The sequence below is a fragment of the Citrobacter sp. GW821-FHT02E08 genome (assembly GCF_059421685.1).
Genome location: NZ_JBWKVL010000016.1, coordinates 44,182 through 97,930 on the forward strand (window position 1 = coordinate 44,182; position 53,749 = coordinate 97,930).

Below are 53,749 nucleotides of genomic sequence, written 5' to 3' on the forward strand. Positions count from 1 at the left end.
CTGGCGCGGGGAACACGTCGATAAGCTCCGCGCGGTTACGCTGGCTTACGGTTTATCCCCGCTGGCGCGGGGAACACAGAGGCTGAGGTTATCCCCCCCTCCCCGGTACCGGTTTATCCCCGCTGGCGCGGGGAACAGGTTATTTTCCGATTGAGGCGGCCTAATAGTCACGGTTTATCCCCGCTGGCGCGGGGAACACGAAAATAAAGATCCAAATATTCCAATTGCACACGGTTTATCCCCGCTGGCGCGGGGAACACATGATAACCAGAAAAAAGCCATCATTCCGTGACGGTTTATCCCCGCTGGCGCGGGGAACACGTCGATAAGCTCCGCGCGGTTACGCTGGCTTACGGTTTATCCCCGCTGGCGCGGGGAACACCAGCAGGGAGAGCCAGCGCATGTTGGCATGGACGGTTTATCCCCGCTGGCGCGGGGAACACACGCTGTCTGCCCTTCTCCGTGCATCCAGATACGGTTTATCCCCGCTGGCGCGGGGAACACGATTCCATCACTGTACCGATGGCCACCAGTGTCGGTTTATCCCCGCTGGCGCGGGGAACACCGCGACGGTTACAATCACCTCTGCAATGGATGCGGTTTATCCCCGCTGGCGCGGGGAACACCAGCGTCAGGCGGCTCAGGGGTAATCTGTGGCCGGTTTATCCCCGCTGGCGCGGGGAACACCGGTACTCGCGTTTCAGCTGAGCAGTCTCTGGCGGTTTATCCCCGCTGGCGCGGGGAACACATCAGGTAATTGTACTGGTATGCGCCATCATCCGGTTTATCCCCGCTGGCGCGGGGAACACCAATCTACCATTCACACGGGAAGCGATTAAATCGGTTTATCCCCGCTGGCGCGGGGAACACGATTGGGATGCCGTCATCGTTGCGCACTCAAGCGGTTTATCCCCGCTGGCGCGGGGAACACAAGTACAGGACGCGCGTCACTCGTTTGATAACCGGTTTATCCCCGCTGGCGCGGGGAACACGACCTCGGCAAACTTCATCAGCTGGTTCAACCCGGTTTATCCCCGCTGGCGCGGGGAACACTGCAAGCCAGTCTGAAAACCTCGTAGTTATCGCGGTTTATCCCCGCTGGCGCGGGGAACACTCATTCCCGCCCCTTAGACGCTTATGCGTGAGCGGTTTATCCCCGCTGGCGCGGGGAACACAGTGATTGCAGAGAAAAATTAACGTCGTATGCCGGTTTATCCCCGCTGGCGCGGGGAACACATGATCCCACTGTCCGTAAATAGTTTTGCTTACGGTTTATCCCCGCTGGCGCGGGGAACACGGAAGAACTCCCGACATTCCTCGTGTGAGTTCAGGTTTATCCCCGCTGGCGCGGGGAACACAGCGTGAATGTGGACGCACTCCCCGCAGTAAGCGGTTTATCCCCGCTGGCGCGGGGAACACCCCTGCTTTGCCTGGCACTTGGCGGAGCAATGCGGTTTATCCCCGCTGGCGCGGGGAACACAGAGGATATGGCGGATGAACGGTGTCGAATATCGGTTTATCCCCGCTGGCGCGGGGAACACTAGCCCTGAATATTTGTAAACACCATTTCACTCGGTTTATCCCCGCTGGCGCGGGGAACACTCTTGAACTATGTAACTGATTTCAAATAGCTTTATCTACATAAAAATTCCACCAACTTTTCCTTGTTTTTAAAGAACAGTAACCTATTGATTTTCAACAGGGTAAAATGCCACTAGCCTTAAACCATCCAGGTCTACCGGCATGCGCCTGTTTTCACCCCATGTTTGAAAATCAAATCCTGATTCGTTATTCACCGCCCAGGCCATAACGATATTACCGGTCTGGGCTAGTTCGGTTATCTGCAACCAAATCATTTCACGAACTTTGCGAGAAACCTCTCCCACATAAACACCCGATCTCACTTCGAGTAACCAGACCGCGAGACGCCCCCTCAAGCGCGGTGGGACATTTTCGGTAACAACGACAAGCATACTCATGGTTCTACCCCCGATGCCCCGCATCCCCAATAGAAACAGGTTCAGGTATCGCTGGAGGCTGAGCATCTTCAAACGGTTTTGGTAACGCGATCTCCCCGGCAGCCAGAACCTCTTCTATCAATGGGATTAATCGCGCCAGCGTTTTTTGACTACGAAAAACATCACGGCAGGCCAGACGTACTTCCTTATCCGGGTTGAGAGGTGTTTGTGCCGCTATCTCAAAGGCAAGGGGAACAACGCCCTCAAATTTCACAATATCCGCAATATCGTAAACAAATGAGAGTGGTTTACCTGAATGGACAAAACCAATGGCGGGTGCATAACCCGCTGCCAGAATAGCCGCCTCGGTGATGCCATAAAGACAGGCTGTAGCAGCACTTATGCACTGATTTACCACATCACCTTTTTCCCAGTCTTTTGGGTCATAGCGACGGCCATTCCACTTCACACCGTAACGTTTCGCCAATAAAACATAAGTCTGGCGAACGCGTGCACCTTCAATTCCCCGTAATTGCTCAACAGAACGCCTGCTGGGTGCTGGCTCACCAAAACGCAATTCAAACATTTTGCGCACAACTTTAAGACGCAAATCTTCATCCAGCGCCAGTTTTGCCTGGTACAGTAATCTGTCCGATCGCGCACCACCCGGCTGACCACTGGCATACATTCGCACCCCGGCTTCCCCTACCCAAACAAGCAAGGTTCCGGTTGTTGCGGCCAGACGCACCGCGGAATGCGAAATTCGGGTGCCCGGTTCAAGCATAATGCAGGCTATCGACCCCACGGGAATATGTGTACGTATGCCTGTTTTATCGATAAGGACAAAAGCGCCGTCAATGACATCAATCTGACCATACTGAAGGAAGATCATCGACGTACGATCTTTTAAAGGGATGGGTGATAAGGGGATGTAGCTCATCTTACCCCCGACGAATCAGCATCAACCCACACCCCATCGCTTTGCTTTTACCCAGCCCGTTTTTCAGTGTCTGCATAAAAAGTGAAGCATTTGTCACGGTCAGGTTTCCGGCAAAATCCACGGCGGTGAACGTTACAGGGCGCTCGCCTGACTTACGGGCAAAACACTGGCGCTGCTGACCCACCACGTTTACTTCCAGCGGATCAATCGCAAAGCCCCCTCTTTCACCCTGTGCCTTTAACCACACAATGGCGGCTTCACGTTGCCTGGCGGCAAATTCGCCAGGGTCTACCCCTTGTAATTTGGCCTGATATTTTGCATCCATTAATACATCGCTTCGCTTACCATTACGCGTCACGACTGGATTGGCCCGTAAAGCGAAAACCAGTGTCATGCCATCCACCAGTTGCGGAGTGAATGGTTTCGTGCTGATAGAAAAAAGAGCATCTTCCGTAACAGGAGCAACATCCGAGAGCAGATAAAACCGCTCTCCTTGCGGCGTGGATTCATGGCGGAATAAAAACGGTCTTTCATTCTGCTGTGTGAAGAGTTGCCATAACCATTGATGGCTGGCATAAGGCCTGGAAACTTGCCATTTGTGCATCATGGCAGAAGGCAATTTCGTCAGGTCAAGTGAGACGCGGGAAAGGAACATTAGCCCTCCTCCGTAAGATAGCCAGAATGTTGTACGCGGGTCGTAAATTGCCAACGGCGCCGGCTGAGAGGTTGATCACTGCGCTGATGCGTGGCGAATTCTGATACGCCCTCATGCTCACCCTCCCAGACGCAAAATAACTGCGCGGAACTGATAGCGGCCAGTTCTTCACAATGAAAGCCGTAGCTTTCGTCTGTGTAAGCCCGATGAAACACCGCAGCCAGCGTTCCCTCGATAATCTGCGGATTTAATGGCAATGCTGGCGGGCAAGATTTCCGTCCCAAATACAGCGGAAATACGGGTGCCAATAGCGAGCTTGCCAGCACATCAAGCGTGAACGGTGCTTCAGGTGTTTCCCGCACGGCTATGTGATAACAGGCATCGCATCGGTATTCCCGTGAAGTCAGCATTGTTTCTGGTTCATCTGACGAAAGAATCAGTTCATCGCGACGTGTAGAGTAGCGGCGTTTGCGATTCTCTTTGGGCACCTGAACGGTATGGTAATCACGCACCCATTGCTCACGCGGTGAAAGTGGTCTGACCGCAAAATGATAGTGCTGATTAAAAACCTGAAGTTGCGGCTCATCTTCTCGCCTGATACCCAACGCAGCCGCCAGCAACCCAAGCAGTGCAGAGCGACTGGGTATAGCCGAGGTGTGGCGAACTTCCCCCACTGCGGCCTCTCCCCAGGAAACTAACGGCGCATAAAGTTGAAAGATCAGATATCGGGACATCATCACTCCTTACTGGCTGACAAAGTTCAGCAATTCCTGAAGGGTGCCATCGCCCGATTCCACATTCATTTCATACCGTTGTTCATCAGCCTGCTGCCCATACGCGCGAGTAAATTTCTGCTGTTGCTGCTGTAAGCGCGTTATCGCCTGAGCATGCTGGTCTTCGCCACGCACGGGGTTAAAAAATGCGACAGATAATGCACGCGGTTGCTGTGTTCCCTTTTCAGCCAGAACATAGGAGGCCCATGCGCGTGAAGCGAAGCTATTTTGTTTGCCACCCGGCGAAACGGTTAACGCTGTCTCAGTCAATGCGCGGAGGGTTCGCTGGACCAGTTCTTCGTTACCGTTTAGATTTTCCAGCAATAAATCGCGGCTAATGCAGATGTAGCTATAGAAAAGCGCCGATGCGAAGCCCTGCTCTCCCATATGGGCTGAACCTGAAGTCTCACTGCCGTTAAGGTCGTCTACGGCCGTAAAGAAATCCTCCTCAACGGTGACAGCACTTACCCCTAAGGCGTGTGCAACCTGGCAGGCCGCTTCTACATTGAACTCTGGTTTGGATGCCAGCATGCGGCCAAATAGCGCAATATCTACTGCCTGTGCATTAGCGCGCAGCAGTTTTAATTCTTCATCATTTGGTTCGCGTTTTTCGGCAATGATCAATGCAACCAGGTTATCAATCGCTTGATACTCTTCCGGGCTGATATGTACTAATTGTTCGATGTCGTACTTAGCATGAGGATCTTTAGCATTTTTCTCGTCTTTCTTCGGTGCACCAAATTGCTTAGCAATGGCTAATGCTGAAGAGTCGGCCAATTTACCCAACCCCGCATTATCGAGCTTAACAAATATCTCTCTTCCCAGGCGGCGAGTGCGGGTGCCGATATGCCCACTTAGCGCATCTTCAAAAACCTCCGACGTGCGCCAGGCGCGTTTCAGGCTTTGCGACGAAACACGCAAACGCTCAACGCCGCCCATAATGGCGGTTTTAGGGCGCCCCGTGTCGTCACGGTTTAAATTTGATGGAGCATAAGCGGTAAGAATGTGAAGCTGAATAAACGTTGTCATGATGATTATTCCATTAATTTTTAACTATTATTTTTCTGTCGCCAGCAAGTACTCACTAGCCCAGCGCACACTGAAACGGTTAAACGGGTTACTGTCGACAGGCATATTTTCTTCTCGCTGCTGCCATTCACGCATCCACAGAAGAATACCGTCGGCTAACGAAACGATATTGACGCCGTTATCGCCCCGTAACTTCACCGCCCGGGTGAGCTGGCTGCACAATTCGGCGGGTGTCCTGACGGCCAGCAGGCGATCAAAACGCAAGCGTGAAAGACAAGTCGAACCGTTGATTTGTTCGCCAAGCTGGCGAGCAAAGCTCGTTTTTGGCTCATCCTTTCGTGCGTGGGCGACAACATAAGCCACGATTGCCAGCGCGAAGGTATCACTCTGTTGTAAGCGTGCGGCTGCGAAAAGCGACTGATTAAGTTGAAAAAATGCGGCTGTGGTTAAGGCACCAAAAGGTTGGGCAGAGCGGCGTAATTCCGCACGCCAGGCGCGGCCATTTGTCGCAACACCCTGATGCTGATTATTGCGTTCCTGTAAAAAATCAAACCAGCGGCGCAGCACTTTAGCCGCCGCCGGGTCAGTGAGGATTGTGGGTTTTGCGGTATCAACTTCAAACATCCTGTTTCTCCTCGTACTCATGCGTTAACTGCAACAACTCTTTTAAACACTTCTGTTTGATGAAATTTTTATGAAGGTTAAGGCGGGCGCGCAGAATTCGTGCGAGGTCTGCAACCTCATCAGGGTTGGTAAAAGCACGCTCATCAAATGCCCGGAACAGATAATCACGCAGCGAAATCTGCCACTGATATAACGCTTCGCGTGCTTCAGGGAATGTGGCTGACGGATATTGATTGAGACACTTCCACAATGTGCTGAAATCGGCTTCGGTTTGCTGCCAGAACGCAATATCAATGAAGCTGAAGTCTCCTTTCGCTTCTTTTGGGGTTGCGAACCACGCCTCTTTTAGTGCGAAGCGCAATAGAGGCAGACTACCGGTGGCAAGCTCCACGGCATGTTGCAGCAGATTTTTCAATTCATCCTGATGCGCCTGGGGCAATGTGGACAGCGCCAGACGGTGTTCATACCAGCATCGCGCTTTGGCGTTATCCATGTCATAACCAAAACACCACAGATGAGTCAGTTTCTGTTTAGTATTTGCGCTAACCACTTTGGCGGGAAACGTGCTGTTAAGCTTTTCCTCAGACTCAATGACTAAGCCCAGCCAGTCTTTGTAAGCCAGCCCACCAGGCTGCCCTTTCAACGGGATCATTGGCGCGCTGGCATCTTTTGCCGCACGACGATAAGGCGAGAGCGGATGAACCCATGTGTCGTACTGCACACCGTAGTTTTTACTGCGCATTCTGGTCAGCAAACCTTCATGCATTTCCCCGCATAAATCGCACTCACCAGGCTGCGTGTGGCTAAAATCAATCTCAAGACGACGTGGCATCCCCCAGTAAGCCTGAAGGGGATGGGCATTATCTGGTGTCACAATATTTTTCGGCGTTTCACTGCTGCGGGTGGGGGCAAGCCAGGGGAAAATCAGCGGTAGTTGCTCTTTTTGCCAGACATCACGCGTGGGCATGACATTTAGCCACAGCGTTCTCCACAGCGCTTCGTCCGGTTTGCGCGGCACGAGCAGTGTCGTCATCGGCCCACCGCCGCGCATACTGGTGCGAAATCCGGCCCCAGCCGCAGGAGAATTCGTCTGCACGGTATACAAGGCCATCGCGGCACAGTGAGGGCAAAATTGCTGGTAAGCGTTTCGTTTTACAAAATGATCTTTATTGAGCTTGAGCGTGTTTCCACCTGGCGCGTCCACCAGCAAACCCGATATCGACGATGGCTCAACGGGCAGAGCATCAAAGTCCTGCAAAAAAGCCGGTTTTTGCGGGCCAAAATGAAATGCTTCAGCCACCCGTTCCAGAGCCTCACTCCAGCGCTCCGGTTCGATACTGTCTTCCCAGATATCATCCCACGCTTCTTCATCTCGCGGCGGTATCGTGGTCTGTATCAGGCCAATCAACAATTGATAAGCGGCTCCCTGGAAATCCGCCCGTGGCCAGGCCAGTTCAAGAATGTCGTTATCGAATAGCTGCCGTGGTGATATTTTCCTGCGCTGCCCGGCACGGTCGATAACGGGTAGCCAGGCGTCAACAATCAGTGAAAACATATGTTCTCCTGCATAAATCTCCCTTTTATTTATCTGCCTGGTTCAGCAGACCTGATTCATAACTATAAAACTCAGACGCCTTTCCCCTTTCCAGCAGCGCTACCTGCGCCAGTGGATTGCGGATTTTCAACCGCAACTGTTCCAGCGCGTCGCCCTCCAGATGCGGGATATGGGCCGCCATTTTTCGCCATAGTGTTTCACGAACAGACAACCGGCTTTGCTCCCAGGCATGATCTTCTCCTTCGGCATAGGGCTCACCGTCTTGCCAGGCGAGATAGAGATCAACAGTGGCATCGCTCAAACGTGTCGCGAGTTCAACATCATCCCAGGGATAATCACTGGCAATCCGCGAGTAGCCATCATCACGCCGAAGCAGTGTTTGTGCGGCAGCCCCGCTGGCACTTAGATTTTTGCCATAGGCCTGGTCGCTTGCCCGCTCCAGGCCTGGCGGGGCAGAAACGCATTCCTGATAAACCGTTTCGACTAACTCACGGGCATCTTCCGGCATCCTGATGGCACCTTTTTCCCGTAAAATGTGCTGCGTACGCCACAGGCAAGCGTGGTCGGCATAGACAAAACCGGTTCCTGGAATCGTTTCCGTTAACCAGTCAGATTGGGGGGCGTCCTGCCAGGCAGGGGCAAAAATATGCAGTACGGGGGGAATACGCGTCCCGCGCTGATGCCGTTGTAAACGACCCGCGCGCTGGATCAGTAAATCGACCGGTGCCAGGTCGCTAATCATAATGTCGAGGTCAATATCCAGGCTTTGCTCAATAACCTGGGTGGCGATAAGCACCTTGCCCTGCCTGCCAGCAGAAGTGCTCTCTTTGCCAAAACGGCGCAATGCCTGGGTTTCAATTTCCATCCGGTCAATAAAAGCAAAGCGACTATGAAAAAGCAGCAAATCCTCTGCCGGAATGGTTCCACGCTCCTTCAGTTGACGATAAACTTCCGTTGCTTCATCCACCGTATTTCGAATCCAGCAAATACACTGTCCGGCGCTTACAGCACTCTCAATCAGTTCAACGGCCAGCTGTGCCTGGGTTAGCCACGCGATACTGACTTCACGGGCAACCTCCGGACGTGTAGCGGTAAAGCTTTCATGAAGACCTTGAGTGGTCAGCAAAGAAAACCAGGGGTATTGCGCATCCGGATTTGGAGTCGGTAATTTGCCCCCCGTCCCTTTTTGGAATGCCTGCAGTAATTTGCTACGTAGCGAGTAAGGCAATGTCGCACTGAGGATTATCGCGCTACCGCCCTGAGCGGCATGGAATTCAAGTAATCCTTCGAGCAGGCGTACCATGTAGCTGTCATAGGCATGAACCTCATCTAAAATCAGCAGCTTGCCAAAAAGCCCAAGCAATCTCAGCGACTGATGTTTAAACGGCATTGAAGCCATCAATAGCTGGTCGAGTGTGCCAACGCCGACTTCAGCGAGCAGAGATTTTTTCCGTGAATCGGCAAACCAGATATTACAAGCGCTGCTCGCGGCACTTTCGTCTGCCGCATATTGATGCTGCCCGTTGTTTTCTTCGCTCCACAATGAGTGATTAAACGCATCAGACATATGGCGAGCACCATGTGCTAAAACCAGCGAAGGCATGCTGCTTTTTATAAACAACGCCCTATAGGCCAAAGAAAGGCGGTGAAACATCGCGTTTGATGTCGCCATTGTGGGAAGCCCTACGTACAGGCTGTCGCCCTTCCCGGCAGACATCAGGCGATGGGCCAGAATCAGTGCGGCTTCCGTTTTCCCTGCTCCGGTAACATCTTCAAGAACCAGCAGTTGCGGGCCTGGTACTGAAATATCTACCTCTAAAGCCTTTTGCTGAAGCGGTGTTAAGTGTTCGATAAAAGGGAATAAGGCCCGGTATGAGTGAAAGTCCTGGATAGCTGAAGGAGTGGGCAACTGTTGCAATACCTGCTGCGCCTGGTTCTGGGCTTGTTGCCAATACTCAGTCAGGGGAAAGATGTCACTCACCAGAGGAAAGTGAGACTGATTTGAACCCAGCCAGTCGGCCAGCACCGTCAATCCGGCCAGCAGCCAACTCTGCTGCTTTAACTTTTCCCGCCAGGTTTTGTCAGCAAAACATTCAGGTAAGGTATCTATACCAAGCAGGAGTGACAGATCGGTTAGCCAGTTTTCAGCGGCCTCTTTATCTTCTGACGTAAATGCCAGAGACCCTTTCACATTCTCTTTTGGCGGTTTTCCGTGGTGCCCTGTCGCGATACTAAACCAGCAATGCAACGCATAACCGGATTGCCGCTGATAACTGAAAGGTATTGCGTTGCAAACCACTTCTTTCCAGCGAGGTTCCAGGTAATCTTTCCACAACCAGTAACCCAGTGAATCATGACGTTCGCAATACGCTTTACCACTCACTGCCGGGACTAATAAAGGATGCACCTCGCTTGATAACTGCTGGAAACCACGGGCAAATTTTCCGAGATCATGAGCGCCGAGCACCCATGCAAACCAACGTGCAGCGTCGTCACGAGCAAATCCAAGTTCGGCAAAAATATCTGCCGCATGAAAATGGTTATTCATCACCATCTGCCAGCCGCATGCTGCAACATCCAGACTGTGCCAGGGTAATAAATGATAAGGAGAGCTATCGACGTCGCCTTTACGGCGCGTTTTTCCCCAATAGTTGAAGTAGCCAGGTCGCTGATTCATCCATGATTACCAAACAAATGTATAGGCGACCAATAAAACGTAGATGGACTTTTTAATGTGTGATTTCAGTCCGTTATTTATCCACGGAAAAATTCAATTACATAATTAATAGTAACTTGAAAAATTTTCACTACGCAGATTGAGAATGATCGCCCCCCTGAAAACACGTCCAATCTGAATCGCCACGGGGTTAGCTGATATAGCCGCGCTGACGCATCAGTTCGCGGCGCAGGTCCGGGTGACCTCTGCGGAGACTGCACGGATGGCGCGATACTGAAACCAGTGATAGTACGGGATAACGCATCGTCAGGCTGTTTTACAGCAGTAAGTGCATTCATCAAAATCAATCCTCTCAGAAAGTCTTCAGGAGACAGGGCTGTGCATTTCGCCGCCATAAATTAAAAATATCTACATTTTTGAGAAATGGGCATATAGCGCTCAAATTGTTTGAATTTTGTGACGTAGGTGTAAAAAACGAGCGGGAAAAAGGAGCAAAAAACGCGGTTTTCTGTCGATGCAAAGGCAATAGCGTGATAAGCCTCACGGAAAAATCAGAAAAACAATAACAAAAACGTGACATATCCTTACAAATTTTAACAAATCACGACAGCGAGACTGTACGGCCTTCTGGCGCTCCTCTATACCTTGATCCGTGTTACCTGCGACACATCAACAACACAGAGAAAAACGTATGGAACAGACTTCTGGCAAGAAAAGTGAAGAAATTCATAGCGATACAAAACCGCAATTTAACCGCTCCATCGGACTCATCTCTAACTTTTCGCTCGGGTTCACCTACCTCTCGCCGCTAACGGCGGTCTATTCCCTGTTTGCGCTGGCGGTGACGCTGGCGGGGCCACCGGCAGTCTGGTGGATCCCGATCGTGGCCTGCGGGCAACTTCTTGTGGCGCTGGTGTTTGGTGAAGTGGCCTCGCAATACCCGATTACCGGGGGGCTTTACCCGTGGGCACGTCGCCTGTGGGGCAAAAAATATGCGTGGATCGCCGCCTGGATTTATCTGTGGGCGTTGGTCGTGACCATCACCTCGGTAGCGGAATATACCGCCACCTTCGTCGGCTCGCTGTTCGGTTTTGCGATCTCGGCAGGCAACATGCTGATCACCTCGGTGGTGCTGTTACTGCTGATGATGGCGGTGAACATGTCGGGCACCAAAAACCTCGCGCGGGTCGCCCGTATTGGCTTCTGGTGTGAAATCGTCAGCGTTATTGCGCTGGGGATTTATCTACTGTTGTTCCACCGCGCGCAGCCGTTCTCGGTGCTGTTTGACTCCATGGGCGTGCTGGCGAAAGACGGCAGCTACCAGCCCGCGTTTATGGCGGCGGCGCTGATCGGCCTGTTCATGTTCTTCGGTTTTGAAGCCTGCGGCAACGTGGCGGAAGAGGTGAAAAACCCGAGCAAAAAAATCCCAATTGCGATGATCCTGAGCATCGTGTTTGGCGCCCTTTCGGCGATGGTGTCGATCCTCGGCTACCTGCTGGCGTCGCCGAACCTGATGAACATCGTCAACGGCAAAATCACCGATCCGATCCCAGCGATCCTCAACGAAGCCCTCGGTGAAACCGGTGCCACGGTGTTTATCATCATCGCGGTGATTGCCATGTTGTCGTGCATTTTGTCGCTGCAGGCTGCTTTAAGCCGCCTGATTTTCTCCTTCTCCCGCGACCAGATGCTACCGGGTAGCACCTGGATGTCGAAGCTGTCGAAAAACAGCGTGCCGGACAACGCGATGATCGTCAGCTGTCTGCTGCCGGTGACCATCTGCGTGTGGGTCTATTTCCAGCCAGACAACCTCGCGCGCATCACCGCCTTTGCGGTTATCGGTATCTATATCTCCTTCCAGATGGTGGTACTGGCTGCCCTGCGCCAGCGCCTGAAAGGCTGGAAACCTGCCGGGGAGTGGAGCGTGGGCGGCTGGGGAATGCTGGTTAACGTGATGGCGCTGGCCTATGGCCTGTGCGGGATCTGGCTGCTGGCGCAACCTGCCGAGAGCAGCAGTTTTATCGACCGCTGGACGGTGCTGGTTGGGCTGGCGGTGGTGGTGGTGTCCGGGCTGATGTACATGGCGCTGGCGCGACCGTTCGGGCGTTCAAACGCACCGGAAGACGATGCCATTGAACATGCGAAACGACTGAACGCAGAACAATCTCTGTAACTAACTCAGAACATAACAACGATCACTGATGGAGTCGGCTATGCAACACAACTTATTGATAAATGGCGAACTGGTGGTGGGTGAAGGTGAACTGCAGCCCGTGTATAACCCGGCAACCGGCGAGGTGCTGGTGGAGATTGCCGAAGCCACGCCTGCTCAGGTGGATGCCGCCGTGCAGGCTGCCGATCGTGCGTTCCAGCAGTGGGGGCAGACTACGCCAAAAGCGCGTGCCGAGTGCCTGCTGAGGCTGGCTGATGTGATTGAACAGAATGCCGAAACTTTTGCCAGAATTGAATCGCTGAACTGCGGCAAACCGCTGCACTGCGTGCTTAACGATGAAATCCCGGCCATCGCCGATGTGTTCCGCTTTTTCGCCGGTGCAACCCGTTGTCTGAACGGCCTGGCCGCCGGGGAGTACATGGAAGGTCACACCTCGATGATCCGCCGCGATCCGGTGGGGGTGGTGGCGTCGATCGCCCCGTGGAACTACCCGTTGATGATGGCGGCCTGGAAGCTGGGTCCGGCGCTGGCGGCGGGCAACTGCGTGGTGATCAAACCCTCGGAAATCACTCCACTTACGGCTCTGAAACTGGCCGAACTGGCGAAAGATATCTTCCCTGCCGGGGTGGTGAACGTGCTGTTTGGTCGCGGTAAAACCGTAGGTGACCCGCTGACGGGCCACGAAAAAGTGCGCATGGTATCGCTGACCGGCTCCATCGCCACTGGCGAGCACATTATTTCCCACACCGCGCCGTCGATTAAGCGCACCCATATGGAGCTGGGCGGTAAAGCGCCGGTGATCGTCTTTAACGATGCAGATATTGATGCAGTGGTGGAGGGGGTGCGCACCTTTGGCTTCTACAATGCCGGGCAGGACTGCACCGCCGCCTGCCGGATCTACGCCCAGAAAGAGGTTTATAACACCCTGGTCGAAAAACTGGGTGTCGCCGTGGCCAGCCTGAAAATGGGCGCCCCGGACGATGAAACCACCGAGCTTGGCCCGGTGAGTTCCGCTGCCCACCTGGCGCGCGTCAGCGAGGCGGTGGAGCGCGCCAAAGCGCAGCCGCACATTCGGGTAGTGACCGGTGGTAACAAGGCTGGCGGCAAAGGCTACTACTACCAGCCAACTCTGCTGGCCGGGGCGAAGCAGGGCGATGAAATTATCCAGCGCGAGGTGTTTGGCCCGGTGGTGAGTGTCACTGTGTTCGACGACGAAGAGCAGGTGCTATCGTGGGCCAACGATTCCCAGTACGGACTGGCGTCATCGGTCTGGACCCAGGATGTGGGTCGTGCCCATCGTCTCAGCGCCCGCCTGCAGTACGGTTGCACCTGGGTGAATACCCACTTTATGCTGGTCAGCGAAATGCCGCACGGCGGGCAGAAGCTCTCTGGGTACGGCAAGGATATGTCAATGTACGGGCTGGAAGATTACACCGTGGTGCGTCATGTGATGATTAAGCACGGATAACAGCTATGTGGCTGCAATAGTCGATTATATTGCAGCCACTGCTTTATGAAGTGGCAAGCCATCAGCCGCGACTCCCGCGCAATCATGGGCTAATTCCAGTAATTGTCTTTTAATTGTTTTGGCATCTACCGCCATATCTACCGTAGCAAAATGGATCTTATGTCCCTGAGTGACAACATACTCATTGAGCATAAAGCCAACGGCGGGATGAAGCAGAAGGCCAGCGGCATTGAGCGAAAGTGGATCCGCCTTGCTGCCGACATTCAGGGCGATATGCGCCCAACCAACAAACTCCGGTGCGACGGTACCGCGGCCAGAAACACCGCAAAACAGATGACGCCAATCAGCAGTACCACGCGGCGAGGGATGGCAAAGGCCGGGCCGTAATGGCCCACGGCAGCAGCCCTTTCGGGCTGAATGCCAGCATCAATACCATGCTGAGGGTGATGTAGTGGCACACTGAATTTGGCCTGACCTGCTCCCCGTTGAACTCATAGCACGTAGCAGACAGGCTCGGGGCCAGCCTTGTTGCGTGCAGTAATACCCTCTCAGGCAGATAAGCACCGGAAGATGCCACAGCCGTGGCCGAGAAGCGCAGCCAGCTAACGGTGATGCATCATACTCACCAGCGGGCTCTACGTGAAACAGGACGATGGAATGGGATTCAACCTTGTGCCGTGGCGGTGTGTCCTGGAAAATCGGGCGGTAGCGTGTGCAAACCGTTCTTTACGGTCAGTCAATATTTGACCGATCGTTAAAATATGGATATGTTTATGCCGAATAACAACTACCTGGCATTCAATTATTTCGACATTCTTATGAGCGGAAGACCTAGAAAATTCGACGACAGCGCAGTTATCAAGGCGGCAATGGACGTGTTTTGGTCGAACGGCTACGACGGTGCTTCCGCCGAGGAGCTGTGCGAACGAACGGGCCTGGGACGCGGCAGCCTCTACAATGCATTTGGCAACAAGCAGAAGCTCTATGAGATAGCCTTGCGCCGTTACCAGGAGCAAGGCCTTCAGGCGCAAGCGGACATCCTCAATGGTCCTGGTTCCGTCAAAGAGCGTTTGCTTGCTCTGATGCGCTGGGGCATCGAGGACGATTTGGGCCCAAACAGAGGTCGGGGCTGTATGGCCCTGTTTGCCGTGCTCGACCGTGCTGGCAAAGATCCGGTCGTTGCCGAGATCAGCCGTGTGTATGTGTTCAAGCTGGAGCAGGTGTTGTGCCATCTGTTTACAGTTGGACAGCGCAATGGCGAAGTGTCCTCAGAGTCCTCAGCATTGGAGTTATCGCGAGCCTTTCTAAGCAGCTATTACGGCCTGCGTGTGCTGGGCCAGTCCATGCCGGATCGCGAGTTTCTTGAAGATGTGATAAAGGGTACGCTGGCCAGGTTCTAAGCAGGCGGCGAATACTCAAAAAGGCCTTTTGGCCTTTTATTTTAACCAATATTGGAATGAACGTTAAAAAAATGGAGTTCTGCATGCCACTAGTCATCTACATCCTTGGATTGACGATTTTTTCGTTGACCACCTCCGAGTTCATGGTCGCTGGCATGATGCCATCGCTGACCATTGCCTTTGATGTGTCGGTTACGCAAGTTGGTTACCTGATTTCCGTGTATGCGCTTGGCATGGTGGTAGGTGGCCCACTGCTGACGGCTGGCCTGCTGCGGCTACGCATGCCGAACAAGACAGCCTTGTTGTTGTTGCTGGGTCTGTATGCGGTGGCGCAATCGGTCGCTGCCGTGACCGACAGCTATGCCGTCATGACCGTGGCACGTTTCTTCACTGGTGTGACTGCATCGGCGTGCTTTGGCGCTGCGCTGTCCATCTGCGCCGATACTGTGGCTGAGGATATGCGCGGACGGGCAGCGTCCATCGTACTGGGCGGTTTGATGCTGGCGGCAGCGCTGGGTGTGCCTGTGGCCACATTGATTGACCAGCACATGGGCTGGCGCGCCAGCTTCTGGCTAGTGGCAATCCTGACCGTGGTGTGCGCGCTGGTCATCGGGGTGCGGGTTCCACGCTCCCCATCATCGACCGCCATCAGCCTGGGGGCTGAGTTGCGCGAGTTCAGGAACTGGAACCTGTGGGCTGCCTATGCTACCAGTGCGCTGATTGTCGGCGCCACCTTTGCAGCCTTCAGCTATTTCACCCCCATCCTGACCGAAGTGTCCGGCTTCTCTGCCGCGATGATCCCCTGGCTGCTTGGTAGCTACGGTGTTGCCAACATCGTGGGCAATGCTGTAGTCGGACGCTATGCGGACAAGCACACATTTCCTGTCATGGCCTGGGGTTTGTCACTTTTAGCGGCTGCGCTGGTGGTCTTTGCGCTGTTGGCGCATATCCCCATTGTCAGTGTTGCCATGGCGCTGGCGGTCGGTTTGGTCGGTGTTACGATGAACCCTGCAATGGTGGCTCGCGTGATGAGGGCGGCCCAGGCTGGGCCGATGGTCAATACCGTGCATAACTCGGTGATCAATATCGGTTTGGGAATGGGCGCATGGCTTGGAGGGCTGGGAATCGACGCTGGATATGGATTGAGATCACCGCTGTGGGTAGGAGTGCTGCTTGCAGTACTGGGATTGCTCAGTCTTGTACCGTATATGCACAAGAAGCGTCGGTTTCATCCTCGTCAGGTATGAGTAGAGCAAGGTCATCTACAGTCTTTGTTCCACAGTGACGTATTCATGCCCAAATCTCCTGCAATGTGGGAGATTTGGGTATGGTTGTCCCTCAAGAGAGCGTGCAAGCTACGTCCGCAGTTGGCACTCAACGGATATATTAACTTTGGTGGCTGGTGGCTGGTGGCTGGTGGCTGGTGGCTGGTCAGGACTACAGGCATACATTGCGGATGCTTACATGACTGGTTGGTATTCAGAGGAGAGTGGATTTTTGATGGATAACTGCTTGATTTCATGGTGCCGATAATAGGAGTCGAACCTACGACCTTCGCATTACGAATGCGCTGCTCTACCAACTGAGCTATATCGGCCCTGATAAGGACATGTCCACAAGTGCGAACACGGGGTAGAAGGTTAAAACTAACCGGGCGATGCGTCAATGGCCTTGCGAATCAAACGCCTATTTTTGCATCACCCGGTGTCAATTATGCACGAATAGTGTCGTCACCAATGCCAATCCACTTGTAAGTGGTCAGTGCTTCCAATCCCATCGGGCCACGTGCGTGCAATTTTTGCGTGCTCACAGCCACTTCTGCACCGAGACCAAACTGGCCGCCATCGGTAAAGCGTGTCGAGGCGTTAACGTACACAGCTGATGAATCCACTTCGTTTACGAAACGATCGGCGTTGCGCAGCGTACGCGTCAAAATGGCGTCGGAGTGTTGAGTGCCGTGCTCACGAATATGGGCAATGGCATCATCAAGGTTAGTCACGATTTTGACATTCAGATCCAGCGACAAAAACTCGTCGTCGTACTCTTGCGCTTTCACCGCTACCACGTTCGCCGGTCCCGCGTTCAGCAATGCCAGCGCCACGGGGTCAGCGTGCAGCGTAACGCCACTCTCCGCCATCTGTTTGCTCAGTGCAGGCAGAAAACGCTCTGCGATATCCTGATGCACCAGCAGCGTTTCCACCGTGTTACAGGTGCTCGGGCGCTGGGTCTTGGCATTGACGATGATATTTAGCGCCGGAGCAATCTCTGCGCTGTCATCAACATAGATATGGCATACGCCAATTCCGCCCGTGATCACCGGGATCGTAGCGTGCTCGCGGCACAGTTTGTGCAACCCGGCGCCGCCGCGCGGGATCAGCATGTCGATATATTTGTCCATGCGCAGCATTTCGTTCACCAGCGCACGATCCGGGCTGTCGATCGCCTGTACGGCGGCTTCTGGTAGACCGCAGGCTTTTAATGCCTGCTGGATCACGCGTACCGTTGCCGCATTGGTGCGATACGTCTCTTTCCCGCCGCGCAAAATCGCGGCGTTGCCTGTTTTCAGGCACAGAGACGCAACATCAACGGTGACGTTAGGACGCGCTTCGTAAATGACGCCAATGACGCCCAGCGGTACACGACGGCGCTCCAGACGCAGGCCGCTGTCGAGTAATCCACCGTCGATCACCTGTCCGACCGGATCGGCCAAATTACAGACCTGGCGAACGTCATCGGCAATCGCTTTCAGCCGTGCAGGCGTCAGCGCCAGACGGTCCAGCATCGCCTCGCTCAAACCGTTAGCGCGCGCTTCGGCTACATCCTGCGCATTTGCGTTCAGGATAGTGTCAGTTTGTGCTTCCAGCTCATCGGCTATTTTTTCCAGCACGCGGTTTTTTTCACGGCTGGAAAGCAACGCCAGCTTATACGACGCTGCTTTGGCAGCAATACCCATTTGTTCCAGCATACGTCGCTCCTTAGCGGGTGATCATGTCATCGCGATGGACGGCAACCGGGCCATATTCATAGCCAAGAATAGCGTCAATCTGTTGAGAGTGGTGACCCGCGATACGGCGTAGCGCATCGCTGTTATAGCGGCTAACGCCATGGGCGATATCACGCCCTTCCAGATTGCAGATGCGGATCACTTCACCACGCGAGAAGTTACCTGTCACGCTTTTAATACCTTTTGGCAATAACGAGCTACCGCGTTCCAGAATCGCCGAGGAGGCGCCTTCATCAACGGTAATTTCACCGGCGGGCGGCGCACCGAAGATCCAGCGCTTACGGTTCTCCAGTGGTGAGGCCTGTGCGTGGAAACGTGTACCGACGGAAACACCTTCCATCACATCACCAATGACACCCGGTTTGCTGCCTGCGGCAATGATCGTGTCAATACCTGCGCGGCAGGCTACATCCGCCGCCTGTAGCTTCGTTCCCATACCGCCAGTCCCAAGACCAGAAACGCTGTCTCCGGCGATAGAACGCAGCGCGTCATCAATACCGTAAACGTCCTTGATTAACTCAGCTTGCGGGTTGGTGCGCGGATCGGCGGTGAACAGTCCCTGCTGATCGGTCAGCAGCAGCAGTTTATCAGCACCGGCCAGAATCGCCGCCAGCGCAGAAAGATTGTCATTGTCGCCGACTTTAATTTCCGCGGTCGCAACCGCATCGTTCTCATTAATGACAGGGACGATGTGGTTGTCCAACAACGCACGAAGCGTGTCACGGGCGTTAAGAAAACGCTCCCGATCTTCCATATCTGCACGCGTCAGCAGCATCTGCCCGACATGAATGCCATAAATAGAAAATAGCTGTTCCCAAAGCTGGATCAGACGACTCTGCCCTACCGCTGCCAGCAGCTGTTTAGACGCAATGGTCGCCGGAAGCTCTGGATAACCAAGATGCTCACGCCCGGCGGCAATCGCCCCCGAGGTAACGATAACAATACGATGCCCCGCGGCATGTAGCTGCGCACATTGGCGAACAAGTTCAACGATATGGGCACGGTTCAGGCGGCGCGATCCGCCTGTTAGCACACTGGTGCCAAGTTTTACCACCAGCGTCTGACTGTCACTCATGATTCTCTGCCGTTCAAAGTGGGAAAAATGATATCAAACGAACGTTTTAGCAGGACTGGCGGCGGTTGCCAATAACCAGCGTACAAAGCATGAGACTTTGTTGAGCAGGATCAGCAAGCGTAGCGGCAATTTTTGACGTTTTTATTACTGTAATAATAAATCACCCTTTTTTAAAAATAGTCTTAATTTGTCATAAAACCTTCACTGCCAAACGTTAAAAATCCTCCTGTTTTTTTAACGGGGATCGCACCCAGCAAATTTTAGCGCGTTATTTAAATCAGGAATGAAAATGAAAAAGAGCTCTCTGGCATTAATGGTGATGGGTATTGTTGCATCAGCATCTGTACACGCAGCGGAAGTCTATAACAAAGACGGAAATAAACTGGATGTGTATGGCAAAGTGAAAGCAATGCACTATATGAGCGACAATGACAGTAAAGACGGCGACCAAAGTTATGTGCGTTTTGGGTTTAAAGGTGAAACGCAAATTAATGACCAGTTGACCGGTTATGGTCGCTGGGAAGCGGAATTTGCCGCCAACAAAGCAGAGAGCGATTCATCACAACAAAAAACGCGTCTGGCCTTCGCAGGTTTGAAATTAAATAATATGGGCTCCTTTGATTACGGTCGTAATTTGGGCGCGCTGTATGATGTCGAAGCCTGGACCGATATGTTCCCGGAGTTTGGCGGCGACTCTTCCGCACAGACCGATAACTTTATGACCAAGCGCGCCAGCGGTCTGGCGACGTACAGAAATACAGACTTCTTCGGCGTTGTCGACGGCCTTGATATCACACTGCAATATCAGGGTAAAAACGAAGACCGTGATGTGAAAAAACAGAACGGAGACGGTTTTGGCACCTCTCTGACCTATGATTTCGGCGACAGTGATTTCGCCATCAGCGGCGCGTATACCAACTCTGACCGGACTAATGAGCAAAATCTGCAAAGCCGGGGCACCGGTGATAAAGCGGAAGCCTGGGCGACCGGCTTAAAATATGATGCTAACGATATTTATCTGGCGACCTTCTATTCCGAAACCCGCAATATGACCCCCATTTCGGGTGGTTTTGCGAATAAGACACAAAACTTTGAAGCCGTGGCCCAGTATCAATTTGACTTTGGTCTGCGCCCGTCGCTGGGGTATGTCCTGTCAAAGGGTAAAGATATTGAAGGTATAGGCGATGAAGATCTGGTGAATTATATTGATGTCGCTGCGACATATTACTTCAACAAAAATATGTCCGCATTTGTTGATTATAAAATCAACCAACTGGACAGCGACAATAAGCTCGCGATCAACAACGATGATATCGTTGCTGTGGGGATGACCTACCAATTCTGATGCGTTGACCGGATGGCTTCACGAAGCCATCCGGTAAAATATCTATTACGCGGATAATTTAACCGGCTCTTTAAAGTTCTCAGCAGGCTCCAGCGCCAGATTTAAAGACTTCAGCAACTCACGCAATTTTTCATGAAACTCGCGTAAGGTGTATTCCAGTCGGTCTACAACCTCAGTCTCTTTTATGGGGACGGCGGTCCAGTTACCGTCTTTGTCAAACAGACCAAACTGGTAGCTGTAGGTAAAGCGCTTCTCTTGCGCTTCCAGTTCCATCCACCATCCCCAAAACTCACGCTTTTCAGGCGCAGGCTTCACGTTGACGCAAACTGCCAGACAATCGAAAAAAAATCGATTATCTTCGCACTGCCCTTCACGGATGTAAGGGCCGAGCGCGGTAAATTTCTTAATCAACCTACTTCTCGGGTGTCCACTCGGTAACGTCATTGCGATCTCCTTAGGTGAAGCAACTGTTTTACCAAATCGATAAAATTTAGCAATCTCTTAACACAATCTCTGATTGATCCACTCAGCAATTTCTTTCAGAGCTTTGTCAAAATTGCGATACACCGGATTAAACGGGATCTCCATCAACTTACCGTCCGAAGATGAAGATGTGATTAAGCGCGACTCCTCTTCCGGGCTAAACGGATCGTTTTTCCAGAAGCCCGATAACATCGGCGTAGGACAACGTCTGCCCAACAATCCCTGAACCTTCAGAGAGTAGCGATTCAGTTCGACCCGCAGCGCCTCATCGGACGCATCGTGCATCCCCAGACGGCTGGCCAGAACGTCAAGATACATTTCGGGTACTGCCCCCTGCCGTTGCGGATCGCTTAACAGCGCATGTACCACTGGCCCCAGACACGCCACCGCTTTCAATCGAGGCGCTTCGAGATAGGCCAGACGTACCGCGACGTTAGCGCCAAAGCGAAAACCAAATGCCGCCACGCGGGTATGATCCACCCAGGCAACGTCAGGCAACGCTCTCAGGACATGCTGATGCAATTGACTGGAGTCTTGCGTCAATTTCCATTTTGAGGAGAAGCCAACCGACGGCATATCCAGCGTCAACATGGCGATACCGCGCGGCGCGAAATAGCGCTCATACAGCGTGTAATAGTCGGTTTGCAGTGAATCAAGGCCCCCGCACATTAACACCGTTGGGAACGGGCCTTCGCCTTTTGGCATATGCAAAAAACCGGTAATCGGCGCGCCGCCGGGCACGGAAAATTCTATTTCACGTAATGTACCGGGTAATCGTTGCGCCGCCTCTTCGTAGGCACGGTTCGCCAGAGTCTGTGCCTGCTCCGCCAGATCGTCGCCTTTCAAATGCGGATAGGCGGCAATGCTGTATAAGGTGGCTGCATGTAACCAGTGGCGGCCGCTGAGTTGCGCGTCTTGCTCCTGGCTGGCCTTCTGCTGCCACTCCATGGCCTGTTTTGCCCATTCATAGATCCAGTTACCGCCACGATAGCCAATGACCGTGTCGTACAACTCTTTGTCTGTCCGCTCGGCCTCACTCATGACAATGCGGGCCTGCACTTCAAGGATTTCACGGGGGTCGACACCGCGCCAGATCCACATCAGACGGTTAACCATGCGATACCAGTGTGGAATGGTTTTACCATCCAGCGTGGACTGCACAGGCGATGACGTTCCGTTATTGAATCGACGGACAAGCGTGGACGTTTCAGGGTGTTTGAAGCGGGGTTTAAACAGGGTTTCGCTGAGGTTAGCCTGTGACATTCGTGCAGCCTCCATAGGTACTTACTGAGGCCTATTGTAACGCGTGTGTGAGTAAAAAGAACAACGCCCGGCATAACCGGGCGTTGAAAATTTCAGAGATTAGCGACCGGAAATCGGCGGAATGAACACGACGCCCATATCCCACGGTTGCTCAATCCAGGTATCCTGAGGAATATCAACAACATAATCGTTCACCAGCGGACGACCAGCCGGTTTCGCGAAGATGGTGACAAAATGTGCCTTAGGATACATTTCACGGATCGCCACGGCGGTGCCGCCGGTATCGACCAGGTCATCGATCACGATGAAACCTTCGCCGTCGCCTTCCGCACGTTTCACCACTTTCAGCTCGCGCTGGTTGTCGTGGTCATAGCTGGAAATGCAAACGGTATCGACATGGCGAATACCCAACTCACGTGCCAACAATGCGCCCGGTACCAGACCACCACGGCTAACGGCAATAATGCCTTTCCATTGTTCAGAAGGCAGCAGGCGGCTTGCCAGTTTGCGTGCGTGAATCTGCAACATGTCCCAGGTGACGACGTATTTTTCGCTCATGTGAAGTGTCCCAGCCTGTGTATCTACGGCTTAAAAAGTGTTCGAGGGGGAAATAGGTTGCGCGAGATTATAGAGATCTGACGCGCTAAAAACCAGTGTTTAGCGGAATCCGCCCCTCTTTTACGTGCTTTCTACTACCCGCCGCCGGATAAAGTGGTATTCTCAATTGCATCTCGCAAGCCTGACTTGTGGTGTTTTATATTCTGCTAACCCTGTGGCCTGCAAGAAAGTTTCGCAGGACATCGCCAAGGAGACTCATCGTGTCTGAACTGTCTCAATTATCTCCACAACCGTTGTGGGATATTTTTGCAAAAATTTGTTCAATTCCTCATCCTTCTTATCATGAAGAACAACTCGCTGAGCACATTGTCGGCTGGGCAAACGAGAAAGGTTTCCACGTAGAGCGCGACCAGGTCGGGAATATCCTGATTCGCAAACCTGCTACCGCAGGTATGGAAAACCGCAAGCCGGTCGTCCTGCAGGCGCATCTCGATATGGTGCCGCAGAAAAACAACGACACCGTACACGACTTCGCCAAAGATCCTATCCAGCCGTATATCGACGGCGAATGGGTGAAAGCGCGCGGCACGACGCTTGGGGCAGATAACGGCATTGGTATGGCGTCCGCTCTGGCGGTGCTCGCTGACGATAGCGTCGTTCACGGCCCGCTGGAAGTGCTGCTGACCATGACCGAAGAAGCGGGTATGGATGGCGCATTTGGCCTCCAGGCAAATTGGCTGCAGGCAGACATTCTGATCAACACCGACTCCGAAGAAGAAGGTGAGATCTACATGGGATGTGCCGGTGGTATCGACTTCACCTCTAACCTGCCACTGACCCGTGAAGCGGTTCCCGCAGGTTTCGAAAGCTTCAAACTGACCCTGAAAGGGCTGAAAGGCGGCCACTCTGGCGGCGAAATCCACGTCGGTTTGGGTAATGCCAACAAACTGCTGGTTCGTTTCCTGGCGGGCCATGCTGAAGAGTTAGATCTGCGCCTGGTGGATTTCAACGGCGGTACTCTGCGTAACGCTATCCCGCGTGAAGCCTTTGCTACCGTTGCCGTTGCCGCTGATAAAGTCGACGCCCTGAAAGCCCTGGCGAACACTTATCAGGAAATCCTGAAAAACGAACTGGCGGCAAAAGAGAAAAATCTGGTTGTTCTGCTGGATGCCGTTGCCAACGAGAAAGCGGCGTTGACCACATCCTCTCGCGATGACTTCATCCGCCTGTTGAACGCCACGCCAAACGGCGTGATCCGTAATTCCGACGTGGCGAAAGGCGTCGTCGAAACCTCCCTGAACGTGGGTGTGGTCACCATGACCGACGACAACGTGGAAATCCACTGTCTGATCCGCTCGCTGATCGACAGCGGTAAAGACTACGTGGTGAGCATGCTGGATTCTCTGGGCAAGCTGGCTGGCGCGAAAACGCAGGCGAAAGGCGGTTACCCAGGCTGGCAGCCGGATGCCAACTCCCCGGTCATGCACCTCGTGCGTGAAACCTATCAGCGTCTGTTTAACAAGACGCCGAACATCCAGATCATCCACGCCGGTCTGGAATGCGGTCTGTTTAAGAAGCCGTACCCGGAGATGGACATGGTTTCTATTGGGCCGACCATTACCGGTCCGCACTCCCCGGATGAACAGGTTCATATCGAAAGCGTAGGCCATTACTGGACCCTGCTGACTGAACTGCTGAAAGCAATTCCGGCCAAATAAGTTGCTCTCCTGCCCGGTAGGTTCAGCTTACCGGGCAATTTTCACATCTCGGCTTTTCGCATAACGAAATTGGTAAAAACCGCCCCTCTCGCCTCAACCTGTTGCTCTTTGACGACCTGATAACCTTGCCCAAGAAAAAAGGGTCTTGCGGTGATGCTGGCTTCGACCCAAAAAGCCGTGTCAGGATGCCGTTGTTCCAGATGGTGAAGCAGGCTGGTCGCCACCCCCAGGCGTTGTGCACTCGGCAAGACAAATAGCAGGTCTATGTAATCCTGTCTGGCCGTGAGAAACCCCACAATTCTCTGTCGGCAAACCGCCACCAGCCCCTCCGATTGCCGCAGTTTCCGGTGCCAGACAATTTCATCAATTTGCGCCCACGCGGCGATCTGTTCCGGCGAGTAATCCTGACTGGCTCCCTCTCTGATAGCACTGAGAAAAATCTCGCACAGCGCATCGAAATCATCAGGTTGATATTCCCGAATGTATACGTCCATCGTCATGGTTAAAGCCCCAGTAGCAGTTGTCTTTCCAGTTGTGGATCCAGCAGTGTCACGTGCAATCCGACTAACCGGACGCCGCGCCCTCCCCGACGTTCGTCCCAGGTTTTTCTGGCGGTGGCGATCAGGTCTTCTTTCGTTAACCGGGGCCAGACATGTTCCTGGGTGGTCTGCTGAAAATCATTAAACTTTAATTTGATGCCCTGGCGGGCGATGAGCAAATCCGGCTTTACCTTTGCCAGACGTCGTTCGAGTTCAGGATACAGTCGTTCAATGATCGCCTCGCACTCGGCCCATTCATGAATATCTTCCGCCAGCGTACGCTCAACGCCGACCGATTTACGTAGCCGTTCATTGTTCACATCCCGCTCATCAATGCCCTGACTGCGCTCCCACAGCACCCGACCAAACTTGCCAAAACGTTTGAGTAATATCGCCAGATCGTAGCGCTGCACATCCTCACAGGTGCGTAGCCCCATCGACTCCAGTTTGGCGGCAGACACCTTCCCCACTCCCGGAATTTTTGCCAGCGGTAACGTTTTGATAAACGCAGACACATCGGCGGGAGCAATGACATATTGCCCGTTCGGTTTATTGAGATCGGAGGCGATTTTTGCCAGGAATTTCACTGGGGCAATTCCCGCAGAGGCCGTCAATTGCAGCTCGTTAAAGATCGTCTGACGGATCTCCTGGGCAATCAGCGTGGCAGACCCCTGACAGTGAGTACTATCGGTAACATCCAGATAGGCTTCATCCAGCGAAAGCGGTTCGATCAACGAGGTATAACGCGAGAAAATCGCCTGAATTTGGCGAGAGGCCTCTTTATAAGCCTCATAGCGCCCCGGCAATAACGTGAGATGAGGGCACAGTTTAAGCGCCATTCCCGTGGGCATGGCGCTACGCACACCAAATTTTCGCGCCGGATAGTTCGCGGTGCTGATCACTCCCCGGCGCTCGCGACTGCCGCCAATAGCAACCGGAATATCGCGCAGTGCGGGGTTGTCGCGCATTTCAACCGCCGCAAAAAAGCAGTCCATATCGACATGTATGATTTTGCGCATCTTCCTCTCCCCCGCACATTACTGTTTAAGTATACAGTATTAATGTGCAATAAAAAGAGAGTAAATCCGTCCGTTTCCGACTGAACTTTCCTGCCGTGTCTTATATAAAGAAACACTAAATTGTAAACGCAACACGAGAGACTTGCGAAAAACTTCAGTGATGCTAATGTGAGCGCTCCAAATCCAGATTAGTCCGATTTGGGGACTCTTTTGCCGTTCTGGCATGTGTAACCGTTTTATCAAGGAAAAAGCAGTATGCGTAAAATCGCATTGTTTATTGCGATGCTTTTGATTCCGTGCGTCTCATTCGCCGGTTTGCTGAGCAGCAGCAGCCCGACCATGCCAGTCAGCAAAGAGTATAAGCAACAGTTGATGGGGTCGCCGGTCTATATTCAGATCTTCAAAGAAGAGCGCACCCTTGATCTCTACGTCAAGATGGGCGAGCAGTATCAATTGCTCGACAGCTACAAAATTTGCAACTATTCCGGTGGGTTAGGCCCGAAACAACGCCAGGGCGATTTCAAAAGTCCTGAAGGCTTCTACAGCGTTCAACGCAGTCAGCTCAAGCCCGACAGCCGCTTCTACAAAGCCATCAATATCGGTTTCCCCAATGCTTATGACCGTGCTCACGGGTATGAAGGGAAATATCTGATGATTCACGGTGCCTGCGTTTCCGTCGGCTGTTATGCCATGACCGATAACGGTATCGATGAGATTTTCCAGTTTGTTACCGGCGCGCTGGTCTTTGGCCAGTCCAGCGTTCAGGTCAGTATTTACCCGTTCCGCATGACCGATGCAAACATGGAGCGCCATAAGTACTCTTATTACAAAGATTTCTGGTCGCAGCTAAAACCGGGATACGATTACTTTGAACAGACCCGTAAACCACCGACTATTTCAGTTACCGGTGGCCGTTACGTGGTCAGCAAGCCGTTGAGTCACGAAGTGGTTCAGCCGCAACTGGCGTCAAACTACACGCTCCCCGAGACAAAATAATCGCCATTCGCCTGGCATGATCTTTTGCCAGGCTTCATTCCCTGTCAGCGGTTGGGTGGCAATCACGGTGACCACATCATTGGGTGTGGTTTCCGAGCTAAAGTCGATCTCAACGTCCTGATCCAGCAATGTCGCCACGCCAAACGGCGCACGACGCGTGATCCAGTACAAATTCGTTGAGCAGAACGCCATCACATAGCGCCCGTCAGACAGCAGCATGTTAAAAACACCCTTCTCGCGTAATTCCTCTGCCAGCGTGGCAATATATTTAAAGACTGATGTCATATTGCCCGGCGTGCGCGGGTAGCGGGCGGTCAGTTTGTGTAACAGCCAGCAAAACGCCTTTTCGCTGTCAGTTTCGCCGATAGGACGGAAATTGCCGGTCTCCAGAGATTTATACCCGGTGAGTTGTCCGTTGTGGGCGTAACTCCAGTTTCGTCCCCATAACTCACGCGTAAAGGGATGGGTATTTTCCAGCGCCACTTCCCCACGATTCGCCTGACGAATATGCGCAATCACGGAACACGATTTAATCGGGTAGTCCTGCACCAGTTTCGCAATGGGAGAATTAAAGCTGGGTTGCGGATCTTTGAAAGTGCGACAGCCTTTACCCTCATAGAAGGTAATTCCCCAGCCGTCTTTATGCGGCCCGGTTCCTCCACCACGCTGCACCAGCCCGGTGAAACTAAAACAGATATCGGTGGGCACATTGGCGCTCATCCCGAGCAGTTCGCACATACTTCACCTCCACAACAGCGGGGGCGCAACGCCCCCAGCGAAGATTTACTTAACCATCTCTTTTTCAATTAACTGAATCAGGATATGGATAACTTTGATATGGATTTCCTGGATACGATCAGCATAGCCAAAATGCGGTACGCGGATTTCGATATCCGCACTGTCCGCCATTTTTCCGCCGTCTTTACCGGTCAGGGTGATGACTTTCATTCCCTTTTCACGCGCCGCAGCAATTGCTTTGATCACGTTGCCTGAATTTCCTGACGTGGAGATCCCCAGCAGAACGTCACCTTCGCGCCCAACGGCTTCAACGTAGCGGGAGAAGATATAATCGTAACCAAAATCGTTACTGACGCAGGAGATATGGCTGACATCTGAAATAGCAATGGCCGGATAACCCGGACGGTTTTCACGATAACGACCGGTCAACTCTTCCGCAAAATGCATGGCATCGCAATGGGAGCCGCCGTTACCACAGGAAAGTACCTTGCCGCCCGCTTTGAAACTGTCTGCCAGCAGGACCGCTGCGCGCTGAATGGCGTGAATATTGGCATCATCTTTTAAAAAATTAGCCAGCGTTTCCGCCGCTTCGTTCAGTTCGTTACGAATAAGATCCTGGTACATGAGGATATCCTTCAGCATAAATGTAAATGACAGGATGCAGTGTACCGGATACCACAGAAAGCGAGAAGTCCAGGCCACCGGAAGCCCCCTGTCTTTTGATTTTTTGTGCCGGAGAAAACGGCAACAATGTGAGCTTTGTTGTAATTATTTTGTAAGCATATTGCTAAAAGAAATGACATCCACTACAACCATATCATCACAAGTGGTCAGACCTCCTACAAGAAAGGGAGCTTTTCGTTATGATGATTTTGAGTATTCTCGCAACAGTTGTTCTGCTCGGTGTACTGTTCTATCACCGCGTAAGCTTATTTCTCAGCAGTCTTATCCTGCTCGCCTGGACAGCCGCGCTTGGCGTCGCTGGCCTGTGGTCAGTCTGGCTGCTGGTTCCTCTGGCCATTATCCTCGTACCGTTTAACTTTACGCCGATGCGTAAATCGATGATTTCTGCCCCGGTGTTTCGCGGTTTTCGTAAAGTCATGCCGCCAATGTCACGCACCGAGAAAGAAGCTATCGACGCGGGTACGACCTGGTGGGAAGGCGATTTATTCCAGGGCAAACCCGACTGGAAGAAACTGCACAACTATCCACAGCCTCATTTAACGGCTGAAGAGCAGGCGTTCATTGATGGTCCGGTGGAAGAAGCCTGCCGCATGGCGAACGATTTCCAGATCACCCATGAACTGGCCGATCTTCCTCCCGAGCTGTGGGCCTATCTGAAAGAACATCGCTTCTTCGCGATGATCATCAAGAAAGAGTACGGCGGCCTCGAGTTCTCCGCCTATGCGCAATCTCGCGTACTGCAAAAACTCTCTGGTGTCTCCGGGATCCTGTCGATCACCGTGGGCGTCCCCAACTCGTTAGGCCCGGGCGAGCTGCTGCAACATTACGGTACTGAAGAACAGAAAAATCATTACCTGCCGCGTCTGGCGCGGGGCCAGGAGATCCCTTGCTTTGCGTTGACCAGCCCGGAAGCCGGTTCTGATGCTGGCGCGATCCCAGACACAGGTGTGGTTTGCATGGGTGAATGGCAGGGTCAGCAGGTGCTGGGTATGCGTCTGACCTGGAACAAGCGTTACATTACGCTGGCGCCTATCGCTACCGTGTTGGGTCTGGCGTTTAAACTCTCGGATCCGGAAAAACTGCTCGGCGGCGAAGAAGATCTGGGCATCACCTGTGCGCTGATCCCGACCACCACACCGGGTGTTGAAATCGGTCGCCGTCACTTCCCGTTAAACGTTCCGTTCCAGAACGGCCCGACACGTGGAAAAGATATTTTCGTCCCGATCGATTACATCATTGGTGGACCGAAAATGGCCGGTCAGGGCTGGCGTATGCTGGTGGAGTGTCTGTCGGTTGGCCGTGGCATTACCCTGCCGTCTAACTCTACCGGTGGTGTTAAATCGGTAGCCCTGGCGACCGGTGCCTACGCGCATATCCGCCGTCAGTTCAAAATCTCTATCGGTAAAATGGAAGGGATTGAAGAACCGTTGGCGCGTATTGCAGGCAATGCCTACGTGATGGACGCGGCGGCATCGTTGGTTACGTACGGTATTATGCTGGGCGAAAAACCCGCAGTGCTCTCTGCCATCGTGAAGTACCACTGTACCCACCGCGGACAGCAGTCTATTGTCGACGCAATGGACATCACGGGCGGTAAAGGCATCATGCTGGGCGAAAGCAACTTCCTGGCACGTGCTTATCAGGGCGCCCCTATCGCCATTACCGTTGAAGGCGCGAACATTCTGACCCGTAGCATGATGATCTTCGGACAAGGCGCCATTCGCTGCCATCCTTATGTCCTCGAAGAGATGAACGCCGCGCAGAAAAACGACGTCAATGCCTTCGATAAATTGTTGTTCAAACACATTGGTCATGTCGGCAGTAATAAAGTGCGCAGTTTTTGGCTGGGCCTGACTCGCGGGCTGACCAGTCACACGCCGACAGGGGATGCCACGAAGCGTTACTATCAGCACCTGAACCGTCTGAGCGCTAACCTGGCACTGCTTTCCGATGTCTCAATGGCAGTACTGGGCGGTAGCCTGAAACGTCGTGAGCGCATCTCTGCACGCCTGGGCGATATTTTAAGTCAGCTGTATCTCGCCTCTGCCGTCCTGAAGCGTTATGACGATGAGGGCCGTCACGAAGCCGACCTGCCGCTGGTTCACTGGGGCGTCCAGGATGCGTTGTATCAGGCTGAACAGGCGATGGACGATCTTCTGCAAAACTTCCCGAACCGTTTGGTGGCAGGTTTGCTGAACGTGGTGATCTTCCCGACAGGTCGCCACTACCATGCACCTTCCGACAAACTGGATCACAAAGTCGCGAAGATTCTGCAGACACCGAGCGCAACCCGTACCCGCATTGGTCGTGGCCAGTATCTGACTCCAAGTGAACATAACCCGGTCGGTTTACTGGAACAAGCGCTGCTGGATGTGATGGCCGCAGACCCTATCCACCAGCGTATCTGCAAAGAGCTGGGTAAAAACCTGTCATTTACCCGTCTGGACGAGCTGGCGCATAACGCACTGGCGAAAGGGTTGATTGACAAAGATGAAGCAGCGATTCTGGTCAAAGCCGAAGAAAGCCGCCTGCGCAGTATCAACGTTGATGATTTTGAACCCGAGGAGCTGGCGACACAGCCGGTAAAGTTGCCGGAGAAAGTGCGTAAAGTCGAAGCCGCATAAACATCCGCTACCCGTTCCAGCCCCGCTTTACGCGGGGCTTTTTTATTGCCACCTATCCGTCGTGGCGCATGCTACAGTGTAAAAATGCAGCTTAACGAGGAACCACGATCGTGCCCGGTTTGAAAATCACGCTTTTGCAACAACCTCTGGTCTGGATGGACGGCCCCGCCAATTTGCGCCATTTTGACAGACAACTGGAAACCATCGCCGGACGTGACATCATCGTATTACCCGAGATGTTTACCACTGGCTTTGCCATGGAAGCGGCGGCCCGTTCACTCTCTCAGGAAGCCATCATCGAGTGGATGCGCGTAAGGGCTGAACAGACCAACGCCCTGATTGCAGGCAGTGTGGCGTTACAGTCAGAACGCGGGCCGGTTAACCGATTTTTACTCGTTGAGCCGCAAGGAACCGTTCATCATTATGATAAACGTCACCTGTTCCGTATGGCGGATGAACATCACCATTATGAACCGGGTACTGAGCGCGTCATTGTGAACTGGCGCGGCTGGCGTATCCTGCCGCTGATCTGTTACGACCTGCGTTTTCCGGTGTGGTCCCGCAATCTCAACGATTATGATCTGGCATTGTTCGTGGCTAACTGGCCTGCTCCGCGTTCATTACACTGGCAGGCGTTGCTGACCGCGCGGGCCATTGAAAATCAGGCATATGTTGCAGGCTGTAACCGGGTCGGTACTGACGGCAACGGCCACCATTACCGTGGAGACAGTCGGGTGATTAGCCCGCAGGGCGAGATTATCGCCACGGCTGAACCCCATCACGCAACCCGCATCGACGCAGAGTTATCGCTCAGCACGCTGCGGGAATACCGGGAAAAATTCCCGGCATGGCAGGATGCCGATCCGTTCACGCTGCAATAAATCCGCGCGCCACTTCCGCTATGGCGAACCGTTTCCCATAGCGGGGATTGTTTCACTCAGTAACCTCCCGTAAAACAAATTCGCGTGGCACCCCTCACCTTTCAACGTATCCTGAGCGAGATATTCACTCATCGTTTACCCGTGGTAAGCACAGTTCAAAATTTCTTTATCAGGATGAAATAATGAAGAATTTCGTACGTATGACCTTAGTCGCTGCAGCGCTGGCTGGTGCCTCTTTCAGTACTTTTGCATCAAACGTGTCTGATACACCCGTTCCTTCCCAGGATCCGGTGGTGCAACAGCTTAAGCTGACCGACGCTCAGGTTGAGCAAATTAAAAAGCTGCACAGCGAGCTGGAAGCTAACGTGAGCAAGATTTCCATGAAGGACATTAAAGACGGCGAACTGATCAATGTCATTAGATCCGGGAAATGGGACGAGTCCGCAATAAACAAACAGCTGACGGCGATCGGCAGTGTTGAACAGCAATCCCGCTACTACCGCGTGAAATACTACTTTGAGCTGAACAAAGTCTTAACGCCGGAACAGCGTAAACTGGTACAAAATGAGATTGCCCAGACGCTGAGCGAATAATGTCGATAGCCCGTTGCGCCAGGTAGCGGGCTTTCCTGATTTTAGTAGCATGAAAATGACGAAGCCCTGCCTCATTGCGGATTAAGGTCTTCTGGCAAAACTTCTTGCTCAAACAGATATCCCTGTACGGCATCAGCGCCGCTTACACGGCAAATGGCATAATCCTCTGGTGTTTCAACCCCTTCAATCACCACCCGTCCCCCCAGTCCACGAAACTGATTGACCAGAATAGTCAGCTGCGATCCCGATGTCCTGAACTGATGAAATAATCCGGTTTCGATTTTGACCGCATCAAATTGAATGCCAGCCTGCCGCCAGATAAAAAACTGCGCCGGTGAAACGTCATCCAACCAGATGCGAAACCCGTACCGTATCAGAGTGTTTAATGCAGCGCACACCACCTGCTGTTCTGCCTTTTCCAGACGCATCATCGTGCCCGGATCCTGAATTTCGATAATGATCCGCCCCTGATGCACCTGTTCAGTAAGCAGGCTTACCCACCGCTGGCAGGTCAGCATCCTGACAGATAAATTCAGCGAAAAGCATCCCCGCAGCGCCAGTACCCGCTGCATTTGCCACAGAAAGAGTTGCTGCTTCTCTATTACGGAAAGGCGCTGGAAAAACAGATCCAAATGCTGCGGTGTCCGTACCAGGCTCAATACCTCGCGGACATCCCGCGCTGCATCATGAAAAAAATGGATACGCTGCAGGCGGATCCCGGTGATCTGCGTCAGTTCGGCATTGCGGGGAAGCTCTGGCGTATAAAGAGCCGGTTCACAGAGTCTGTTCATGTCATTCCATTTTTTGATTAAAAGGACGTCGTGCATCCTGCAACCAGGGGATACGGCGATCGTTCGGGTATTCCAGGTAAAAGCGTGCCGCCAGACGACGCGCCGCGGGCATGTCGCGCTGCTGCTGCGCAAGCAAGATTTGCGTGAAGGAGATATTCGGGTCCGGGTGAACACGCACGTATTCAGGTGCCCAGCGGCGAACCGGCACTAGCCAGAGAGCGTCCTGGGTTCGCTGATAACGTTGCAGATAACCCATTTCGACATCAAACCGGTAACGCGTGGCCAGCAGCCATCCACCCACAGGGAGTGATTCGGCAAGACGCCACTGTTCTGACTGCCGCTCCGCCGCCGTCAGTCGTTGTTGCGTCTGCAGCGTGAGGAGCAACAACGGCGTCAAGGTCAGTGCCGCGATAAACGCCACCACGCGAACAAAGTCAGTCGCAGGAAGCGCCAGCCGGCGCCTGCTCACCGCACTGTCTGCACAACGTAGCAACAGGATCAGCAGCAGCCAATGAGGTGTCGACTGTCTGACTGGGTATTCCGTCAGCATATGAATCACCACGGGCAGCGCTGCCACCAGGCATGCACGCCGCCAGTGATTTCCACTGATCCAAAGCCAAAAACCGCCTGCAATAAAACAGACCGCGCCAGCCAGACCGACCAGGCCGCCCTCCACCATCCACAGCATCAGTTCGTTATGCGGATGCGACATGCTGCTCAGCCCAAAACGCCCCGCACGTTCAAGAAATACCGCGGCAAAACTGCCGACACCCCAGCCCATCCACGGTCGTTCTACAAACAGCGCCAGAGACGTTTTCAGTACCGACCAGCGAACATGAGATGACGTCAGATGATCCACTGTCGCAACAGACAGGAAATGGCGAGTGACTTCCCCCATCGCCATTCCAGCCGCCACCAGCACCAGGAGTCGCAGCAACGTCCGCCGTTGCGAAGGAAAAATGGCCAGCAGCAATACTTCTCCAACGGCCAGAGACAAATAGCCGGTTTGCGACTGACATTCATGCAGCACAAATCCCATCAACACACAGGCAAACCCAATGGCTATCCGAGCTCGGCCATGGATCCGTAAAAAGAGTAGCGCCGACAGCAATACGCCACAGGCGGTAAAACTGGCCATCAGATTGACCTGCTGAAAAATGCCGTAAGGCCGCGTACTGCGCCACCAGGTAAACTCCCAGTACTCCACGCCCGGCAGATGCAAATACTGATAGACAAACGCGAGGCATTCGAGAAGACAGGCACCCCATAACATAGCCAACAAGACCGTCAGTGTGTTTGCCGTCAGCGGAATTTGCAGCACCACCAGGTATAAAAATACGCCCCCCAACAATGCGCCTGCCACCAGCAATGCCTCCGTTTGCCAGACCACGGGCGTCAGCAGGCAAAGCAGTGTCAGAATCAGCGCTCCCGCCATAAAACCGACGGCAGGTAACGTGAGACGCCAGCGTCGACGGGGCAGCAGCACAGACGCGCTCCCCGTCAGCACCACGGCGTAGACCCAGGACAGAATATTGAGCGGTAACGACAGACCGCTGCCGCCGTTATTCGGCCAGTAAAGATGCATACCCCCACACCAGAAAAGCAGACTGGCAGCGAGTAAGAATCTCTGCGCGGACAACGGGGCTATACGATTCAGTGTGTTCATCATGCTACTGGTAATTCAGCGTCCAGGTTCCGCTGGCGCTAAACGGGCCGTACTCAAGGGACTGGTTTTTTATCGCCGTCGGCTCTGCAGCGACCCACGCCAGAAAATTCAGCGTCATCGATCCTTCAGTAATCTCTTTCACTGACGTGCTCTCGCCGAGCCGGATTGCCGTACCATTCTCTTCACTCATCCCAATGCCGATCCCAGCCGCACCGCCTTGCTCACTGCTGTCCAGCGCCAGATGATCGGGTAATTCCGCATCTTCGGTGCCACCGAAGGTGACGGAGATCCCGCGAAAAACCTCTGGGTTACAGTCGCGTAACTGAATACTGAATTTTTCTGGCTTACTACGCCCTGACGAATAGAGATCCTGGGTGGCTATCTGCCCAAAATCGACCTCAATTTTATCGCCCCCCGGAGGAAGGCTGCAGGCGAGCGCCCTGACGGTGCCGTGAAAATACATATCGCCGCCGACCAGTTTAGTGTCAGCCTGCGTCATACCGCTGAGCAACAATGCACTAACCGCAATTAACGTCCTGAATCTCATGGCATCACCCTACTGAAACTGCGCAACAACGGTGGCAGAGGCTTCAAACTCCCCCTCCTTAACGCTGCCCACGCCCGGCTTTGCCACCGGTGCGGCAGTGAGATTCCAGTCGCCCTGGTTCTGGTAGAAGCCCTTCACGTTGTAAAACTGATTCGGCACCACGGGGTTTCCGCTCTCATCCTTAATGACGATCCCGAGATCGTCGCGTTTTTGCCCATTGCTGAGAGTTCCGAGGAAATGATCGTTAAACCCCGCGGTACCTGAGGCCGTGCTGGTTTGTACGCCGAGATCAATGTTCAGCGCCCCCTTGTCAAAACTGCCGCCTTCACAGACCACGTGTATGGGGATCGACTTGCTGAAATTGGTGCCGTTGAGTTTTGCGGCGGAACCGGGCAAATCGCCAAATTCAATACTGATCTTGTCGCCCCGGTTAAAGGTGCATTTATCCGGCACGGTAATCAGCCCGGATTTAATCACCACCCGGGAAATCGCTGTTGTTGGTGTAGGCCCCGAGTTACCCATGCGCCCGGCAACCTCCAGCAGGGACTGCGAAGCAATATTGATGCCGTTAATTATTGGTTTGGTGACTATAAACGTCACTTTTCCTTTCGAACCACTTTTAACGTTAGTGGCGCGTACGTAGCCTTTACGCTTCTTGCAACTGTTATTGCTGTTGCGGTTAGAAACATTGGTAAAAGGTGCCTGAGCATAATTGTTATAGCGTCCGGCGACCCACACCTGCACTTCCACATCCAGATACTCGTTCAGACGAAAACGGTTCGGTCCCTGGTTTGAGAGAGGCATCGTCGAGGTCGTGGTGTAGTAAATCGGCTGTCGGGAGATATCGGCCTGCTCGCAGTGAAAATCCACCACATACAAGCTTCCCAGATTCCAGGTAAACGGGTTTGTTCTTCCGCCCGCATGGTTTTTGCTCACATCCAGTGATTTCAGCTCAATCTCATATTGATGTGGCGCCCCCCCCTGCGGCTCCCCTTCCCCCTGAGTAAACGCCTGCGCTGCCAGCGGACAGCCTGCCAGTGCTAGCCACAACAGCGTTTTGTGCAATACGCTCATAGATACTCCAGCTTCAGTCTGACCAGACCGTTAAATTCGCCAGCGGTCACCTCACGCCCGATGGATTCCAGCGCCGCGAGAAAGTGTATGGCGTTATCTCCCGGTTTAAGGATCCACATACGTTGCGGCTGACTGAGGTGGATCAACTGCTTACGTTCAGTCAACAACCGGATGCCCGCTCCCCGCACATCGCCATGAATACGGCCCAGATCGCTATTTTCCGGCGCGCTTTCGGCCATCAACGTCATCGAAACGCCGCGTTCCACCGTGCTGTGCGCCAGCTCAGGCATTTCACTGGTCTGCCCGGGGAAATCCCGCAGGGTATGACCGGAGCCTTTTAAGCAGTCGTTCAGGTACAGCGTGACCAACACCGGATCACTTCGATCGCCGGCCTGGTGAAACCGGCTGGCGGAAATATCACCAAGATCGACGGTCTGGTCGCGTGACGCCATATCCAGCACACACGGCGAAACGAAGACCCGACCGTGAAAACGGACGTTGCCATACTCGCCGGACACGTTGCTCATATCCTGGCGCCCGCCTTTGGCCTGAACCGTACAGGCCACTCCCGCCATCAGCAGAGCGCAAAGCATCTTTTTCATTTACCGAGTCCTGTTACCGGGGCTGCTTCTCCATTGGCAATGCCTTACACACATTGCCTGTGCAGCTGAAATTCAGTTCGGGATGACCACCAAAATCGTTCACGTACATCATGCTGAACTGGCTGACGCTGCCGTCAGTGACGATGAAATCGTGAGAGGATTTTGGCGATACCATAATTCCGGGGAAGTCCGTCAGCTTGCCACCCCCTTGCGCTTCCGGCTTACGGCTCAGGCCGATGAGGGTGACGAAATAAGGTGTCGGGTTATCCACGGTCCAGTGGGTGCCCTGCTTGTGAAAGACCACCAGGTTCTGCCACACAGCACCGGGGGTTTCCGGCACGATGGCGGTCGGACGGTAAAACAGCTTGATGCGCGACTGCATCGCCAACTGCAGTACGTTCGGCTTGTCCGGTTTGGGCGGAATTTCGCGAACGTTCAGGTAGAAGAGACTCTCGCGATCCTGCGGCAGCGCGTTAATGCCACCGGTTTTTGTGACGCGGGCAATGCCCTTTTGCCCACCGTTGATGCGTTGCAGCGGCGGCAGGACCATCAACGGCGAGGTGATCTTTGTCCCGCTTGCATCTTCCACCCACGACTGCGCCAGAAACGGGATACTCGGGCTGGTGTTGGTTAAGTTCGCACTGACAGAGCGAGCATCACCGGTGATAATCAGTCGGGTGCGGTCGAGCGCAATGCCCGCCCATGAGGTATTGATCTCTGCGACAAACAGCAGGCCGCAGGCCACAGGTTTCAGCCAGCGCTGCACGGAGTAAAAAGCTTGGTTTTTCATGACACGATTCATTCAAGTTATGGAAATTATTCACAAGGCAACAGCACGTTGCCTTCCGGATTGAGTTGTTGCGGCACCTGTAAGTGACACTGCGCGCGACCGCCCCAGGCAACGGAAAGACGTTCGGCAGGATTCACACCGGCAATCCAGGCCACGCCGTTTTCCATCACCATGGCGACGCTGACGCCGTTGGCATTGAATACTTCGGCACCAAACGGCGGCACAGAGCCATCTTTCAGGCGCAACATCGCCATCATTTTTTGCCCCTGAGCCACGGCAAAGCGCTGATAGCCAATCGCCCCTTCCGTCAGGGTATTGGTGACGATGGCTTTGGTGGCGGAAATGTCTTCATCCATCGCGTCCACGTCGATGCGGGTATCAAAGCTGTGATAACTCACGACATCCGGCACCACGGCAATGCCGAAGCGGTTCGAATGCGCCTGTTCACCGTTCAGCGGCACGTTAGCGACACCGTCGGTATCGACCATCACGCGGGCGGTGTTCATCGACGCCTGGCTGTTGTGTAGCGCCGCACCGTGACGCGTCGCGGTGAAGCCGCCACGCATCGTGCCGCCAACTGAGAAATAGCGTGACTGCTGCCAGCTGACGTTCGATTCCAGCTCCGCCATCATGCTGCGGTGCTTGTAATAGCCATCAAACGCAGTGCGCCCTTCACCAGAGACCCCGGCGCGCAGACGCCACGGGTTGTTGCTATCGCGGTTATCGGAATACGAAACCATCTGGCTGGTCTGGTTGCCGCTGTTTTGCAGCTCATAATCCATTGAACGACCATCGTTCCACGGAATTGAGAGGGAGAGCGAGAGGCTGTCATCCCGTTTTCCCTGATACTCAGAGCGGTAAGCCGAAAGGTTGGTGCTAATCCCCCGAATCCCGGCGAACGAAAAGCTGTGCCCCATCGACATCCCGTAACGATCCTGTGAACGGCGGTCCCAGTAGTTCTGGTGGGTGTAGGTCAGGTATAGCGTCGTGGCCAAACGCGGATCGTCAGCAAAAAAGGTCTTGTTGCCGGTGATGGTGTACATCTCTTTTTCGTTCCCGACACTGTCGTTATTCTCATACTGTTCGTCGAGGAACTGCGAGAAAGAGCGGAAGTTTCGCTGCGAAAAGCGGTAACCCGCAAAGGTGATGGCACTGTTGTATTCATCAAAGGTTTTGGCATAGCTGAGCTTAAAGGACATGCCTTTTTTCTCATCCTGATGCTTCACCCGGCTCACGGATTGCGTGGCATCAGCCGACAACGCGCCCAGCCAGCTCAGATCACGCCCGATACCCATCGACCAGGCGTTATAGCGCTCACCGGCCAGCAGCGCACCGCCATACAGAGACCACGCATTACTGACCCCCCATGAAAAATCGCCGCTGTAAAACGCCGGTCCCTGAACGTCGTGGTTATAACGCGAAGGCTTACCGACGGCGGTGTTGTATCGCACGTAGCCAGGACGTGTCAGATAAGGAATATCGGCCGTGTTGACCTGAAAGGTTTGTACGGCGCCATCTTGCTCTTCGATTCTTACATCCAGCGTGCCGCGTACCGAGCCGTGCAGATCCTGAATATTAAACGGCCCCGCAGGGACGGTGGTTTGATAGATGACTCGCCCCTGCTGGCTGACGGTCACTTTTGCGTTACTGCGGGCGATACCGTGAACTTCAGGCGCGTAGCCCTGCAAATTCGGCGGTAGCATGCGCTCGTCGCTGGCGAGGTTAACGCCTGTGAAACGCACCGAATCAAATACCTGAGAATTCAGGTAGATTTCGCCTACCGTCAGCTTAGCGGCCTGCATCGGCAACGGGCGATAGGCGTAGATCTGGTCCCAGTCAATACTTCCCCGATTATTATCCGAGGAGTAATCAGCCTGATACTGTCCGCGAAAACGCCAGCCGCCGAGGTTAAATCCTGTCTGACCGTAGCCCGACAGAGAGCGGTAATGACCGCCGCCTTGTTCGTAGTGTGTGGTCTGACCCGAGATGCTGTAGTCAAATATCAACCCCGCCACGCCATTATCCCAACGTTCCGGCGGCGTCCAGTCAGGATCGGTATATTTCATCCATGCCTGCGGCACGGTAATGTCCAGCACCCCGGCGCTGTTATTTAATGCCACCCCCGGCAAACGGGAAATGTCATAGCAGGTCGCAGTAACCGGACGAATATGCACCAGCGCCTCTTCTTTGAGCGCCAGTAACTCAAGCTGTTCCGGCGTCAGGCATGCCATGGATTTATGTTTATTTTCAGGATCGACAATATAGCGGATCGACTGCTGTGGGATCTCCTGACCATTAATGCGAACATCCAGAAGATATTCGCCGGGTGTGACAAAGTTGCCTTCAGAAAAGCGCTGCAAATCTACATTCTGCCTGTCGCTGGCATCCAGAACGTCGGTATTAAATTCAATTGACTCATCCGCTTCAACCCATGAAGAAGCGCAGACCAGAGCAATAAAAAGCGCCAGACGTGTTTTATCTGTTTTCAGCGTGATCATTTTCGTTCGCAAACCTTCAGATACCCGAATTGCCAGTGCAGCTCAGAGATAATTCACAACAAAATGCGTGGCCGCGGTAAATTCACCGGATGTCATTCGTCCGTCGCGGGAGATCAAATAAGCCGTAAAATTGAGCGTATTTTTTCCTGGGTTAAGCGCATAGTCCGGTGATGGTTCGCCCAGATGAATTTGCTGTCCTTTGCTGTCATATATTTCTATCGCTAAATTTTCAGTTTCCGACTGCACGCTCAGATAATCGGGATTATCGCGATCGGATGCGCCGGAAAAGGTAATATTGGCGCGTTGAAACACATTCCCTGGGTGTTGAGAATCCCCTAATGAACATCCCAACAAATGAATACTGAAATCGTGCGCCGAGACTTTTTCGGGCTTCCCGGAAATATCCCTGGCGGAGAGGTCGTCAAATTCGACCAGCAGCGAGCGGTCCCGCGGATCGACATAGCAGGCAGCCTCAATAATATTTCCCCGCATCCGCATTTTGCCGGGCGTACTGGCGATATGATCTGTGCCAGCCATAACCCATGCAGGCGATATAAAGATAAAAAGCAGTAACGTTCGCCATCCAGGCATAACCGCATTTCCTTTCAGTGAATCGCAGGAAGGGTTAAGCAGGCGCAATAATGCGCCCGCAGCAGATCATTACTGATAGTCGATCTGGAAATTAACGGTGGATTCGAAATCACCTGGAGTCACCGCTGCAGAGGCGTTGCTCGCCTGCAGGTAAGCCACGAAATCGATATCGGTTTCGCCGTCGGTGATGTTGACCTCGGAAGCGGCTTCGCCCCATTTCACTTCCTGGTTGCCGCTGTCAATCATACCGATGCCCGCGCCCTGCGCAGTACCAGAGGTGAATGCAGCCAGCGCGTTGTTGTCCTTGTCAATTGTTGCCGGGGTGTAGGTCACGGTAGCGGTTTTCGCGACTGTCGTATCACAACCCTGCAGAACGATTTTGGCATGCTTAACACCAGCACGCTGATTGTCTTTTAACTGAGACGTCGGGATCTCGCCAAAATTTACCTGTACTGGGCTAGATTCAGGAGCCAGACCGCATGCGGAATTCACCAAAGAACCGGTGAAATGAATTTTACCGTTAGTCGGTTCTACCTTCTCAGCAGCAAAACTAGAAGCGGCAGTAAAAGTCATTCCCGCCATCAGCGCACAGGCCATAGCCACGTTTTTCATTTTCATATTAAATCTTAACCTTATATCTATTTTTGGTTATTTCGACGTTCTATTCCCGCAGACGATTTTTGTCTGGGAAATCCTGATATTCAGGTAGCAGCGGTGCATTTCCTTGCAGATAATCCCTCTCAAGCTACTCCTTATTTTGAACTTCACAGGCATTACATACGGAATACCCTCCACAGCCGTTCACGCTGTTTCGGGGTTTATATTAAGTCCTTGAAAAAATGAGACAACGAGAAAACCTGCTCTCCATCAAACTCAGGGAATCGTGTTGTTTCACAGCCACTGAACGGATCAATCACGAAAAACAGACCAAACAAAACACAAAAACCAGCATAAAACACTACTTTTTATATTATTTATAATATTTTTATCTGTTCTGTATTTTTTAATTTAGCTTAAATGATAAAAAAAAGTATTTATGAATATTTTGTAAAAATGACAATGGATATCAAATGTGAGCCATGACAATAAGATAGCGAAGACGAGAAGAAGAATTTGTAATTTCAGAAAAGGATATTAAAATATTGTTATGAAAACATTAAAAAAACGTTCTTTGGTACAACCATTTTTTATAAATGAATTATGTTATGCTATTGCCTTAACCACTCGAATGCGAGATTTCCTGCCTTAAAGGAGACATCAGTGATTTCTCATATACCAATAAAAAAAATCAAATCCGTAATTATCGGTGATGGCCTTATTTTTAGACCGCATAAAAATACGCTAAAAGACCTAACCTCTGGTGAAACGGCCACACTGAATAATGTAGCATCACTATTACTGCTGTATTTATTGCAAAATGGTAAAGAGATTTCCACGCGCGACGAGATTCTGCTGAATGTTTTCCAGCGCAATGGAGCCAGAGCGACAGATGCTAATCTCAACCAGCATATTTCATTTCTACGCAAAGCAATAACGTCAACGGGACACCCTGCAGAATTCATCGTGACGATTCCCCGTATGGGATTTCGAATGGGCGATGTCAGTATCAATATTCAGCAACGGGAAGAGGTACAGATTCCTGACAAAACTCCCACCTCGATGCCGGCACAAAAGAAGAAGAAGCATAACCGATGGCCTGTTGCGATAACCGCATTAATTACCGGCATTGCTGTGCTGGCGACGGCCTGGTTGACCTGGATACCTAATGAAATCTACATGACGGATGCTTCTATTCTCAGGACGATCAACTATGAGAAATGCCGTGTGCATATTTTAGGTAATGCCCTCACCGATACCATTACCGAAAAGAAGGCGCGGGATATTTTCCAGTCCGTTGGCATTAACCCGGACTGTTCACACACGAAAGATCTCTATCTCAATACCTGGTCGAGCAACCATAACCTGATTGACTGGTCGTTTGCTGCTGAATGCGGTCTTAACCTCGGCTATTACCACTGTGCCAGCCTGTATCGTCATCATGAGGAATGATATGAAGCCGGAAAGCGATCACTCTCCTTTATTGTGGTCAGTCGTGATTACCATTTGTGGGCTGGCGGCTATCGCCTTCCTCATCATTACCGGAGATGCGAAGAAAAAAGAGATCAGTTTTTCCTGCTCTTCGGAATTCACGTCGATACTCGACGTCCATAACTCGAAAAAGGTACTCAATGGGATCCTGTTGATAACCAGCTACAACTCCGGGCACCTTTCACTGTCAGTACAAGGGAAGTTCAAAAGCGATGAGGGCGAGTTCACTGTTGACCGTAAACTGTTCTTTCGCTACGCCAGCCCACTCGGCCATACCGCAGGCGTTTTCACCCTCACCCCCGACGGACGTGAAAAAGCCCCCGATGATGATGCAGCAGATGAAATCGATTATCTTTTTTTCGACGCCTACAAACGCGTCGACAAACTGTACATGCTGAAACGCATTAATAAAGAAACGATCATTATCGGTGATAGTTTTTCACCCCGCTTAGCCTGCGTGATGAATCGCTTTTCAGGTTAACCGCTCAGTAATCTTCGTCAGATTAAAGATGACATGGTGTGCTGTATTTACCGGCGCCTTCCCTGCCGTGTTCGCTGGCAGGAAGTCGTCGGGCGAGAGTCTACTCCACGAAAGCGCAACAATTGTGTTGAGGGAGAGATCGGTGAGCGGCTCCAGGAGGAAGGTAACAAACCAAAGGGGAATGGCATACCGGGGGAAAATACAAATATGAAAACGACGAAGGCCTGAATCATTTCTGATTCAGGCCTTCTGAATAGTGGCGGAATGGACGGGACTCGAACCCGCGACCCCCTGCGTGACAGGCAGGTATTCTAACCAACTGAACTACCACTCCGCGTTGTGTTCCGCTTGGGAACGAAGCGAATATTACGGATTGCTTCGCATCTCGTCAACGCTTTTTCTCACGTTTCGAATCGTTTGCTGTAAAAATCGCCCGAGAGGTTATTTTTAGCGCGTAAAAAGGCAAACTAGGCTCGCCAGAGACAACTTCCGCCCTTCTTCTGAACAAGGTCAAGACGCGACTCATGCGCCGCCAGCTCTTCATCAGTGGCTAAAACAACGCGTAACCTACCCGCCTGACGAACAATGCGTTGGATCCCCGCCTCACCCTGCTGCTGCTGGCTTTCCCCTTCCATCGTAAAAGCCATCGTCGTTTGACCGCCCGTCATCATCAGATAAACGTCGGCCAGAATCTGGGCATCGAGCAATGCGCCGTGCAGGGTTCGTTTGCTGTTGTCTATTTCATAACGTGAGCACAATGCATCGAGGCTGTTACGCTTGCCAGGAAACATCTTCCTCGCCAGCGCCAGGCTATCGGTCACTTTGCAGAAGGTGTTCGTCTTCGGGATGTCGCGATGGAGTTTACTGAATTCATAATCCATAAAGCCGATATCAAACGACGCGTTATGAATAACCAGTTCAGCGCCCCGAATGTAATCGAGGAACTCATCGGCTACCTCGGCAAACGTCGGTTTATCGAGCAAAAATTCATCTGCAATACCGTGCACCCCAAACGCTTCCGGGTCCACCAGCCGGTCAGGTTTAAGGTAGACGTGGAAGTTATTCCCCGTCAGACGACGATTGACCACCTCGACAGCACCAATTTCAATAATCTTGTGCCCTTCGTAGTGCGCGCCGATCTGGTTCATACCCGTGGTTTCGGTATCCAGGACGATCTGTCGTGTAATTGCAGTGCTCATAGCGGTCATTTATGTCAGACTTGTCGTTTTACAGTTCGATTTCAAATTACAGGAAGTCTACCAGAGATGCTTAAACAGGTAGAAATTTTCACCGATGGTTCTTGTCTCGGCAATCCAGGGCCTGGCGGTTACGGCGCTATTTTACGCTATCGCGGCCGCGAAAAAACCTTCAACGAAGGGTATACCCTCACGACGAATAACCGCATGGAGTTGATGGCGGCCATTGTCGCGCTGGAAGCACTGAAGGAGCACTGCAACGTTGTGCTCAGTACGGACAGTCAGTACGTCCGCCAGGGGATTACGCAATGGATCCACAACTGGAAAAAACGTGGTTGGAAAACCGCAGATAAAAAACCAGTGAAGAACGTTGATCTCTGGAAGCGCCTCGACGCGGCGTTGGGCCAGCACCAAATTAAATGGGAATGGGTAAAAGGCCATGCCGGCCATCCGGAAAACGAACGCTGCGATGAGCTTGCACGTGCCGCCGCAATGAATCCCACTCAGAAAGACACCGGGTATCAGCCGGAAGCTTAGACGTCGGGTTTACGGTAATGGCGGGTCGCACCGACAGTTTGTCGAATCCGCGCTGTGTTTTTATTTTGTTTCATTGGGTTAAGCGTAAGCGGAATGGTTCGCTTGCGCGCGACAATAAGCTGCAGACAACCCAATGCCGGAACATGCGCACTCAACAGCTTCCCGCCCTGCTTTGCCCAGGGCAAGACGTGAAAGCGGCTATAGTGTAACACTTCAAAATTCAGCAGGGATAACCAGTCGAACTGACGCATAAGCGTAAACATTCGGCTGTTATAGGGGCTCGTTTTACGTAATACCGGCACCAACTTGCGTAATCCCATCAGGCTCACAGGATTGAACCCGCTTAACACAATCCAGCCATCATCAATTAACACACGATCGGCTTCATGCAGTAAACGATGCGGATCTGCGCACCAGGGCAACGTATGCGCCAACAAACACACATCAACAGATTTGTCGGCAAAGGGAAGATGCAATGGGTCGGCCTGAACCTGGACCGGCGAACCTTGTGCGGAAACATTTACCTGGTGGGAGACAGCGCACGCTTCCGAGTTGATTTCTGCGCTTAAATTACCGACCTTAAGCAGGTGAAAACCATACATTTTAGCGAACCACGGGTTAAGTTGTTGTTCCAGCGCCTCACGATAGTACTCACCCCAGGGCAGATCGCCCCAGCATTCAGGTGCTATAGCAGTTTGAGGGATCCTTGCCGGTTTCATCACGACCTTCCGCTACGTTTGAGAGGTAATCTATGAATCTTAACAGTATTCCCGCGTTTCAGGACAATTACATCTGGGTTCTTAGTAATAATGAAGGACGTTGCCTGATTGTCGATCCCGGTGACGCAAAACCGGTGTTGGATGCGATTGCGGAGCATAACTGGCAACCGGAAGCGATTTTGCTCACTCATCATCATCAGGATCACGTTGGCGGCGTGAAAGAACTCCGTGAGCATTTTCCTAAAATTGTGGTTTACGGACCGGCAGAGACACAAGATAAGGGAACGACCCAGGTAGTCAAAGATGGCGAAACTGCCTTCATTTTAGGGCATGAATTTAGTGTATTTGCCACACCGGGTCACACTTTAGGACATATCTGTTACTTTAGCCACCCTTATCTATTTTGCGGGGATACTCTGTTTTCAGGGGGATGTGGACGTTTGTTTGAAGGCACTTCAATTCAAATGTATCAATCACTTAAAAAAATATGTGCGCTTCCTGATGATACATTGGTGTGTAGTGCCCATGAATATACTTTATCAAATATTAAGTTTGCACTCAGCATCCTACCGCACGATTCGTTCATTAATGAATATTATCGTAAAGTTAATGAGTTACGCGCAAAAAACCAAATGACACTACCCGTTACTCTGAAAAATGAGCGGCAAAACAATATTTTTCTAAGAACGGAAGATATTGATTTAATTAATGAAATAAACAAAGAAACAATATTGCAACACCCTGAAGAGCGTTTTGCCTGGTTAAGGTCAAAGAAAGACAGGTTCTGACAATTCCTACTTGTCATTCGCAAACTTCGCCGTTATGATCGGTCGTCTTTTAAGCAACTATTGACACACACATGAAGGCAAAAGCGATTTTACTCGCCTCTGTCCTGCTCGTGGGGTGCCAGTCGTCTCAGAACGCTGGTGTTCAACAGCACGCACAGAGCCTTTCTGCAGCTGGTCAAGGGGAAGCAGGAAAGTTTACGAGTCAGGCTCGATGGATGGACGATGGGACGTCTATCGCGCCGGATCAAGACCTGTGGGCTTTCATTGGTGACGAGCTAAAGATGGGAATTCCGGAAAATAACCGGATTCGCGAACAGAAACAGAAATATTTACGCAATAAGAGCTATCTCCACGATGTAACTTTACGGGCAGAGCCGTATATGTACTGGATAGCCGGGCAAGTTAAAAAACGTAACATGCCTATGGAACTGGTACTACTACCCATAGTGGAGAGCGCTTTTGATCCTCACGCGACGTCTGGCGCCAATGCAGCTGGCATTTGGCAGATCATTCCGAGCACGGGGCGCAATTATGGTTTAAAACAGACGCGCAGTTATGATGCTCGTCGCGATGTTGTGGCATCCACAACGGCGGCGCTGGACATGATGCAACGTCTGAACAAAATGTTTGACGGCGACTGGCTGTTGACCGTAGCGGCTTATAATAGCGGCGAAGGTCGCGTTATGAAGGCGATGAAAGCGAACAAAGCTCGTGGCAAAGCGACGGACTTTTGGTCACTTCCATTACCTCAGGAAACGAAGCAGTACGTGCCAAAAATGCTGGCTTTGAGCGATATTCTCAAAAACAGCAAACGCTATGGCGTGCGTCTGCCTACGACAGACGAAAGTCGGGCGTTGGCGCGTGTTCGCTTGAGCAGCCCGGTAGAAATGGCGCAGGTTGCAGATATGGCGGGGATTTCCGTCAGCAAGCTAAAGACGTTTAATGCTGGCGTGAAAGGCTCCACGTTGGGTGCAAGCGGCCCGCAATACGTGATGATTCCAAAGAAGCATGCAGCACAACTGCGTGAATCTCTGGCTTCCGGCGAAATTGCGGCAGTACAGTCAACGTTAGTTGCAGATAATACGCCACTGAACAGCCGTAACTACACGGTTCGTTCTGGCGACACGCTTTCGGGCATCGCTTCGCGTCTTGGCGTGAAAGCAAGCGATCTGAAGCAGTGGAACAATCTGCGTGGTTCTAGCCTGAAAGTTGGGCAAAGTTTGACGGTTGGCGCGGGCACTAGCGCGCAGCGACTGGCTAACAACAGTGACAGTATTACCTATCGTGTGCGTAAAGGGGATTCTCTTTCGAGCATCGCTAAACGTCACGGCGTTAACATCAAAGATGTGATGCGCTGGAACAACGATACGGATAATCTGCAGCCCGGCGATCAGCTAACGTTGTTTGTGAAAAACAACGGTATGCCAGACTCCTGATCAGCATAATGTGAAAAAGGCACCGATTCCCCCGGTGCCTTTTTTATTTACGCTTTACACGCTTCAATCATGATGGTGTCGCTGGTAAAGGAACCATCCTCCTGCAACGCAAAGTAGCCCTTCACCTCCCCCGATGCGCTCTCCTGATACATGCGTATGGCTTGTGCTAATGCGGCCGGTGTGCGCATCCGTGCTACCCATGAGCTGAATTCCAGGGGCAAACGATCGGTCAGCAGCGTGTCGACGACCAAATTTGCATTATTAATGAAAGACAGCCACTCGCCGCTTGAATAGTTCCGCACATGCGAGGTATCACGCAACGCTTCAACCGTCTGCAACCAGATGTCACGAACCGGATGCCCTGGCGACATCACATCCATCATTATCAGTCTGCCACCCGGTTTCAATACACGGTACACCTCACGCAGCGCCATGCCAACATCATGCCAGTGATGGGCTGAATAACGGCTGATAACCACATCAAACGCGTGATCGTCGAAGGGTAACTTTTCGGCATAACCTTGCCGCGTAGAAATATTACTTAACCCTTTCTCACTCGCAGCTTGCGCAACCACTTCCAGCATTTGCGAGGACAAGTCATACGCCACAACGCGCTGCACAGCCTGCGCGGCAATAAAACTGGCATGCCCCGCTCCGCACCCCATGTCCAGAACGTGAGCCAGAGGAAATGCAGACAGTCTTTGCGCCAGACGCTGTAAATCACGGCCAGTGGCGTGTACGGCACTGGTTAAATAGGCATTCGCCTGCGAACCGAACTGTTTTTCGACGTTGTCATGATGAGAGTGTGTTGTCATTGTATTGCCCTTTTCTGGTTGGGAGGTAAAGGGCAGCACCGCTACTGGCCTGCCCTACGGCAGACCTGACACACCTATTGGTCAGGTTTGCCGGGACTGAATTCAACGAGTAGTGGGTTATGATCGGACGCGCGCGTGACCAGTACAGAGGCTTCACTAACGTTCAGACCACGATAAAAGACAAAATCGAGAGGACGGCCAAAGGCCCGACGGCGCTGATCATCCGTAAAGCGCACCTGACGAAGCGACATTTCACGCGCAAAGCGATACAGCGCATTCATGCGCTGGCGGCTCCAGGCATTGAAATCGCCCGCCATTATCACCGGGCCGCTGTGATGTGCAATCTGGTCGCCGATAGGAAGTAACTGCTTACTGTATACATCGACCCCCAGGCTGAAATTAACCGCATGGATATTTACGACCATCAATAATCGCGAATCAGGCAACGGATAGACCGTTACCAGCGCAGATTTCGCCAGGCGTAAGATCGGCTCGCGTTCGCGCAGTGGGCAGCAGTAAACAGGGTGAGCGGCTGAAAGCGTCATCACGCCAGAAGGATGTTGAGGCAGAACAAACGCCGGAACCTGGTCGGCGGCCAGATAGTTCGCCGTTGCAAACTGCACCAACTCTGGCGTGGTTTGCGCTTCCTGCAGTAAAACAAGATGCGCATCTTTGCCGAAGTTCTTCAGCACCGACAGCCATTCGGCACGCTGCTGTTTGAAGATATTCCACACCAGGATCCGAATGCGGTCTTCACTGCTTAACGGCTCTCCGGCGGGTAATGCCTGGCCGATACTCGCAAACGACCCAGGCGGTAAAATCCGTTCTGCAGGTTGTCCGGCGACATAGCGCATGGCATAGGTGTTTTTTCGCACTTTTGACTTTCAAACCTCTATAACGTCAACCAGCCCGGATCCGGACTGGTTCTTCTGTTATAGGGATTTTAGCTCACACTTTCAACGGACAATTACATATTGTTTTGTAAGCGAGCACTTACATCAACAGCTTAGCCCAGGGCAACGCGTGACGGTTTATCCAGCCTGCCACTGACCCCCATGAGTAAGAAGGCTCCCAGCACAATCACCGCGCCAATCCACGGCGTTTGCGCTAAACCAAAGTGCTGTACGGTTTGCCCACCCACGATGGACCCTATCGCAATCCCAATGTTGAATGCCGCAATATTCAGACCAGAAGCGACATCCACGGCATTGGGCGTAAATTGTTCCGCTTTTTGTACCACATACACCTGCAACCCTGGCACGTTGCCGAAAGCAAAGATCCCCATCACCAGGATGGTCGCCAGCGCAGCATATTGCACTGATGCCGTGAACTGGAAGACCATCAACAACACAACCAGCGCGGCAAAGATAAATTTCAACGCCGGAACTGCGCCATGCTTATCTGCCAGCTTGCCGCCCCAGATATTGCCGATAGCAACAGAAACACCATACCCCAGCAAAATCCAGCTCACGGCTGCCGGTGAAAAACCCGCCAGGTTCTGCATCATTGGCGCCAGAAAGGTAAACGCGGTAAACACGCCACCGTAGCCTAACGCGGTGATGGCATAGATAATCAGCAGGCGCGGGTGCGTTAAAACGCGAATCTGATCGCGCATCGTCGCGGCAGCGCGGCCTGGTATATTCGCCGGAATCAGAATCAGGCTGCTGATCAATGCGATGATACCGAGCATTGAGACAGCAAGAAACGTTTCACGCCATCCAAAATGCTGACCGATAAATGTTCCCAGCGGAACGCCGGTTACCAGGGCAACAGTTAAGCCGCCAAACATAATGGCAATGGCTGACGCGGCTTTCTCTTTTGGCACCAGACTCGTCGCAATTGTCGAGCCAATAGAGAAGAACACACCATGCGCCAGTCCCGTCAGCAGACGAGCGACTACCAGTGTCATATACCCAGGTGCCTGCCATGCCAAAATATTCCCGGCAGTAAACAGAACCATCAATGCAACCAGCAACTGTTTACGCGGTAAACGTCCGGTTAATGCTGTCAGCACTGGAGCGCCGATCGCGACCCCCAGAGCGTAGATTGAGACCAGTAATCCCGCAGAAGGCAACGAGATCGCCAGTTGTTCGGCAATGGTAGGCACCAGACCCACTATCACAAATTCGGTTGTGCCAATTGCAAAGGCACTGATTGTCAGTGCAAGTAACGCTAACGGCATAAGTCACTCCATATCATCACTAAGTAGATGACACGTAGTATGCAGTGGTGCTTTAATGACAAAAATATCCAAAATCTCAATATAATTTTGCTTCAGGTGCAAAAATGAAAGCAACATCAGAAGAACTCGCGATTTTTGTTGCTGTGGTGGAAAGTGGTAGCTTCAGCCGCGCCGCAGAACAACTTGGCCAGGCTAACTCTGCCGTTAGTCGTGCCGTCAAAAAACTGGAAATGAAATTGGGTGTGGGTTTGCTTAACCGCACAACACGCCAGTTAAGCCTCACAGAGGAAGGCGAGCGTTATTTCAGGCGCGTACAGTCAATATTGCAGGAAATGGCCGCCGCCGAGACGGAGATTATGGAAACGCGCAATACCCCACGTGGATTGCTGCGTATAGATGCCGCAACACCGGTGACGCTTAACTTTCTGACACCGCTGATCAAGCCATTCCGCGAACGTTATCCGGAAATAACCCTTTCACTGGTCTCCTCGGAGACGTTTATCAATCTTATCGAGAGGAAGGTTGATGTGGCGATCCGCGCCGGTGCATTAAGCGATTCAAGTCTTCGCGCTCGTCCGCTGTTTACCAGCTACCGTAAAATTATCGCTTCGCCAGATTACATTGCACAGTATGGTAAGCCCGAAACCGTCGCCGATCTGAAAGATCATCTCTGTTTAGGTTTTACCGAACCGGCTACGCTGAATACCTGGCCGGTCTCCTGCTGCGATGGGCAGCTTCATGAGATTACCAGCGGGCTTTCTTCTAATAGCGGAGAGACGATAAAGCAGCTGTGCCTTAGCGGCAACGGGATCGCGTGTCTGTCAGACTATATGATTGCGAAGGAGCTGGAGCGGGGAGAATTTGTTGAACTGCTCGCCGAACATCGTGTTCCGATCGAGATGCCGTTTAGTGCGGTTTACTACAGCGATAAGGCAGTCAGCCCGCGTATTCGCGCGTTTATCGATTTTCTCAGTGAACATGCGGGTAGCATTGCCACCCGCACGCAGGTGAGTTAATCCCAGTTCGGTGCCAGTCCTTCCGGACTCACCAGACGATCGTTGCAATCCAGTGCAGCGATCGCTTTTTTGTCCTCGGCATCCAGTTGCAGATCCAACGCCTGCAGGTTGCTTGCCAGGTTTTCACGCCGGGTTGAGGACGGGATCACTGAATAACCTTCACCCATCGCCCATGCCAGAATCACCTGAGCAGGAGTGGCGTTATGCTTCGTCGCGATACGGATAATCGTCTCATCTTTCAACGCGTTGCCATAAGCCAGCGTCATGTAGGAGGTAATGTGAATACCGTGTTCGCTCGCCCATTCCACCACTTTACGGTTTTGCAGATACGGAGAGAGTTCGATCTGGTTCGTTGCGATATTTCCGGCACCGATCGCGCTAATCGCTTTCTCCATGAGTGGGATAGTGAAGTTCGAAATACCAATTTCGCGCGTCAGACCTTGTTTTTTCGCATCCAGCAGCGCCTGCATAAACTCTTCTACTGACACCGCATCATTAGGTGACGGCCAGTGAATCAGGGTTAAATCAACATAGTCCGTGCGCAGTTTTTTCAGGCTCTCTTTGAGGCTTGGGATCAGCCTCTCTTTGCTCAGGTTTTCTGTCCAGATCTTGGTGGTGATGTAGAGTTCGCTGCGCGATACGTTGCTTTCTGCGATTGCCTGGCCGACTGCGGCTTCATTATCATAGATTTGTGCGGTATCGACAGCACGATAACCCAGCTCAATAGCGGTTTTTACGGATGCGATGACCACGTCGTCTTTCAGGCGAAAAGTACCTAAACCAAATGCAGGGATTGTCATTGAATTCCTCTTTATTAATGCTGTTCATTAGCAGAGGACGATTATCGCTGTGGCAGATATGAGGAAAAAGAGGGTAAAACGCAGAAGATTTTTGCGAATTTAGCAATAACCAAATCGCAGATAAAGAAAAAGCCCTGAGTGTTAACTCAGGGCTCTTAATAAGTGGCGGAACGGACGGGACTCGAACCCGCGACCCCCTGCGTGACAGGCAGGTATTCTAACCAACTGAACTACCGCTCCACCGAATTTTTCTACAACTACCGGAATACTCCGGTTACTGCTTAATTTGATGCCTGGCAGTTCCCTACTCTCGCATGGGGAGACCCCACACTACCATCGGCGCTACGGCGTTTCACTTCT

49 protein-coding genes, 3 tRNA genes and 1 CRISPR repeat array are annotated in these 53,749 nt (G+C 52.5%); of the genes, 17 read left to right on the forward strand and 35 right to left on the reverse strand.

The features are described from left to right. The first annotated feature begins 48 nt into the window (after positions 1-48). A CRISPR array of direct repeats spans positions 49-1,602; the repeat unit is 29 nt; unit sequence CGGTTTATCCCCGCTGGCGCGGGGAACAC. A gap of 83 nt (positions 1,603-1,685) precedes the next feature. Genes cas2e through cas3 form a run of 8 tightly spaced genes read right to left on the reverse strand, consistent with a single transcriptional unit; the run spans position 1,686 to position 10,211 of the window. Next, positions 1,686-1,979: a type I-E CRISPR-associated endoribonuclease Cas2e gene (gene cas2e / locus AC07UY_RS18190; protein WP_494661082.1), complete on the reverse strand. Its 294-nt coding sequence runs from the start codon at positions 1,977-1,979 to the stop codon at positions 1,686-1,688. 4 nt (positions 1,980-1,983) lie between these two features. After that, positions 1,984-2,898, reverse strand: a complete 915-nt coding sequence (cas1e, locus tag AC07UY_RS18195) for a type I-E CRISPR-associated endonuclease Cas1e (protein WP_494701694.1) — start codon at positions 2,896-2,898, stop codon at positions 1,984-1,986. 1 nt (position 2,899) lies between these two features. After that, on the reverse strand, positions 2,900-3,553 hold the full coding sequence (gene cas6e, locus AC07UY_RS18200) for a type I-E CRISPR-associated protein Cas6/Cse3/CasE (RefSeq protein WP_494661084.1): 654 nt from the start codon (positions 3,551-3,553) through the stop codon (positions 2,900-2,902). Further along, positions 3,553-4,287 carry a type I-E CRISPR-associated protein Cas5/CasD gene (gene cas5e, locus AC07UY_RS18205; protein WP_494661127.1) on the reverse strand — a complete coding sequence of 245 codons (735 nt, stop codon included), beginning with the start codon at positions 4,285-4,287 and terminating at the stop codon, positions 3,553-3,555. Before cas5e ends, cas6e begins: the two co-directional genes overlap by 1 nt. Before the next feature lie 9 nt (positions 4,288-4,296). Then, positions 4,297-5,355 (reverse strand): type I-E CRISPR-associated protein Cas7/Cse4/CasC, encoded by a 1,059-nt coding sequence (gene cas7e / locus AC07UY_RS18210; protein ID WP_494701693.1) that lies wholly within the window; start codon positions 5,353-5,355, stop codon positions 4,297-4,299. Between the two features lie 27 nt (positions 5,356-5,382). Further along, entirely contained in the window at positions 5,383-5,979 is a 597-nt protein-coding gene (gene casB, locus AC07UY_RS18215) for a type I-E CRISPR-associated protein Cse2/CasB (RefSeq protein ID WP_494701692.1), read from the reverse strand. Then, on the reverse strand, positions 5,972-7,534 hold the full coding sequence (gene casA / locus AC07UY_RS18220; RefSeq protein ID WP_494701691.1) for a type I-E CRISPR-associated protein Cse1/CasA: 1,563 nt from the start codon (positions 7,532-7,534) through the stop codon (positions 5,972-5,974). The genes casB and casA overlap by 8 nt, the downstream gene beginning before the upstream one ends. A gap of 25 nt (positions 7,535-7,559) precedes the next feature. Next, entirely contained in the window at positions 7,560-10,211 is a 2,652-nt protein-coding gene (gene cas3, locus AC07UY_RS18225) for a CRISPR-associated helicase Cas3' (protein ID WP_494701690.1), read from the reverse strand. A 691-nt stretch (positions 10,212-10,902) separates the two neighbouring features. Here cas3 and AC07UY_RS18230 point away from each other — a divergent pair. From AC07UY_RS18230 to AC07UY_RS18250, 5 genes are all read left to right on the forward strand, one after another. Continuing rightward, positions 10,903-12,384 carry an APC family permease gene (locus AC07UY_RS18230; RefSeq protein WP_494701689.1) on the forward strand — a complete coding sequence of 494 codons (1,482 nt, stop codon included), beginning with the start codon at positions 10,903-10,905 and terminating at the stop codon, positions 12,382-12,384. A 40-nt stretch (positions 12,385-12,424) separates the two neighbouring features. Further along, positions 12,425-13,852, forward strand: a complete 1,428-nt coding sequence (gene patD, locus AC07UY_RS18235) for an aminobutyraldehyde dehydrogenase (RefSeq protein WP_494701688.1) — start codon at positions 12,425-12,427, stop codon at positions 13,850-13,852. 159 nt (positions 13,853-14,011) lie between these two features. Then, the gene (locus tag AC07UY_RS18240) at positions 14,012-14,239 is read left to right on the forward strand and encodes a hypothetical protein (protein ID WP_494661091.1); all 228 of its coding nucleotides are present in this window, start codon (positions 14,012-14,014) and stop codon (positions 14,237-14,239) included. A gap of 386 nt (positions 14,240-14,625) precedes the next feature. Then, positions 14,626-15,252 carry a TetR/AcrR family transcriptional regulator gene (locus tag AC07UY_RS18245; RefSeq protein WP_494661092.1) on the forward strand — a complete coding sequence of 209 codons (627 nt, stop codon included), beginning with the start codon at positions 14,626-14,628 and terminating at the stop codon, positions 15,250-15,252. Between the two features lie 83 nt (positions 15,253-15,335). Further along, the gene (locus AC07UY_RS18250) at positions 15,336-16,499 is read left to right on the forward strand and encodes an MFS transporter (RefSeq protein WP_494701687.1); all 1,164 of its coding nucleotides are present in this window, start codon (positions 15,336-15,338) and stop codon (positions 16,497-16,499) included. A gap of 274 nt (positions 16,500-16,773) precedes the next feature. Here AC07UY_RS18250 and AC07UY_RS18255 read toward each other — a convergent pair. The 3 genes from AC07UY_RS18255 to proB form a co-directional block, all read right to left on the reverse strand. Further along, positions 16,774-16,849, reverse strand: a tRNA-Thr gene (locus AC07UY_RS18255). A gap of 114 nt (positions 16,850-16,963) precedes the next feature. Beyond that, positions 16,964-18,217 carry a glutamate-5-semialdehyde dehydrogenase gene (proA, locus tag AC07UY_RS18260; RefSeq protein WP_494701686.1) on the reverse strand — a complete coding sequence of 418 codons (1,254 nt, stop codon included), beginning with the start codon at positions 18,215-18,217 and terminating at the stop codon, positions 16,964-16,966. A gap of 10 nt (positions 18,218-18,227) precedes the next feature. Beyond that, a complete protein-coding gene (proB, locus tag AC07UY_RS18265; RefSeq protein ID WP_203358815.1) occupies positions 18,228-19,331 on the reverse strand; it encodes a glutamate 5-kinase in 1,104 nt (367 codons plus the stop codon). Positions 19,332-19,620: 289 nt separating this feature from the next. On the opposite strand from proB, the gene phoE reads away from it, so the two are divergent. Then, positions 19,621-20,676 carry a phosphoporin PhoE gene (gene phoE, locus AC07UY_RS18270; RefSeq protein ID WP_494701685.1) on the forward strand — a complete coding sequence of 352 codons (1,056 nt, stop codon included), beginning with the start codon at positions 19,621-19,623 and terminating at the stop codon, positions 20,674-20,676. Between the two features lie 45 nt (positions 20,677-20,721). Here phoE and crl read toward each other — a convergent pair whose 3' ends face one another. From crl to gpt, 3 genes are all read right to left on the reverse strand, one after another. Next, positions 20,722-21,120: a sigma factor-binding protein Crl gene (gene crl / locus AC07UY_RS18275; protein WP_490468527.1), complete on the reverse strand. Its 399-nt coding sequence runs from the start codon at positions 21,118-21,120 to the stop codon at positions 20,722-20,724. 57 nt (positions 21,121-21,177) lie between these two features. Beyond that, complete coding sequence (frsA, locus tag AC07UY_RS18280; RefSeq protein ID WP_494701684.1) at positions 21,178-22,422, reverse strand: esterase FrsA; 1,245 nt, start codon at positions 22,420-22,422, stop codon at positions 21,178-21,180. Between the two features lie 99 nt (positions 22,423-22,521). Then, a complete protein-coding gene (gpt, locus tag AC07UY_RS18285; protein WP_203358818.1) occupies positions 22,522-22,980 on the reverse strand; it encodes a xanthine phosphoribosyltransferase in 459 nt (152 codons plus the stop codon). Positions 22,981-23,240: 260 nt separating this feature from the next. On the opposite strand from gpt, the gene pepD reads away from it, so the two are divergent. Next, positions 23,241-24,698, forward strand: coding sequence for a cytosol nonspecific dipeptidase (pepD, locus tag AC07UY_RS18290; RefSeq protein WP_494661100.1), 1,458 nt, complete (start codon positions 23,241-23,243; stop codon positions 24,696-24,698). Between the two features lie 41 nt (positions 24,699-24,739). On the opposite strand, the gene AC07UY_RS18295 is transcribed toward pepD, so the two are convergent. Continuing rightward, entirely contained in the window at positions 24,740-25,192 is a 453-nt protein-coding gene (locus AC07UY_RS18295; RefSeq protein ID WP_494661128.1) for a GNAT family N-acetyltransferase, read from the reverse strand. Positions 25,193-25,200: 8 nt separating this feature from the next. Next, entirely contained in the window at positions 25,201-26,256 is a 1,056-nt protein-coding gene (dinB, locus tag AC07UY_RS18300; protein WP_494661101.1) for a DNA polymerase IV, read from the reverse strand. A gap of 255 nt (positions 26,257-26,511) precedes the next feature. Here dinB and dpaA point away from each other — a divergent pair, with 255 nt between their 5' ends. Further along, positions 26,512-27,252, forward strand: coding sequence for a peptidoglycan meso-diaminopimelic acid protein amidase (gene dpaA, locus AC07UY_RS18305; RefSeq protein ID WP_494661102.1), 741 nt, complete (start codon positions 26,512-26,514; stop codon positions 27,250-27,252). Here dpaA and AC07UY_RS18310 read toward each other — a convergent pair. Together AC07UY_RS18310 and lpcA are read right to left on the reverse strand one after the other, a co-directional pair. Further along, positions 27,223-27,990 (reverse strand): class II glutamine amidotransferase, encoded by a 768-nt coding sequence (locus tag AC07UY_RS18310; RefSeq protein ID WP_494701683.1) that lies wholly within the window; start codon positions 27,988-27,990, stop codon positions 27,223-27,225. The genes dpaA and AC07UY_RS18310 overlap by 30 nt on opposite strands. A gap of 45 nt (positions 27,991-28,035) precedes the next feature. Further along, a complete protein-coding gene (gene lpcA, locus AC07UY_RS18315; protein WP_494661104.1) occupies positions 28,036-28,614 on the reverse strand; it encodes a D-sedoheptulose 7-phosphate isomerase in 579 nt (192 codons plus the stop codon). 239 nt (positions 28,615-28,853) lie between these two features. Here lpcA and fadE point away from each other — a divergent pair, with 239 nt between their 5' ends. From fadE to AC07UY_RS18330, 3 genes are all read left to right on the forward strand, one after another. Beyond that, positions 28,854-31,298, forward strand: a complete 2,445-nt coding sequence (fadE, locus tag AC07UY_RS18320; protein WP_203358824.1) for an acyl-CoA dehydrogenase FadE — start codon at positions 28,854-28,856, stop codon at positions 31,296-31,298. Between the two features lie 110 nt (positions 31,299-31,408). Next, positions 31,409-32,179, forward strand: coding sequence for an amidohydrolase (locus AC07UY_RS18325; RefSeq protein ID WP_494701682.1), 771 nt, complete (start codon positions 31,409-31,411; stop codon positions 32,177-32,179). A gap of 182 nt (positions 32,180-32,361) precedes the next feature. Further along, on the forward strand, positions 32,362-32,772 hold the full coding sequence (locus tag AC07UY_RS18330) for a Spy/CpxP family protein refolding chaperone (RefSeq protein WP_494661106.1): 411 nt from the start codon (positions 32,362-32,364) through the stop codon (positions 32,770-32,772). A 71-nt stretch (positions 32,773-32,843) separates the two neighbouring features. Here the strand turns inward: AC07UY_RS18330 and AC07UY_RS18335 are convergent, their stop codons facing one another. From AC07UY_RS18335 to AC07UY_RS18375, 9 genes are read right to left on the reverse strand one after another with little or no spacing between them, the layout of a single operon-like run. Next, positions 32,844-33,563, reverse strand: coding sequence for an EAL domain-containing protein (locus AC07UY_RS18335; RefSeq protein ID WP_494661107.1), 720 nt, complete (start codon positions 33,561-33,563; stop codon positions 32,844-32,846). 1 nt (position 33,564) lies between these two features. Beyond that, positions 33,565-35,232, reverse strand: a complete 1,668-nt coding sequence (locus AC07UY_RS18340; protein WP_494701681.1) for an O-antigen ligase family protein — start codon at positions 35,230-35,232, stop codon at positions 33,565-33,567. 1 nt (position 35,233) lies between these two features. Then, entirely contained in the window at positions 35,234-35,776 is a 543-nt protein-coding gene (locus AC07UY_RS18345; RefSeq protein WP_203358829.1) for a fimbrial protein, read from the reverse strand. 9 nt (positions 35,777-35,785) lie between these two features. Beyond that, positions 35,786-36,850, reverse strand: coding sequence for a fimbrial protein (locus AC07UY_RS18350; RefSeq protein WP_494661110.1), 1,065 nt, complete (start codon positions 36,848-36,850; stop codon positions 35,786-35,788). After that, on the reverse strand, positions 36,847-37,452 hold the full coding sequence (locus tag AC07UY_RS18355) for a fimbrial protein (RefSeq protein WP_494701680.1): 606 nt from the start codon (positions 37,450-37,452) through the stop codon (positions 36,847-36,849). The genes AC07UY_RS18350 and AC07UY_RS18355 overlap by 4 nt, the downstream gene beginning before the upstream one ends. Positions 37,453-37,465: 13 nt before the next feature. Next, complete coding sequence (locus AC07UY_RS18360) at positions 37,466-38,242, reverse strand: fimbrial biogenesis chaperone (RefSeq protein WP_494701679.1); 777 nt, start codon at positions 38,240-38,242, stop codon at positions 37,466-37,468. A gap of 26 nt (positions 38,243-38,268) precedes the next feature. Continuing rightward, entirely contained in the window at positions 38,269-40,740 is a 2,472-nt protein-coding gene (locus tag AC07UY_RS18365) for a fimbria/pilus outer membrane usher protein (protein ID WP_494661113.1), read from the reverse strand. A 42-nt stretch (positions 40,741-40,782) separates the two neighbouring features. Beyond that, positions 40,783-41,379, reverse strand: coding sequence for a fimbrial protein (locus AC07UY_RS18370; RefSeq protein WP_494701678.1), 597 nt, complete (start codon positions 41,377-41,379; stop codon positions 40,783-40,785). Between the two features lie 21 nt (positions 41,380-41,400). Next, positions 41,401-41,949: a fimbrial protein gene (locus AC07UY_RS18375; RefSeq protein ID WP_203358835.1), complete on the reverse strand. Its 549-nt coding sequence runs from the start codon at positions 41,947-41,949 to the stop codon at positions 41,401-41,403. Between the two features lie 642 nt (positions 41,950-42,591). On the opposite strand from AC07UY_RS18375, the gene AC07UY_RS18380 reads away from it, so the two are divergent. Together AC07UY_RS18380 and AC07UY_RS18385 are read left to right on the forward strand one after the other, a co-directional pair. After that, a complete protein-coding gene (locus tag AC07UY_RS18380) occupies positions 42,592-43,380 on the forward strand; it encodes a winged helix-turn-helix domain-containing protein (RefSeq protein ID WP_276292766.1) in 789 nt (262 codons plus the stop codon). Position 43,381: 1 nt separating this feature from the next. Further along, positions 43,382-43,900, forward strand: a complete 519-nt coding sequence (locus AC07UY_RS18385; protein ID WP_203358837.1) for a hypothetical protein — start codon at positions 43,382-43,384, stop codon at positions 43,898-43,900. A 257-nt stretch (positions 43,901-44,157) separates the two neighbouring features. Here AC07UY_RS18385 and AC07UY_RS18390 read toward each other — a convergent pair. Both AC07UY_RS18390 and dnaQ read right to left on the reverse strand, forming a co-directional pair. Further along, a tRNA-Asp gene (locus AC07UY_RS18390) sits at positions 44,158-44,234 on the reverse strand. 133 nt (positions 44,235-44,367) lie between these two features. Beyond that, the gene (dnaQ, locus tag AC07UY_RS18395; protein WP_490468546.1) at positions 44,368-45,099 is read right to left on the reverse strand and encodes a DNA polymerase III subunit epsilon; all 732 of its coding nucleotides are present in this window, start codon (positions 45,097-45,099) and stop codon (positions 44,368-44,370) included. A gap of 66 nt (positions 45,100-45,165) precedes the next feature. Here dnaQ and rnhA point away from each other — a divergent pair, with 66 nt between their 5' ends. Next, positions 45,166-45,633 (forward strand): ribonuclease HI, encoded by a 468-nt coding sequence (gene rnhA / locus AC07UY_RS18400; RefSeq protein WP_494661116.1) that lies wholly within the window; start codon positions 45,166-45,168, stop codon positions 45,631-45,633. Here rnhA and AC07UY_RS18405 read toward each other — a convergent pair. Beyond that, complete coding sequence (locus tag AC07UY_RS18405; RefSeq protein ID WP_494661117.1) at positions 45,630-46,352, reverse strand: class I SAM-dependent methyltransferase; 723 nt, start codon at positions 46,350-46,352, stop codon at positions 45,630-45,632. The two genes, rnhA and AC07UY_RS18405, sit on opposite strands and share 4 nt — an antisense overlap. Positions 46,353-46,384: 32 nt before the next feature. Here AC07UY_RS18405 and gloB point away from each other — a divergent pair, with 32 nt between their 5' ends. Together gloB and mltD are read left to right on the forward strand one after the other, a co-directional pair. After that, the gene (gloB, locus tag AC07UY_RS18410) at positions 46,385-47,140 is read left to right on the forward strand and encodes a hydroxyacylglutathione hydrolase (protein WP_494701677.1); all 756 of its coding nucleotides are present in this window, start codon (positions 46,385-46,387) and stop codon (positions 47,138-47,140) included. Between the two features lie 71 nt (positions 47,141-47,211). Continuing rightward, positions 47,212-48,576, forward strand: coding sequence for a murein transglycosylase D (gene mltD, locus AC07UY_RS18415; protein ID WP_494661119.1), 1,365 nt, complete (start codon positions 47,212-47,214; stop codon positions 48,574-48,576). Between the two features lie 47 nt (positions 48,577-48,623). Here mltD and AC07UY_RS18420 read toward each other — a convergent pair whose 3' ends face one another. The 3 genes from AC07UY_RS18420 to AC07UY_RS18430 form a co-directional block, all read right to left on the reverse strand. Next, the gene (locus AC07UY_RS18420; RefSeq protein WP_494661120.1) at positions 48,624-49,391 is read right to left on the reverse strand and encodes a class I SAM-dependent methyltransferase; all 768 of its coding nucleotides are present in this window, start codon (positions 49,389-49,391) and stop codon (positions 48,624-48,626) included. A gap of 74 nt (positions 49,392-49,465) precedes the next feature. Beyond that, the gene (locus AC07UY_RS18425) at positions 49,466-50,266 is read right to left on the reverse strand and encodes an endonuclease/exonuclease/phosphatase family protein (protein ID WP_494661121.1); all 801 of its coding nucleotides are present in this window, start codon (positions 50,264-50,266) and stop codon (positions 49,466-49,468) included. 131 nt (positions 50,267-50,397) lie between these two features. Further along, a complete protein-coding gene (locus tag AC07UY_RS18430; RefSeq protein ID WP_494661122.1) occupies positions 50,398-51,573 on the reverse strand; it encodes an MFS transporter in 1,176 nt (391 codons plus the stop codon). Positions 51,574-51,677: 104 nt separating this feature from the next. Here AC07UY_RS18430 and yafC point away from each other — a divergent pair, with 104 nt between their 5' ends. Then, entirely contained in the window at positions 51,678-52,589 is a 912-nt protein-coding gene (gene yafC / locus AC07UY_RS18435; protein ID WP_494701676.1) for a DNA-binding transcriptional regulator YafC, read from the forward strand. On the opposite strand, the gene dkgB is transcribed toward yafC, so the two are convergent. Both dkgB and AC07UY_RS18445 read right to left on the reverse strand, forming a co-directional pair. Beyond that, positions 52,586-53,389 carry a 2,5-didehydrogluconate reductase DkgB gene (gene dkgB / locus AC07UY_RS18440; protein WP_494701675.1) on the reverse strand — a complete coding sequence of 268 codons (804 nt, stop codon included), beginning with the start codon at positions 53,387-53,389 and terminating at the stop codon, positions 52,586-52,588. The two genes, yafC and dkgB, sit on opposite strands and share 4 nt — an antisense overlap. 163 nt (positions 53,390-53,552) lie before the next feature. Further along, positions 53,553-53,629 (reverse strand) — tRNA-Asp (locus tag AC07UY_RS18445). Positions 53,630-53,749 lie beyond the last annotated feature (120 nt).

What these genes read in the sequence shown, in the direction of transcription:
- cas2e (WP_494661082.1), bottom strand. Translation starts at nt 1,979, where the DNA reads ATGAGTATGCTTGTCGTTGTTACCGAAAATGTCCCACCGCGCTTGAGG.
- cas1e (WP_494701694.1), bottom strand. Translation starts at nt 2,898, where the DNA reads ATGAGCTACATCCCCTTATCACCCATCCCTTTAAAAGATCGTACGTCG.
- cas6e (WP_494661084.1), bottom strand. Translation starts at nt 3,553, where the DNA reads ATGTTCCTTTCCCGCGTCTCACTTGACCTGACGAAATTGCCTTCTGCC.
- cas5e (WP_494661127.1), bottom strand. Translation starts at nt 4,287, where the DNA reads ATGTCCCGATATCTGATCTTTCAACTTTATGCGCCGTTAGTTTCCTGG.
- cas7e (WP_494701693.1), bottom strand. Translation starts at nt 5,355, where the DNA reads ATGACAACGTTTATTCAGCTTCACATTCTTACCGCTTATGCTCCATCA.
- casB (WP_494701692.1), bottom strand. Translation starts at nt 5,979, where the DNA reads ATGTTTGAAGTTGATACCGCAAAACCCACAATCCTCACTGACCCGGCG.
- casA (WP_494701691.1), bottom strand. Translation starts at nt 7,534, where the DNA reads ATGTTTTCACTGATTGTTGACGCCTGGCTACCCGTTATCGACCGTGCC.
- cas3 (WP_494701690.1), bottom strand. Translation starts at nt 10,211, where the DNA reads ATGAATCAGCGACCTGGCTACTTCAACTATTGGGGAAAAACGCGCCGT.
- AC07UY_RS18230 (WP_494701689.1), top strand. Translation starts at nt 10,903, where the DNA reads ATGGAACAGACTTCTGGCAAGAAAAGTGAAGAAATTCATAGCGATACA.
- patD (WP_494701688.1), top strand. Translation starts at nt 12,425, where the DNA reads ATGCAACACAACTTATTGATAAATGGCGAACTGGTGGTGGGTGAAGGT.
- AC07UY_RS18240 (WP_494661091.1), top strand. Translation starts at nt 14,012, where the DNA reads ATGTCCCTGAGTGACAACATACTCATTGAGCATAAAGCCAACGGCGGG.
- AC07UY_RS18245 (WP_494661092.1), top strand. Translation starts at nt 14,626, where the DNA reads ATGCCGAATAACAACTACCTGGCATTCAATTATTTCGACATTCTTATG.
- AC07UY_RS18250 (WP_494701687.1), top strand. Translation starts at nt 15,336, where the DNA reads ATGCCACTAGTCATCTACATCCTTGGATTGACGATTTTTTCGTTGACC.
- proA (WP_494701686.1), bottom strand. Translation starts at nt 18,217, where the DNA reads ATGCTGGAACAAATGGGTATTGCTGCCAAAGCAGCGTCGTATAAGCTG.
- proB (WP_203358815.1), bottom strand. Translation starts at nt 19,331, where the DNA reads ATGAGTGACAGTCAGACGCTGGTGGTAAAACTTGGCACCAGTGTGCTA.
- phoE (WP_494701685.1), top strand. Translation starts at nt 19,621, where the DNA reads ATGAAAAAGAGCTCTCTGGCATTAATGGTGATGGGTATTGTTGCATCA.
- crl (WP_490468527.1), bottom strand. Translation starts at nt 21,120, where the DNA reads ATGACGTTACCGAGTGGACACCCGAGAAGTAGGTTGATTAAGAAATTT.
- frsA (WP_494701684.1), bottom strand. Translation starts at nt 22,422, where the DNA reads ATGTCACAGGCTAACCTCAGCGAAACCCTGTTTAAACCCCGCTTCAAA.
- gpt (WP_203358818.1), bottom strand. Translation starts at nt 22,980, where the DNA reads ATGAGCGAAAAATACGTCGTCACCTGGGACATGTTGCAGATTCACGCA.
- AC07UY_RS18295 (WP_494661128.1), bottom strand. Translation starts at nt 25,192, where the DNA reads ATGGACGTATACATTCGGGAATATCAACCTGATGATTTCGATGCGCTG.
- dinB (WP_494661101.1), bottom strand. Translation starts at nt 26,256, where the DNA reads ATGCGCAAAATCATACATGTCGATATGGACTGCTTTTTTGCGGCGGTT.
- dpaA (WP_494661102.1), top strand. Translation starts at nt 26,512, where the DNA reads ATGCGTAAAATCGCATTGTTTATTGCGATGCTTTTGATTCCGTGCGTC.
- AC07UY_RS18310 (WP_494701683.1), bottom strand. Translation starts at nt 27,990, where the DNA reads ATGTGCGAACTGCTCGGGATGAGCGCCAATGTGCCCACCGATATCTGT.
- lpcA (WP_494661104.1), bottom strand. Translation starts at nt 28,614, where the DNA reads ATGTACCAGGATCTTATTCGTAACGAACTGAACGAAGCGGCGGAAACG.
- fadE (WP_203358824.1), top strand. Translation starts at nt 28,854, where the DNA reads ATGATGATTTTGAGTATTCTCGCAACAGTTGTTCTGCTCGGTGTACTG.
- AC07UY_RS18330 (WP_494661106.1), top strand. Translation starts at nt 32,362, where the DNA reads ATGAAGAATTTCGTACGTATGACCTTAGTCGCTGCAGCGCTGGCTGGT.
- AC07UY_RS18335 (WP_494661107.1), bottom strand. Translation starts at nt 33,563, where the DNA reads ATGAACAGACTCTGTGAACCGGCTCTTTATACGCCAGAGCTTCCCCGC.
- AC07UY_RS18340 (WP_494701681.1), bottom strand. Translation starts at nt 35,232, where the DNA reads ATGATGAACACACTGAATCGTATAGCCCCGTTGTCCGCGCAGAGATTC.
- AC07UY_RS18345 (WP_203358829.1), bottom strand. Translation starts at nt 35,776, where the DNA reads ATGAGATTCAGGACGTTAATTGCGGTTAGTGCATTGTTGCTCAGCGGT.
- AC07UY_RS18350 (WP_494661110.1), bottom strand. Translation starts at nt 36,850, where the DNA reads ATGAGCGTATTGCACAAAACGCTGTTGTGGCTAGCACTGGCAGGCTGT.
- AC07UY_RS18355 (WP_494701680.1), bottom strand. Translation starts at nt 37,452, where the DNA reads ATGAAAAAGATGCTTTGCGCTCTGCTGATGGCGGGAGTGGCCTGTACG.
- AC07UY_RS18360 (WP_494701679.1), bottom strand. Translation starts at nt 38,242, where the DNA reads ATGAAAAACCAAGCTTTTTACTCCGTGCAGCGCTGGCTGAAACCTGTG.
- AC07UY_RS18365 (WP_494661113.1), bottom strand. Translation starts at nt 40,740, where the DNA reads ATGATCACGCTGAAAACAGATAAAACACGTCTGGCGCTTTTTATTGCT.
- AC07UY_RS18375 (WP_203358835.1), bottom strand. Translation starts at nt 41,949, where the DNA reads ATGAAAATGAAAAACGTGGCTATGGCCTGTGCGCTGATGGCGGGAATG.
- AC07UY_RS18385 (WP_203358837.1), top strand. Translation starts at nt 43,382, where the DNA reads ATGAAGCCGGAAAGCGATCACTCTCCTTTATTGTGGTCAGTCGTGATT.
- dnaQ (WP_490468546.1), bottom strand. Translation starts at nt 45,099, where the DNA reads ATGAGCACTGCAATTACACGACAGATCGTCCTGGATACCGAAACCACG.
- rnhA (WP_494661116.1), top strand. Translation starts at nt 45,166, where the DNA reads ATGCTTAAACAGGTAGAAATTTTCACCGATGGTTCTTGTCTCGGCAAT.
- AC07UY_RS18405 (WP_494661117.1), bottom strand. Translation starts at nt 46,352, where the DNA reads ATGAAACCGGCAAGGATCCCTCAAACTGCTATAGCACCTGAATGCTGG.
- gloB (WP_494701677.1), top strand. Translation starts at nt 46,385, where the DNA reads ATGAATCTTAACAGTATTCCCGCGTTTCAGGACAATTACATCTGGGTT.
- mltD (WP_494661119.1), top strand. Translation starts at nt 47,212, where the DNA reads ATGAAGGCAAAAGCGATTTTACTCGCCTCTGTCCTGCTCGTGGGGTGC.
- AC07UY_RS18420 (WP_494661120.1), bottom strand. Translation starts at nt 49,391, where the DNA reads ATGACAACACACTCTCATCATGACAACGTCGAAAAACAGTTCGGTTCG.
- AC07UY_RS18430 (WP_494661122.1), bottom strand. Translation starts at nt 51,573, where the DNA reads ATGCCGTTAGCGTTACTTGCACTGACAATCAGTGCCTTTGCAATTGGC.
- yafC (WP_494701676.1), top strand. Translation starts at nt 51,678, where the DNA reads ATGAAAGCAACATCAGAAGAACTCGCGATTTTTGTTGCTGTGGTGGAA.
- dkgB (WP_494701675.1), bottom strand. Translation starts at nt 53,389, where the DNA reads ATGACAATCCCTGCATTTGGTTTAGGTACTTTTCGCCTGAAAGACGAC.